The sequence below is a fragment of the Kribbella sp. NPDC002412 genome (genome assembly GCF_053592935.1).
Genome location: NZ_JBSFBL010000002.1, coordinates 1 through 54,995 on the forward strand (window position 1 = coordinate 1; position 54,995 = coordinate 54,995).

At 69.6% G+C, this 54,995-nt stretch carries 60 protein-coding genes (1 of these 60 running past the window's edge); 19 read left to right on the forward strand and 41 right to left on the reverse strand.

Features of this window, described 5'->3' with window-relative positions; all coding sequences use genetic code 11:
• From ACWCOV_RS01725 to ACWCOV_RS01735, 3 genes are all read right to left on the reverse strand, one after another.
• A partial coding sequence (locus ACWCOV_RS01725; RefSeq protein WP_449827296.1) for a hypothetical protein occupies window positions 1–189 on the reverse strand: 189 nt, incomplete at its 3' end.
• Between the two features lie 13 nt (window positions 190–202).
• Entirely contained in the window at window positions 203–541 is a 339-nt protein-coding gene (locus ACWCOV_RS01730) for a P-II family nitrogen regulator (protein WP_360486332.1), read from the reverse strand.
• Window positions 538–1,884, reverse strand: a complete 1,347-nt coding sequence (locus ACWCOV_RS01735) for an ammonium transporter (protein ID WP_449827297.1) — start codon at window positions 1,882–1,884, stop codon at window positions 538–540. The genes ACWCOV_RS01730 and ACWCOV_RS01735 overlap by 4 nt, the downstream gene beginning before the upstream one ends.
• Window positions 1,885–2,140: 256 nt before the next feature.
• Between ACWCOV_RS01735 and ACWCOV_RS01740 the strand changes: the two genes are divergently transcribed.
• Window positions 2,141–2,740 (forward strand): TetR/AcrR family transcriptional regulator, encoded by a 600-nt coding sequence (locus ACWCOV_RS01740; RefSeq protein WP_449827298.1) that lies wholly within the window; start codon window positions 2,141–2,143, stop codon window positions 2,738–2,740.
• Here ACWCOV_RS01740 and ACWCOV_RS01745 read toward each other — a convergent pair whose 3' ends face one another.
• The 3 genes from ACWCOV_RS01745 to ACWCOV_RS01755 are packed head-to-tail and all read right to left on the reverse strand — an operon-like array spanning window position 2,741 to window position 5,393.
• Window positions 2,741–3,973 carry a hypothetical protein gene (locus ACWCOV_RS01745; RefSeq protein ID WP_449827299.1) on the reverse strand — a complete coding sequence of 411 codons (1,233 nt, stop codon included), beginning with the start codon at window positions 3,971–3,973 and terminating at the stop codon, window positions 2,741–2,743.
• Window positions 3,970–4,422 (reverse strand): sigma factor-like helix-turn-helix DNA-binding protein, encoded by a 453-nt coding sequence (locus tag ACWCOV_RS01750; RefSeq protein ID WP_449827300.1) that lies wholly within the window; start codon window positions 4,420–4,422, stop codon window positions 3,970–3,972. The genes ACWCOV_RS01745 and ACWCOV_RS01750 overlap by 4 nt, the downstream gene beginning before the upstream one ends.
• A gap of 26 nt (window positions 4,423–4,448) precedes the next feature.
• Window positions 4,449–5,393 carry an NAD(P)/FAD-dependent oxidoreductase gene (locus ACWCOV_RS01755; protein WP_449827301.1) on the reverse strand — a complete coding sequence of 315 codons (945 nt, stop codon included), beginning with the start codon at window positions 5,391–5,393 and terminating at the stop codon, window positions 4,449–4,451.
• An 80-nt stretch (window positions 5,394–5,473) separates the two neighbouring features.
• Between ACWCOV_RS01755 and ACWCOV_RS01760 the strand changes: the two genes are divergently transcribed.
• Window positions 5,474–6,049 (forward strand): helix-turn-helix domain-containing protein, encoded by a 576-nt coding sequence (locus ACWCOV_RS01760; RefSeq protein WP_449827302.1) that lies wholly within the window; start codon window positions 5,474–5,476, stop codon window positions 6,047–6,049.
• 38 nt (window positions 6,050–6,087) lie between these two features.
• Window positions 6,088–7,047 (forward strand): asparaginase, encoded by a 960-nt coding sequence (locus ACWCOV_RS01765; protein WP_449827303.1) that lies wholly within the window; start codon window positions 6,088–6,090, stop codon window positions 7,045–7,047.
• On the opposite strand, the gene ACWCOV_RS01770 is transcribed toward ACWCOV_RS01765, so the two are convergent.
• The 8 genes from ACWCOV_RS01770 to ACWCOV_RS01805 are packed head-to-tail and all read right to left on the reverse strand — an operon-like array spanning window position 7,019 to window position 16,915.
• Window positions 7,019–8,230: an RNA polymerase sigma factor gene (locus tag ACWCOV_RS01770; RefSeq protein WP_449827304.1), complete on the reverse strand. Its 1,212-nt coding sequence runs from the start codon at window positions 8,228–8,230 to the stop codon at window positions 7,019–7,021. The two genes, ACWCOV_RS01765 and ACWCOV_RS01770, sit on opposite strands and share 29 nt — an antisense overlap.
• Window positions 8,227–8,637: a YciI family protein gene (locus tag ACWCOV_RS01775; RefSeq protein ID WP_449827305.1), complete on the reverse strand. Its 411-nt coding sequence runs from the start codon at window positions 8,635–8,637 to the stop codon at window positions 8,227–8,229. The genes ACWCOV_RS01770 and ACWCOV_RS01775 overlap by 4 nt, the downstream gene beginning before the upstream one ends.
• Before the next feature lie 33 nt (window positions 8,638–8,670).
• Entirely contained in the window at window positions 8,671–9,972 is a 1,302-nt protein-coding gene (locus ACWCOV_RS01780; protein WP_449827306.1) for an NAD(P)/FAD-dependent oxidoreductase, read from the reverse strand.
• A gap of 40 nt (window positions 9,973–10,012) precedes the next feature.
• Window positions 10,013–11,197 carry a signal recognition particle-docking protein FtsY gene (ftsY, locus tag ACWCOV_RS01785; RefSeq protein ID WP_449827307.1) on the reverse strand — a complete coding sequence of 395 codons (1,185 nt, stop codon included), beginning with the start codon at window positions 11,195–11,197 and terminating at the stop codon, window positions 10,013–10,015.
• A gap of 43 nt (window positions 11,198–11,240) precedes the next feature.
• Window positions 11,241–12,863: a thiol reductant ABC exporter subunit CydC gene (gene cydC, locus ACWCOV_RS01790; RefSeq protein ID WP_449827308.1), complete on the reverse strand. Its 1,623-nt coding sequence runs from the start codon at window positions 12,861–12,863 to the stop codon at window positions 11,241–11,243.
• On the reverse strand, window positions 12,860–14,485 hold the full coding sequence (gene cydD / locus ACWCOV_RS01795) for a thiol reductant ABC exporter subunit CydD (RefSeq protein ID WP_449827309.1): 1,626 nt from the start codon (window positions 14,483–14,485) through the stop codon (window positions 12,860–12,862). The genes cydC and cydD overlap by 4 nt, the downstream gene beginning before the upstream one ends.
• On the reverse strand, window positions 14,482–15,480 hold the full coding sequence (gene cydB / locus ACWCOV_RS01800; protein ID WP_449827310.1) for a cytochrome d ubiquinol oxidase subunit II: 999 nt from the start codon (window positions 15,478–15,480) through the stop codon (window positions 14,482–14,484). Before cydB ends, cydD begins: the two co-directional genes overlap by 4 nt.
• Before the next feature lie 13 nt (window positions 15,481–15,493).
• Window positions 15,494–16,915 carry a cytochrome ubiquinol oxidase subunit I gene (locus ACWCOV_RS01805; protein ID WP_449827311.1) on the reverse strand — a complete coding sequence of 474 codons (1,422 nt, stop codon included), beginning with the start codon at window positions 16,913–16,915 and terminating at the stop codon, window positions 15,494–15,496.
• 84 nt (window positions 16,916–16,999) lie between these two features.
• On the opposite strand from ACWCOV_RS01805, the gene ACWCOV_RS01810 reads away from it, so the two are divergent.
• Both ACWCOV_RS01810 and ACWCOV_RS01815 read left to right on the forward strand, forming a co-directional pair.
• The gene (locus tag ACWCOV_RS01810; protein ID WP_449827312.1) at window positions 17,000–17,386 is read left to right on the forward strand and encodes a BlaI/MecI/CopY family transcriptional regulator; all 387 of its coding nucleotides are present in this window, start codon (window positions 17,000–17,002) and stop codon (window positions 17,384–17,386) included.
• Complete coding sequence (locus ACWCOV_RS01815) at window positions 17,383–18,288, forward strand: M56 family metallopeptidase (protein ID WP_449827313.1); 906 nt, start codon at window positions 17,383–17,385, stop codon at window positions 18,286–18,288. Before ACWCOV_RS01810 ends, ACWCOV_RS01815 begins: the two co-directional genes overlap by 4 nt.
• Here the strand turns inward: ACWCOV_RS01815 and ACWCOV_RS01820 are convergent.
• The 5 genes from ACWCOV_RS01820 to ACWCOV_RS01840 form a co-directional block, all read right to left on the reverse strand.
• A complete protein-coding gene (locus ACWCOV_RS01820; RefSeq protein WP_449827314.1) occupies window positions 18,281–18,841 on the reverse strand; it encodes a dihydrofolate reductase family protein in 561 nt (186 codons plus the stop codon). The genes ACWCOV_RS01815 and ACWCOV_RS01820 overlap by 8 nt on opposite strands.
• A gap of 156 nt (window positions 18,842–18,997) precedes the next feature.
• Window positions 18,998–20,086, reverse strand: a complete 1,089-nt coding sequence (locus ACWCOV_RS01825) for a threonine aldolase family protein (protein WP_449827315.1) — start codon at window positions 20,084–20,086, stop codon at window positions 18,998–19,000.
• Between the two features lie 31 nt (window positions 20,087–20,117).
• Window positions 20,118–20,801 carry an anti-sigma factor family protein gene (locus tag ACWCOV_RS01830; RefSeq protein WP_449827316.1) on the reverse strand — a complete coding sequence of 228 codons (684 nt, stop codon included), beginning with the start codon at window positions 20,799–20,801 and terminating at the stop codon, window positions 20,118–20,120.
• A complete protein-coding gene (locus tag ACWCOV_RS01835) occupies window positions 20,798–21,331 on the reverse strand; it encodes a sigma-70 family RNA polymerase sigma factor (protein WP_449827317.1) in 534 nt (177 codons plus the stop codon). Before ACWCOV_RS01835 ends, ACWCOV_RS01830 begins: the two co-directional genes overlap by 4 nt.
• 46 nt (window positions 21,332–21,377) lie before the next feature.
• Entirely contained in the window at window positions 21,378–21,887 is a 510-nt protein-coding gene (locus ACWCOV_RS01840; RefSeq protein ID WP_449827318.1) for a hypothetical protein, read from the reverse strand.
• Window positions 21,888–21,975: 88 nt separating this feature from the next.
• Here ACWCOV_RS01840 and ACWCOV_RS01845 point away from each other — a divergent pair, with 88 nt between their 5' ends.
• Both ACWCOV_RS01845 and ACWCOV_RS01850 read left to right on the forward strand, forming a co-directional pair.
• Window positions 21,976–22,299, forward strand: a complete 324-nt coding sequence (locus ACWCOV_RS01845) for a nuclear transport factor 2 family protein (protein ID WP_449827319.1) — start codon at window positions 21,976–21,978, stop codon at window positions 22,297–22,299.
• Between the two features lie 45 nt (window positions 22,300–22,344).
• Window positions 22,345–23,217, forward strand: a complete 873-nt coding sequence (locus tag ACWCOV_RS01850) for a hypothetical protein (RefSeq protein WP_449827320.1) — start codon at window positions 22,345–22,347, stop codon at window positions 23,215–23,217.
• Window positions 23,218–23,220: 3 nt separating this feature from the next.
• Here ACWCOV_RS01850 and smc read toward each other — a convergent pair whose 3' ends face one another.
• From smc to ACWCOV_RS01900, 10 genes are all read right to left on the reverse strand, one after another.
• On the reverse strand, window positions 23,221–26,781 hold the full coding sequence (smc, locus tag ACWCOV_RS01855) for a chromosome segregation protein SMC (protein WP_449827562.1): 3,561 nt from the start codon (window positions 26,779–26,781) through the stop codon (window positions 23,221–23,223).
• A gap of 272 nt (window positions 26,782–27,053) precedes the next feature.
• Window positions 27,054–27,209: a hypothetical protein gene (locus tag ACWCOV_RS01860; RefSeq protein WP_233712037.1), complete on the reverse strand. Its 156-nt coding sequence runs from the start codon at window positions 27,207–27,209 to the stop codon at window positions 27,054–27,056.
• A gap of 186 nt (window positions 27,210–27,395) precedes the next feature.
• Complete coding sequence (gene mutM, locus ACWCOV_RS01865) at window positions 27,396–28,250, reverse strand: bifunctional DNA-formamidopyrimidine glycosylase/DNA-(apurinic or apyrimidinic site) lyase (protein WP_449827321.1); 855 nt, start codon at window positions 28,248–28,250, stop codon at window positions 27,396–27,398.
• Window position 28,251: 1 nt separating this feature from the next.
• Window positions 28,252–28,980: a ribonuclease III gene (gene rnc, locus ACWCOV_RS01870; protein WP_449827322.1), complete on the reverse strand. Its 729-nt coding sequence runs from the start codon at window positions 28,978–28,980 to the stop codon at window positions 28,252–28,254.
• A gap of 14 nt (window positions 28,981–28,994) precedes the next feature.
• Window positions 28,995–29,186, reverse strand: a complete 192-nt coding sequence (rpmF, locus tag ACWCOV_RS01875; protein WP_130387616.1) for a 50S ribosomal protein L32 — start codon at window positions 29,184–29,186, stop codon at window positions 28,995–28,997.
• Between the two features lie 68 nt (window positions 29,187–29,254).
• The gene (locus ACWCOV_RS01880) at window positions 29,255–29,776 is read right to left on the reverse strand and encodes a YceD family protein (protein WP_449827563.1); all 522 of its coding nucleotides are present in this window, start codon (window positions 29,774–29,776) and stop codon (window positions 29,255–29,257) included.
• 131 nt (window positions 29,777–29,907) lie between these two features.
• Window positions 29,908–30,378: a pantetheine-phosphate adenylyltransferase gene (gene coaD / locus ACWCOV_RS01885; protein WP_449827323.1), complete on the reverse strand. Its 471-nt coding sequence runs from the start codon at window positions 30,376–30,378 to the stop codon at window positions 29,908–29,910.
• On the reverse strand, window positions 30,347–30,931 hold the full coding sequence (rsmD, locus tag ACWCOV_RS01890; RefSeq protein WP_449827324.1) for a 16S rRNA (guanine(966)-N(2))-methyltransferase RsmD: 585 nt from the start codon (window positions 30,929–30,931) through the stop codon (window positions 30,347–30,349). Before rsmD ends, coaD begins: the two co-directional genes overlap by 32 nt.
• A 115-nt stretch (window positions 30,932–31,046) precedes the next feature.
• Window positions 31,047–33,293: an ATP-dependent DNA helicase RecG gene (gene recG, locus ACWCOV_RS01895; RefSeq protein ID WP_449827325.1), complete on the reverse strand. Its 2,247-nt coding sequence runs from the start codon at window positions 33,291–33,293 to the stop codon at window positions 31,047–31,049.
• Window positions 33,290–34,912 (reverse strand): DAK2 domain-containing protein, encoded by a 1,623-nt coding sequence (locus ACWCOV_RS01900; protein WP_449827326.1) that lies wholly within the window; start codon window positions 34,910–34,912, stop codon window positions 33,290–33,292. The genes recG and ACWCOV_RS01900 overlap by 4 nt, the downstream gene beginning before the upstream one ends.
• Before the next feature lie 35 nt (window positions 34,913–34,947).
• Between ACWCOV_RS01900 and ACWCOV_RS01905 the strand changes: the two genes are divergently transcribed.
• On the forward strand, window positions 34,948–35,943 hold the full coding sequence (locus ACWCOV_RS01905; protein ID WP_449827327.1) for an SAM-dependent methyltransferase: 996 nt from the start codon (window positions 34,948–34,950) through the stop codon (window positions 35,941–35,943).
• A gap of 55 nt (window positions 35,944–35,998) precedes the next feature.
• Here ACWCOV_RS01905 and rpmB read toward each other — a convergent pair whose 3' ends face one another.
• The 5 genes from rpmB to ACWCOV_RS01930 all read right to left on the reverse strand — a co-directional run bounded on the left by rpmB (window position 35,999) and on the right by ACWCOV_RS01930 (window position 41,411).
• Entirely contained in the window at window positions 35,999–36,220 is a 222-nt protein-coding gene (gene rpmB, locus ACWCOV_RS01910; RefSeq protein WP_131355194.1) for a 50S ribosomal protein L28, read from the reverse strand.
• Window positions 36,221–36,315: 95 nt separating this feature from the next.
• Complete coding sequence (locus ACWCOV_RS01915; RefSeq protein ID WP_449827328.1) at window positions 36,316–38,298, reverse strand: aldo/keto reductase; 1,983 nt, start codon at window positions 38,296–38,298, stop codon at window positions 36,316–36,318.
• A 24-nt stretch (window positions 38,299–38,322) separates the two neighbouring features.
• Window positions 38,323–39,150 (reverse strand): carbohydrate ABC transporter permease, encoded by an 828-nt coding sequence (locus ACWCOV_RS01920; protein ID WP_449827329.1) that lies wholly within the window; start codon window positions 39,148–39,150, stop codon window positions 38,323–38,325.
• Window positions 39,140–40,132: a carbohydrate ABC transporter permease gene (locus ACWCOV_RS01925; RefSeq protein ID WP_449827330.1), complete on the reverse strand. Its 993-nt coding sequence runs from the start codon at window positions 40,130–40,132 to the stop codon at window positions 39,140–39,142. Before ACWCOV_RS01925 ends, ACWCOV_RS01920 begins: the two co-directional genes overlap by 11 nt.
• Before the next feature lies 1 nt (window position 40,133).
• Entirely contained in the window at window positions 40,134–41,411 is a 1,278-nt protein-coding gene (locus ACWCOV_RS01930; protein ID WP_449827331.1) for an ABC transporter substrate-binding protein, read from the reverse strand.
• A 204-nt stretch (window positions 41,412–41,615) separates the two neighbouring features.
• Here ACWCOV_RS01930 and ACWCOV_RS01935 point away from each other — a divergent pair, with 204 nt between their 5' ends.
• Together ACWCOV_RS01935 and ACWCOV_RS01940 are read left to right on the forward strand one after the other, a co-directional pair.
• Window positions 41,616–42,215, forward strand: a complete 600-nt coding sequence (locus tag ACWCOV_RS01935; protein WP_449827332.1) for an HAD family hydrolase — start codon at window positions 41,616–41,618, stop codon at window positions 42,213–42,215.
• A gap of 76 nt (window positions 42,216–42,291) precedes the next feature.
• The gene (locus ACWCOV_RS01940; RefSeq protein WP_449827333.1) at window positions 42,292–43,881 is read left to right on the forward strand and encodes a GxGYxYP domain-containing protein; all 1,590 of its coding nucleotides are present in this window, start codon (window positions 42,292–42,294) and stop codon (window positions 43,879–43,881) included.
• A 9-nt stretch (window positions 43,882–43,890) separates the two neighbouring features.
• Here ACWCOV_RS01940 and ACWCOV_RS01945 read toward each other — a convergent pair whose 3' ends face one another.
• On the reverse strand, window positions 43,891–44,148 hold the full coding sequence (locus tag ACWCOV_RS01945) for a hypothetical protein (protein WP_449827334.1): 258 nt from the start codon (window positions 44,146–44,148) through the stop codon (window positions 43,891–43,893).
• Window positions 44,145–44,471, reverse strand: coding sequence for a hypothetical protein (locus ACWCOV_RS01950; protein ID WP_449827335.1), 327 nt, complete (start codon window positions 44,469–44,471; stop codon window positions 44,145–44,147). The genes ACWCOV_RS01945 and ACWCOV_RS01950 overlap by 4 nt, the downstream gene beginning before the upstream one ends.
• Before the next feature lie 398 nt (window positions 44,472–44,869).
• On the opposite strand from ACWCOV_RS01950, the gene ACWCOV_RS01955 reads away from it, so the two are divergent.
• The 4 genes from ACWCOV_RS01955 to ACWCOV_RS01970 all read left to right on the forward strand — a co-directional run bounded on the left by ACWCOV_RS01955 (window position 44,870) and on the right by ACWCOV_RS01970 (window position 47,416).
• Window positions 44,870–45,115, forward strand: coding sequence for a LapA family protein (locus tag ACWCOV_RS01955; RefSeq protein ID WP_449827336.1), 246 nt, complete (start codon window positions 44,870–44,872; stop codon window positions 45,113–45,115).
• A complete protein-coding gene (locus ACWCOV_RS01960) occupies window positions 45,112–45,726 on the forward strand; it encodes a DUF5994 family protein (protein WP_449827337.1) in 615 nt (204 codons plus the stop codon). The genes ACWCOV_RS01955 and ACWCOV_RS01960 overlap by 4 nt, the downstream gene beginning before the upstream one ends.
• A gap of 58 nt (window positions 45,727–45,784) precedes the next feature.
• Window positions 45,785–46,384 (forward strand): AMIN-like domain-containing (lipo)protein, encoded by a 600-nt coding sequence (locus tag ACWCOV_RS01965; protein ID WP_449827338.1) that lies wholly within the window; start codon window positions 45,785–45,787, stop codon window positions 46,382–46,384.
• A gap of 69 nt (window positions 46,385–46,453) precedes the next feature.
• A complete protein-coding gene (locus tag ACWCOV_RS01970) occupies window positions 46,454–47,416 on the forward strand; it encodes a GNAT family N-acetyltransferase (protein ID WP_449827339.1) in 963 nt (320 codons plus the stop codon).
• Window positions 47,417–47,419: 3 nt separating this feature from the next.
• Here the strand turns inward: ACWCOV_RS01970 and ACWCOV_RS01975 are convergent, their stop codons facing one another.
• Window positions 47,420–48,544: an MFS transporter gene (locus ACWCOV_RS01975; protein WP_449827340.1), complete on the reverse strand. Its 1,125-nt coding sequence runs from the start codon at window positions 48,542–48,544 to the stop codon at window positions 47,420–47,422.
• Entirely contained in the window at window positions 48,541–49,197 is a 657-nt protein-coding gene (locus ACWCOV_RS01980; protein ID WP_449827341.1) for an HAD-IA family hydrolase, read from the reverse strand. Before ACWCOV_RS01980 ends, ACWCOV_RS01975 begins: the two co-directional genes overlap by 4 nt.
• Window positions 49,198–49,244: 47 nt before the next feature.
• On the opposite strand from ACWCOV_RS01980, the gene ACWCOV_RS01985 reads away from it, so the two are divergent.
• Window positions 49,245–50,396, forward strand: a complete 1,152-nt coding sequence (locus ACWCOV_RS01985; RefSeq protein WP_449827342.1) for an ROK family transcriptional regulator — start codon at window positions 49,245–49,247, stop codon at window positions 50,394–50,396.
• On the opposite strand, the gene ACWCOV_RS01990 is transcribed toward ACWCOV_RS01985, so the two are convergent.
• From ACWCOV_RS01990 to ACWCOV_RS02000, 3 genes are read right to left on the reverse strand one after another with little or no spacing between them, the layout of a single operon-like run.
• On the reverse strand, window positions 50,374–50,997 hold the full coding sequence (locus ACWCOV_RS01990) for a DinB family protein (protein ID WP_449827343.1): 624 nt from the start codon (window positions 50,995–50,997) through the stop codon (window positions 50,374–50,376). The two genes, ACWCOV_RS01985 and ACWCOV_RS01990, sit on opposite strands and share 23 nt — an antisense overlap.
• Window positions 50,994–51,797, reverse strand: a complete 804-nt coding sequence (thiD, locus tag ACWCOV_RS01995) for a bifunctional hydroxymethylpyrimidine kinase/phosphomethylpyrimidine kinase (protein WP_449827344.1) — start codon at window positions 51,795–51,797, stop codon at window positions 50,994–50,996. Before thiD ends, ACWCOV_RS01990 begins: the two co-directional genes overlap by 4 nt.
• A gap of 1 nt (window position 51,798) precedes the next feature.
• Window positions 51,799–52,761, reverse strand: coding sequence for a thiamine-phosphate kinase (locus tag ACWCOV_RS02000; protein WP_449827345.1), 963 nt, complete (start codon window positions 52,759–52,761; stop codon window positions 51,799–51,801).
• A gap of 137 nt (window positions 52,762–52,898) precedes the next feature.
• Between ACWCOV_RS02000 and ACWCOV_RS02005 the strand changes: the two genes are divergently transcribed.
• The 4 genes from ACWCOV_RS02005 to ACWCOV_RS02020 form a co-directional block, all read left to right on the forward strand.
• Window positions 52,899–53,135 carry an Lrp/AsnC family transcriptional regulator gene (locus tag ACWCOV_RS02005; protein ID WP_026163142.1) on the forward strand — a complete coding sequence of 79 codons (237 nt, stop codon included), beginning with the start codon at window positions 52,899–52,901 and terminating at the stop codon, window positions 53,133–53,135.
• Window positions 53,136–53,163: 28 nt separating this feature from the next.
• Window positions 53,164–53,619: a DUF3515 domain-containing protein gene (locus tag ACWCOV_RS02010; RefSeq protein WP_449827346.1), complete on the forward strand. Its 456-nt coding sequence runs from the start codon at window positions 53,164–53,166 to the stop codon at window positions 53,617–53,619.
• 120 nt (window positions 53,620–53,739) lie between these two features.
• Window positions 53,740–54,156: a YciI family protein gene (locus tag ACWCOV_RS02015; RefSeq protein ID WP_449827347.1), complete on the forward strand. Its 417-nt coding sequence runs from the start codon at window positions 53,740–53,742 to the stop codon at window positions 54,154–54,156.
• A 6-nt stretch (window positions 54,157–54,162) separates the two neighbouring features.
• Window positions 54,163–54,995, forward strand: partial view of an RNA polymerase sigma factor gene (locus ACWCOV_RS02020; protein ID WP_449827348.1) — the 5' portion only. It continues 370 nt past the right edge of the window; 833 of the gene's 1,203 nt are visible here — the first part of the coding sequence; it begins with the start codon at window positions 54,163–54,165; its stop codon lies off the right edge, out of view.

Below are 54,995 nucleotides of genomic sequence, written 5' to 3' on the forward strand. Positions count from 1 at the left end.
GGCGTGCACGAGCATCACGTCGAGGTCGCTGTACGGCGACAGCTCCTCCCGGCCGTAGCCGCCGACGGCGACCAGCGCGACGCCCTCGGTGGGCACACCGAGGGCGTCACAGGCCTTGGAGAGGAGCAGGTACAGCAGCGCGTCGGCCTCCTCGGCACGCACGCGCCGCTGTTCTGCTCGGTCAACCATCTACAGTGCGTCCCTAGAGCGCATCGCCGTCGAGCTCACCGGTGCGGACGCGGACGATCGTCTCGACCGGGGTGACCCAGACCTTGCCGTCGCCGATCTTGCCGGTCTGCGCGGCCTTGACGATCACGTCCACCACGTCCGCGCTGTCGCCGTCCTCGACGACGACCTCGACCCGGACCTTGGGGACCAGGTCCACCTCGTACTCGGCGCCGCGGTAGACCTCGGTGTGGCCCTTCTGCCGGCCGTAGCCGCTGGCCTCGGTCACCGTCATGCCGGTGACGCCGAACGTCTCCAGGGCGGCCCGGACGTCCTCCAGCTTGTGCGGCTTGACCACCGCGGTGATCAGCTTCATGCGTTGGCACCTTCCTTCTCGGAAGCCTCGGTGGACTCATTCTCGGTGCTGGCCTGCGGGCGGGCGAGCGGGGTGTGCCCGCGCAGCCCGGACGCGCCGAGGAAGTCGTACGCCGTCTCCGCGTGCTCGACCTGGTCGACTCCGGTGACCTCGTCGTCCTCCTTGAGCCGGAAGCCGATGGTCTTGTCGATCAGCTTGCCGAGCAGGAAGGCGACCGCGAAGGAGTACAGCGCGACGACCACGTTGGCCAGCGCCTGCTTGCCCAGCTGCGAGACACCGCCGCCGTAGAACAGGCCGTCCACGGCCGACGGCGCCGCCGCCGTGCCCAGGAAGCCGATCGCCAGCGAGCCGACCAGACCGCCGACCAGGTGCACGCCGACCACGTCGAGCGAGTCGTCGAAGCCGAGCTTGTACTTCAGCGAGACCGCGAAGGCGCAGATACCACCGGCGATGACACCGAGGATCAGCGAGCCCACCGGGGTGAGCGCGCCACAGGCCGGGGTGATCGCGACCAGACCGGCGACCGCACCGGACGCCATGCCCAGCGTGGTGGCCTTGCCGTGCCGGATCCGCTCCACGATCAGCCAGCCGATCACGGCGGCGGCGGTGGCGACCTGGGTGTTGACGAAGGTGATCGCGGCGGTGGTGCCGGCGCTCAGCGCCGAGCCGGCGTTGAAGCCGAACCAGCCGAACCACAGCAGCGCGGCGCCGAGCACGACCAGCGGCAGGCTGTGCGGCCGCATCGGGTCCTTGCGCCAGCCGATCCGCTTGCCCAGCACGATCGCCAGGGCCAGCGCGGCGGCGCCTGCGTTCACGTGCACCGCCGTACCGCCGGCGAAGTCGATCGCGCCCAGCTTGTCGCCGATCCAGCCGCCGTTGCCGTCGTCGAGGAACCAGACCGAGTGCGCGACCGGGAAGTACACCAGCAGCGTCCAGCCGACCACGAACGCGATCCAGCCGCGGAAGGTGGCGCGGTCGGCGATGGCGCCCGAGATCAGCGCCGGGGTGATGATCGCGAACATCAGCTGGAAGGCCACGAACGCGAGCGTCGGGATGGTGCCGCTGACCGCCTCCGGCGCGAGCAGGCCCTTCAGGCCGACTTCGGAGAAGTCACCGATCACGTGCCCGGTGTCACCGGCGAACGTCAGCGAGTAGCCGACCAGCACCCACAACACGGTGACGACGGCGATGGTGATGGCGCTCATCATCATCATGTTCAGCACGCTCTTGACGCGCACCATGCCGCCGTAGAAGAAAGCCAGGCCCGGTGTCATCAGCATCACCAGGGCGGCACTGACCAAGACCCAGGCGGTATCGCCGGCGTTGATCTCCATCAACGTCATCCCTTCCATCGATCTGGGGGGTGACCGCCGTCCTCAGTCGGGCAGAACTCCACATCGCCGGGGAGCCCGCGCACGGCCACACCGCAAACGGTGTCGGCGCGCCGTTTCAGCCGATCGGTCCATTTGTTTCAGGCATGTGACAAAGAGGGCTTTCAGGTGACATCGACGTGACATCGGCGAAGTTGTGGCACTCTGGCCTGGACCACACGGGTACGCAGCCGCGCCACTGCGCCCGTCCGATGCTGGGGAACACGAAATGGGGACCAACCACGGGGTGAGGCCGCGCCGCGGCAGGCCACGGGACCCGGACGCGGAGCCGAGGATCCGGCGGCACGCCGTGCGGCTGCTGCTGGAGCGCGGATTCGACGGGATGACGGTGGACGACGTCGCCGACGCCGCGGGAGTCGGCAAGGCGACGATCTACCGGCGCTGGGCGAGCAAGGAGCACCTGGCCAACGACGCCCTGGCCGACCTGTTCGACATCGAGATCCCCGATGCCGACACCGGGTCGATCGCGGGCGATCTGCGCCAGGTCTACAGCGACGCTCTGCTGTTCGTGAACAGCAGAGAAGGGCTGGCACTGATCCGCCTGGCGGTGTCGGAGGCGAACCGCGACGAGCGGTCCGCCGCGATCTACCGAGGCTTCCTGGAGCGGCGGATCCAGCTGACCGAAGCCGCGCTGGACCGTGCCAGGGCTCGCGGTGAGCCGATCCGCGACAACGTGGACACGACGCTGATGGTTCAGTGGCTGGCCGGGGTGTTCGTCATCCGGGCGTTGACCGGTGAGCCGATGCCGACACCGGCGGACGCCGACCGGCTGCTGAAGTTCACCATGCGTTGCATCCTGGAGGAGTAGTCAGGGCTGGAGGCCGGGGCCGAGGGCAACCGCGTCCACGGCCAGCTCGGTCACGCGCTGTACCTGACCGGTGTCGATGTCCCAGGCAAGCACCCAGCCACTGACCTGGATCAGCGGCCGGTCGCCGTACCAGCCCAGTACGGCGCAGCAGCCCGGCTCACGCACGCCCTGCGGGTCCATCGCGGGTGTGGAGCGGTCCGACTCCCCCAGCACCAGCAAGTGACTGGGCACTGCACGTAGTGTCGAGATGGCCGCTACCACCTGTGGTTGCGAGCGTCTGGTGGGCACCTGCTGGAGGTCCTCCGAGACGAACAGCCGCGCCGCCATGGTGAACGTCGAGAACGTCTGGCCGACCCAGGTCCGCACCGGCAGCTGCAGCTGGCTGTCCACGGACCACCGGCCGGTGACCATGTAGCGCAGCACGGCGCCTCTGTCGATCCGGTACGGCGCTGTGACCGACGCCGGGTTCGCGGCCGCGGTGATCGGGATGACCGGATCCCGGTCACCGTCGCTCTCGCCGACGAGCACTCGATAGGCCACACCAGGCCCGCTCACCAGGACACGTGCGGCGTTGGGCAGCCAGGACACGCTGCTGACATCCCTGCTCGGCAAGGCGTAGCGGAAGACCTCACTGGTCGTCGCGTCGACCACGACCAGCTCGCCAGGCTGCGGGAAGGCGGCGAACCGGCCGTCCGGCGAGATCGCTCCAGAGCTCAGTGGCGAACCGATGCGGATCGGCTGCAGCTGGAGGTCGGCGCGCGCCCAGCTCGCGTCGGAGCCGAGCAGCAGTGCGTCGTACCGGCCGTCGCGCTCCTCGAGGACCACGGCGGCGATGTTCTCGATCGGGTGCTCACTCAGCGGTTCGGGGTCGTCCGGCAGGCTCAGGCGATCGCCGAGCGGGGTGTAGACCCGGTCGAGGAAGCGTTCGCTGCCGGCCGGTGGTGCGATCCAGAAGTCGATCCCGGAGATCTGCCCGGCCGGCGGGACGTAACCGGGTGGGTGCGTCGGGGTGGTCGGGGGCGGGACCAGCTCGGTGCTCGTGCTCCCGCTGACGCCGACGCCGATCGCGGCCGCGGCAGCGACGAGAAGCGCGGCCAGCAAGCCGATCAGCACGCTGCGTCGCCGCCGACGGCGTGTGGCCAGCCCGTCGGCCCAGGCTGTGTCGGCCAGGTCCGGCTCCGGCAGCAGGTCCGACGCGTTGTAGAGGAGCGGCTGGATCTCCTCGCGCCTCATCGCGGTTCTCCCGCGTCCCGCCAGTCACCCGCGCCGAGCGCCGCGCGGAAGCGACTGAACGCGGTGAGGCCCTGGCTGTGCACAGAGGTGTTGGACATGCCGAGCACGTCGGCCACCTCGAACTCGGTGAGCTCCTCCAGGTGCAGCAGCACGAATACCGCGCGCTGTGCGGGGGTCAGCTCGGCCAGTGCGAGCTTGACGGGGTCGTCCTCGTTCGGGAACGCCTTCACCCGGTTCCAGCGCACCAGGGCCGGTTGGTAGACCAACCGCTGGACGAACACGTCGGGGTCATCCACCCTGTCCCAGCGCATCGACAACCGGGTGAAGGCGTGCAGCAGTGCGTCCTCTGCTCGCTCCAGGTCGCCGTACACGAGGTACGCCGTACGGAGCCATCTGCCCTGCCGCGCGTCGACATACGAGGCGAAGTCCGGGTCGACCGATTCCTGCATCCACCCTCCCGCCTCTATTCAACTCCTCAACTACTGCGTGCGGCCACAGCCAAGCGCGTCTCTTCGGTGATCAGGTCCGCATTGATCCCGCCGGCCGCCATCAAGCCGGACGCGGCCGCAGGCATGACGGTCGCCCGCGCGTCGGTCACGTTGCCGGCCACGAAGACGCCGGGCACAGCCGTCGTACCCTGCGGGTCGGCTGCGACGACGGTGCCGATCTCCAGGCCGTTGGCCTCCTGCACGACGATCTCCAGGCCCAGGTCGGCCAGGAAGTCCGCACGGGCACGCATGCTGGTCTGCACGGCCAGTGCGTCGCGCGGGATCACCTTGCCGCCCTCCAGCCGGACACCGGTGAGCTTGTCGTTCTCCACCTCCAGCTGCTCGACTTTCCCTTGTACTACGGAGATTCCGCGAGCTGCGAGCTGCTCCCACTGCTCGTCGGTCAGCTCCGGCGCGGTGTGCAGGAACAGCGTGACGTCGTCACTCAGTTGCCGGAACAGCAAGGCCTGGAACGTCGCCATCCCAGTGGTCGCCAGGATGCCGATCGCCTGGTCGCGCACCTCCCACCCGTGGCAGTACGGGCAGTGCAGCACGTCGCGACCCCAGCGCTCGGTCAGTCCGCCCACGTCGGGCAGCACATCGGTCAACCCGGTCGTCACCAGCAGCCGCCGGCCCTGGTACGTCGTACCGTCGGCAAGCTCGACCGTGAACAGGTCGTCGCGGCGTACCCGGGTCACGGTGCCGGTCGCGAACTCACCGCCGTACCCGGCGACCTCGTCGCGGCCGAGCGCGTACAGCTCGGCCGGCCGGACGCCGTCGCGGGTCAGGTAGTTGTGCACGCCCTCGGACGGGGCGTTCCGCGGGGTGCCGTCGTCGACGACCAGCACCGACCGGCGCGACCGCGCCAGTGCCAGCGCCCCGCTCAGCCCGGCTGCTCCCCCGCCGACCACGATCACGTCGTACTTCTTCATCTCCTGGACTCCTCTCTCGGTACCCCGAGGATCCGCGATGGTTTTCGTTTTCGACAACTTTCTTTGCCAGAATGGCAAGCATGGAGGCATTCGACGAGGTACTCGAGGCGGTCGGGCCGCGGCTGAAGAGCCTGCGGGCCGAGCGCGGCACGACACTGGCCCAGCTGTCCGAGTCCACCGGGATCTCGGTGAGCACGCTGTCCCGGCTGGAGTCCGGGCAGCGTCGACCGACACTGGAGCTGCTGCTGCCGCTCGCCCGGGCGCACCAGGTGCAGCTGGACGAACTGGTGGACGCACCGCCAACGGGTGATCCCCGGATCCACGCCAAGTCGATCAAGCGGCACGGCACGGTGCACATCCCGCTGTCCAGGCGGCCCGGCGGACTGCAGGCGTTCAAGCAGATCCTGCCGGAGGGGTGGCCGGGCGGTGAGGTGAGCCAGCGGACGCATGAAGGCTACGACTGGGTGTACATCCTGTCGGGGCGGATCCGGCTGGTGCTCGGCGACCAGGACTTCATGCTGGGTGAGGGTGAGGTGGCGGAGTTCGACTGCCGGGTGCCGCACTGGTTCAGCAACCCCGGGCCCGGGCCGACCGAGGTGCTGTGCCTGTACGGCCCACAGGGGGAACGGATGCATGTCCGGGCCCGCACCCGGTAGCCTGCGCCAGTTCGGTCCGTAGCGCTGAGGAGCTGGTTGTGAGCGTCGCGTTGTTCACCCTGGGCGGCACCATCTCGATGGCCGGCACGCACCGGCTCACCGGTGACGACCTGACCGCCGCCGTACCGGGACTGGCCGAGCTCGGGCACCCGGTCGAGATCCAGGACGTCGAGAAGGTGCCCAGCGCCAACCTGACGGCCTCGAAGATGCTCGAAGTCGTCGACGCCGCGTCCAAGGCGGTGGCAGACGGCGCCACCGGCATCGTGGTCACCCAGGGCACGGACAACCTCGAGGAGACGGCCTTCCTGGTCGACCAGGTGTGGCCGCACCCGCAGCCGTTCGTCCTGACCGGCGCAATGCGCAACCCGACTCTTGCCGGTCCCGACGGTCCGGCCAACCTGCTGGCCGCGGCACGCGTCGCCTGCTCCCCCGCCGCCCGTGACCTCGGTGCCCTGGTGGTGTTCAAGGACGAGATCCACGCTGCCCGCTGGGTGCGCAAGACCCACAGCACCAGTACGGCGACCTTCGTGTCACCCAACACCGGTCCGATCGGCCACGTGGTGGAGGACCGGGTCCGCGTCCTCACGCGTCCGATGCGGCTGGACGGCGTACATGGAATGACGGAGCCCGACCAGCTCGATGCGACCCGGGTAGCGCTCTACACGGTGACGATGGACGACGACGGCCTGCTGCTGCAGGGGTTGGCGGACACTCATCAGGGTCTGGTCGTAGCTGGGTTCGGTGTCGGCCATGTGCCCGCTGCCCTCGCCCCTGTGCTGGGTGAACTGGCTGCTGTCATGCCTGTCGTGCTGACGTCGCGGACCGGTGGTGGTTCGGTACTGCGGAACACCTACAAGTCGGTGGGGTCGGAGACCGACCTGCTGCAGCGTGGACTGATCGACGGCGGCTTCCTGGACCCGTACAAGGCGCGCGTGCTGCTCCGGTTGCTGCTGGCAACCGATGACGACATCACTGCTGCGTTCGCGCAGTACCAGTGATCGCAGCCGCCTTGGTGCTCAGGTAGTCCCGCTCCGGCTTGCTCGTCGTACGGCGCGCAGCCTCGCGGAAGTGCTGCGCGGCGACCTCGGTGTCACCACGCATCTCGTGCAGATGCCCGCGTACGGCGTCCAGGCGGTAGTGGCCGGCCAACTCGTTGTCCAGCGGTTGCAGGAGCTTCAGGCCGGCGTCAGGGCCTTCCACCATGGCTGCTGCGACGGCTCGGTTGAGCTTCACCATCGGGTTGCCGGACAGGTTCTCCAGCAGGCCGTACAACGCCAGGATCTGCGGCCAGTCCGTGTCCTCCGGGCGGTCCACCTCGTCGTGCAGCGCGGCTATCGCGGCTTGCAGCTGGTACTCGCCCAAGGGCGGCGTACTGAAGGCTTGGACTGCCAGCTCGACGCCTTTGGTGATGTACTCCTTGTTCCACAGCGTGCGGTCCTGCTCTGCCAACGGGATCAGCTCGCCCGCCTTGCCGGTGCGGGCCGTCCGCCGTGCGTCGCTGAGCAGCATCAAGGCGAGCAGACCGGTCACCTGACCGTTCTCAGGGAGCAGCGCATGCACAGTGCGAGTCAGGCGGATCGCCTCGTTCGACAGGTCACTCCGATGCAGCTCTGGCCCGCTGCTCGTCGCGTAACCCTCGTTGAACATCAGGTAGAGCACGTGCAGCACGTTGTGCAGCCGCTCCTCGCTCGCGTCCAGCTCGAACGTCGCGCCCTTGAGCTTCTGCTTGGCCCGGCTGATCCGCTGCGCCATCGTTGCCTCAGGCACCAGGTAGGCGGTCGCGATCTCGGCGGTGGTGAGACCGCCGACGGCGCGCAGCGTCAACGCGATCGCCGAGGCCGGCGTGAGCGCCGGATGGCAGCACAGGAACAGCAGGCGCAACGTGTCGTCCTGCTCCTCGACATCTTCGGGCGGTACGTCGCGCAGCGCAGCCCGCTCCTCGCGTCGCCGCCGGGCCTGCTCCTGCCTGACCTCGTCGATCAGGCGTCGCGAGGCAGTCTGGATCAACCACGCCTTCGGGTTGTCCGGTGTGCCGTCCCGCGGCCACGTGGTCGCCGCGGCCAGCAGCGCCTCCTGCACAGCGTCCTCGGCCGCGGCGAAGTCACCGGACCACCGGACCACCGCACCGAGGACCTGCGGCGTCAGCGCACGCAGCAGGTCCTCGAGGTCACGGCTGGTCACACGTCGTAGAGGTCGGTGTCGCCGTCGTCCATCACCCGGCGGACCTCGATCGGCTGCTGGGTCGGCACGCCACCCGGCCCGGGCACGCAGGACAGGTCGGCGGCGATCTCGAGCGCCCGCTCCTCGGACTCGACGTCGATCAGCTCGTAGCCGGCAAGGACCTCCTTGGCCTCGGCGAACGGGCCGTCGGTGACCACCGGCGCGTTCACGCTCGCCGCACGGACCACCTTGGCGTGCTTGGGCCAGGTCAGCGCGTTCACCTCCACCAGCTCGCCGGTCTCCCGCAGCCGGTCCAGGTGGTCGTTCAGGTACTGCATGTGCGCCTTCATGTCCGGCTCGTCCCACTCCAGCATCGGAGTGTCGACGTTCCCGCCGTCCATGTTCACCAGCAGCAAGAACCTCGTCATGGCATCTCCTCCTCCGGCACATCTTGGCAGAGGTCAGTGCTTCCTGGTCCGCTCCGGGCTGGCAGTCTCCAGCGGCACGTCGGCCGCGGGGATGACACCGAGCTGGGTCGTCTGGCGGCGCAGCACAGCGTCGTACAACCAGTCGGTAGCTGTCCGGACGCGGTTGCCGGGCATGGAGAGCAGGTGATAGCCGCGCGTCACGGCCTTCGCCGGGAGGCCGGCCAGCGGGACCTGCAGCGGGTTGGCCGCCGCCTGGGTGCCGCCGAGATCCACGACGAAGCCGAGGTCGTGGTGGATGTACGGCTGCCGCTTACCGGTCCCGAAGTCGGCCGCCACGTTCTTGGCGGCCCGCTTGCCCTGCCGCTCGGCGTGCTGCGCCGTCATGGGGGTGACCTCGCCCGGCATGGTCAGGTCCGGCACGGCAGCGGCGTCGCCGCAGGCGTACACCTCCGGGTGGTCCGGGACGTTCAGGTACTCGTCGACGAGCAGGCGACCCTTCTCGGTCTTCAACCCCAGCCCGTCGACCATCGGGTCCGGACGTACGCCGACGCACCAGACGAGCGTGTGAGTCGGCACGAACGACTTGTCAGTGAGCTGGACGCCGTCGTGCTTGGCCTCCTCGACCGACGTGCCCATCAGTACGTCGACTCCACGGTCACGCAGCACCTTGTCCGCCGTACGTGACAGCCGCTCGTCCAGCTCGGGCAGGACCCGGTCGGCGATGTCCAGCAGCATCCAGCGCATCCGCTGGTGCCGCAGGCGCGGCCTGCGCTTCTTCAGCAGCTCGGTGTAGAGCACGCCGTGTGCGGCGACCTCAGTGCCGGTGTAGCCCGCGCCGACTACTACGAACGTGCACAGCGCGTTCCGCTCGGCGGGGTTGTCGCTGGCGTCCGCCAGCTCGATCTGCTGGGTCAGGTGGTCGCGGAGGAACACGGCCTCGGGGATGCCGCGGAAGCCGTGCGCGTACTCCGTGACGCCGGGAATGGGCAGCAGCTTGTTCACGCTGCCCGCGGCGATGATCAGGCGGTCGTAGCCGATCTCCTCGCGGCGGTCGACCGGATCGGCGTACCGGACCTTCCGGCGGTCCAGGTCGAGGCCGTCCACCTCCCCGAGGACCAGCCGGACGTCGGGGAGCGTGTCGGCCAGCGACACGGTCAGCCGCCGGGGTTCGAGGATCCCGGCGGCCACTTCGGGCAGCAGCGGGACGTACAGGAAGTAGTCCGTCGGGTTGACCACGACGATGTCGGCACGCCCACGGGCCAGCCGGCACAGCGTGCGCGCCGCGTGGTACCCCGCGAACCCGGCACCAACGATGACGATCCTCGGTCGCTTCATCCTCCCTGGGTACCAGATCGGACCCAGGTCGAACGAGAGGTCAGTCCAGCAGCGCGTCGACGAACTGCTCGGGATCGAACGGCGCCAGGTCGTCCGGACCCTCGCCGAGGCCGACCAGCTTGACCGGAACCCCCAGCTCGCGCTGGACCGCGATCACGATGCCGCCCTTCGCCGTACCGTCGAGCTTGGTCAGCACCAGGCCGGTGACGTCGATGACCTCGGCGAACACGCGGGCCTGGGTGAGGCCGTTCTGGCCCGTGGTGGCGTCGATGACGAGCAGCACCTCGTCCACCTCGGCGGACTTCTCGATCACCCGCTTGACCTTGCCGAGCTCGTCCATCAGGCCGGTCTTGGTGTGCAGCCGGCCGGCGGTGTCGACGAGGACGACGTCCGCCTCCTCGGCGATACCCTGCTTGACCGAGTCGAACGCGATGCTCGCCGGGTCGCCGCCCTCCGGGCCGCGCACGGTCCGCACGCCGACCCGCTCACCCCACGTCTGCAGCTGGTCCGCAGCAGCCGCGCGGAACGTGTCCGCGGCGCCCAGCACGACGTGCTTGTCCTCGGCGACCAGTACGCGCGCCAGCTTGCCCACTGTGGTGGTCTTGCCGGTGCCGTTCACTCCGACCACCAGGACGACGGCAGGCTGTGTCTCCTTGCGGCTGACCTTGAGCGACCGGTCCAGCGACGGGTTGACCAGCTCGATCAGCTCCTCGCGGAGGATCTGCCGGGCCTGCTCACCGCCGACGCCCTCGACCCGCATCCGGGTCCGCAGCCGCTCGACCAGCTCCTGCGTCGGCGTCACGCCGACGTCGGCGGTGATCAGCGTGGTCTCGATGTCCTCCCACGCCTCCTCGTCCAGCTTGTCCCGGGACAGCAGCGCGAGCAGGCCCTTGCCCAGCGAGCCCTGGGACCGCGCCAGCCGGGCCCGCAGCCGGACCAGCCGGCCCTGTGCGGACTCGGGCTTCTCGATCGTCGCCACCGGCTCCTCGGGGAGCTCGGTGTCCTCCAGCGTCCGGGTCGGCGTGTCGCGGGGCTCCTCGGCGTCCTCACCGACCTTCGGCTCGGCGGTCTCGAGCGGCGCGGGCTGGGTGGGCGACGGCAGCTCCGACCGGCGGCGCCGCGTGACGACCAGGCCGGCTGTACCGGCGACCAGGACCACGGCAGCCACGATGATGGCGATCAGAACCGAGTCAGCGAGCTGGGGAACGAGCTGGGGAGTCAACACGGTTCCCCATCTTGACAGACACCCAGCCCGCCGCCCGCATTCGTCACGTCAGGCACACCAGCTGTCGCGGTACGTGAGCGGGCACCATCTCGGGCCGGTGCGTGAGCAGGACCACGGTACGGCGACCGGCCGCCGCGAACAGGTCCTCGAGCAAGGCCCGGCCGGTCTCCTCGTCCAGGTGCTCCGTCGGCTCGTCGAGCACGAGTACGTCGCGATCGGCCAGCAGCAACCGGGCGAAGGCGAGCCGCTGCCGCTCACCGCCGGACAGGCGCGCGCCGTGCTCGCCAGCCATCGTGTCCAGCCCGTCCGGCAGCTTCTCGACGAACACTCCGAGGCGGGCCCGGTAGAGCGCCTTCCACAGCATCAGGTCGCTGGCACCCGGCCTGGCGAGCAGCAGGTTCTCCCGGATGGTGGTGTCGAACACGTGGCTCTCCTGCGTCAGCAGACCGACCACAGACCGCACCTGGTCACCTTCGAGCCGAGCCAGATCCACGCCGTCCAGCAGGACCTCGCCGGCCCGCGGCTCCAGGAACCGCAACAGCACCGCGGCCAGCGTGCTCTTGCCCGAGCCACTCGGCCCGGTGACCACCACTCGGCTCCCGGCCGGCATGTCCAGGCTCAACCCGTTCAGTACGTCGTCACCGTCGTACCCGACCCGCAGGAGCTTCACTTCCATGTCTCGCCCGGTCGGCAGCGGCTCTGGGGTCGCGGGCTCGGTCACCGGCTCCGGGCTGTCCAGGAGCTCCTGCACGCGGCCCAGTGATGCCCGCACCCGGATGGCGAGCTGGGCGGCGGCCGGCATGCCGCCGAGTACGTCGGCGAGCGCGAGCGGCGTCAGGACGAGTACGGCGAACACAGCGCCGGTGATGTTCGCGGTGTTGCCGAGCACCAGCCCGGCGATGCTCGCGCCGCCGACGCACAGCATGAGCAGCGCCCCGCCGAGACCCGCACTCCAGGCCGAGCGCCGTTCCGCCTTGGCGAGCTTCGCATCGCTCGCACTGAAGGAGTCGAGTACGTCGTCGACCGCGTTGAACGCGACCACGTCGCCTGCAGTCAGCAGTGTCTCGGTCGCAGCGGCCGCCACCTCGCCACGCGAGCCAGCGATCTTCCGCTCGGCTCGGGCCGCGGTGTGCGCGGTCAGCCAGGGTACGACGGTGCACGCGACGAGAACCGCCAGCGCAACGGCTGCGCCTGCTGCCGGAAGCAGGAGAGTCAGCAAGGCAACAGTTGCTGTTGCGGTCACAGCGGCGGCTGCGACGGGCAGGACCACCCGCAGCCACAGGTCGAGGACTGCGTCGACGTCGAGCACGAGCCGTGCCAGCAGGTCGCCCTTGCGCCGGGAGCTCAGTCCGCCCGGTGCGAGCCTCTCGAGGCGCCCAGTGATGCGGGCCCGGGTCTCGCCGAGCACTCGGTACGCCGCGTCGTGCCCGACCAGCCGCTCGACGTACCGGAACACGCCTCTGCCGACGCCGAACGCCCGCACGGCCACGATCGCGACCATCAGGATCAGGACCGGAGGCTGAGCCGCTGCCGTCGTGATCAACCAGGCCGAGGTCGCCAGCAGGGCCACCGCCGACCCGGCTGCAAGCACCCCAGCCAACAGCGCCAGCCCAAGCCGCCACCAGATGCGTCGCTCCGGCATCACCAACCGCCAGACGGTCGTCATGCGTTCACCAGCTCTCTCGCGCCTACGGTGACTGTTCGGTCTGCGGCGGCGATGAGCGCCGGTCGGTGCGCGATCATCAGGACCGTTCGCCCACTGGCGCGCAGCCCCGAGACCACATCTGCCTCGGTGTCGGCATCCAGCCCCGCGGTCGGCTCGTCCAGCAGCAGCACCGGCGCGTCCGTGATCAGCGCCCGCGCCAGCGCCACCCGACGTTGCTGTCCGCCGGAGAGCAACTGCCCCTGCTCCCCCACAGCCTTGTCCAGGTCGAGCTCGCTCGCCCCCGCTGCCAGCAACGCCAACCGCACGTCGTCATCCGACGCGTCCGGCCGGCCCAACCGCACGTTGTCCGCAACCGTGCCCATCCGAAGCCCCGGCCGCTGCGGCACCCACGCGAACTGCCGCCGCCACACCGCCGGCTCGAACTCGTCCGCCGCACTCCCACCGGCAATGACGACACCACGCTCGGGCTCGACGAACCCAAGCAGCACAGCGAAGACGGTCGACTTGCCCGCCCCACTCGGCCCAGTGATGGCGACCACCTCGCCCGGCCGGACATCCAGGTCGAAGCCGTCCAGCGCGGGCTCGTCGCGACCCGGGTAGCGCACTGTCACGTCGTCCAGGTGCAGTGAGGTCGCTCGCAGGTCCGGTACGTCGGTGCGGTCGCCTCGCTCGGGCAGCGGCGTCTCCAGGACGCGGAACACCTCCTCGCTGGCAGCGACACCGTCAGCGCTGGCGTGGAAGTGCATACCGACCTGCCGCAGCGGGAGGTACGCCTCGGGCGCGAGGATCAGCACCATCAACGCCGTCTCGAGTCCCATCCTCCCCTCGACCAGCCGGAGCCCGACGCCGACCGCGACCAGGGCAACCGAGATGCTCGCCAGCAGTTCCAGCGCGAACGACGACAGGAACGCCAGCCGCAGGCTGCTGATCGACGCAGCCCGGTGCTTGTCAGTGACCCGCCGTACGGCGCTCTCCTGAGCCTTGGCGCGGCCGAACAGCTTCAGTGTTGGCAATCCGGCGACGACGTCCGCGAAGTGATGCGCCAGGACGGACAGCGCCCGCTGGCGACGCCTGCTGTGAGCCTGAGTCGCCCAGCCGATCAGGGCCATGAAGATCGGGATCAGCGGCAGGGTGACGATCACAGTCCCGGCGGCGATCAGGTCGCCGGTCGCCATCCAGCCGATGACCGCGGCGGGGACAGTTGCCGCCAGCACCAACTGGGGGAGGTAGCGGGCGAAGTACGGGTCCAGGTCGTCGAGGCCCTTGGTCAGCAGGGTTGTCAGCGCACTGCTGCGCTGACCGCTCAACCAGACCGGTCCGAGCTTCAGCGAGTGCTCCAGCACCTGCCTGCGCAGCGTGGACTTCACCGCGGCCGCGGCCCGCTGCGCGACCACCTCCTGGGCCCACACCAGCAGTGCGCGAGCGGCAATGACAGCCGCCAATCCCAGGGCGATCTCTGCCACTGGGTCACCGTGCAGGACGACGCCGGCGATACCGCGCGCCAGCAGGACGGCCTGCACGATGATCATCAACCCGCTGGCGACACCGATCACCGCGGACGCGACCAGGAAGACCCGGGCAGCGCGTGCCCTGCGCAGCAGCCGCGGGTCGAGCGGCTTCATGAGACCGCAACCGGCTCAACGGTGATGCGCTTGCGGAACACCCAGTACGTCCAGCCCTGGTACAGCAGCACCAGTGGCAGGAAGATCGCGCCGATGATCGTCAACACCTTCAACGTGTACGGCGTTGACGCGGCATCAACTGTTGTCAACGTTGATCCGGGATCAAGTGTTGACGGCATCACGGCCGGGAACATCGCGGCGAACAGGGATGTCACGGCCAGCGCGATCGCGAGCGCCGTACCGAGGAAGGCCCAGCCCTCGCGGCGGACCCGGTTCGCCAGCAGACCACCGGCGAAGGCGAGCACCGCGACGGCCGCGACGATCACCGAGCCGGTGTCGCCCCGGATCTCCTGCGCCCAAGCGAGGAAGGCGATCACCAGGACGGCCGCGACCAGACCCACGCGAGACGCGAGCTGGTTGGCGCGGTGGCGAAGGTCGTCGGTGGTCCGCAGCGCCAGGAAGATCGCGCCGTGCGCGACGAAGACCGCGGTGAAGGCGACGGCGCCGAGCAGGGCGAACGGGCTGAGCAGGTCGCCGAGGTTGCCGACGTACTCGAACGAGGCGTCCAGCGGCACGCCGCGGACCAGGTTCGCGAAGGTCAGCCCCCACAGGAACGCGGGGACGACCGACCCGACCAGGATCATCGTGTCCATCCGACCGCGCCACTCCCGGTCGTCCCGCTTCCCGCGGTACTCCAGCGCGACCCCGCGCAGGATCAGCGACACCAGGATCGCGAACAGCGGCAGGTAGAACCCGCTGAACAGCGTCGCGTACCACTCGGGGAAGGCGGCGAACGTCGCGCCGCCGGCCACGATCAGCCACACCTCGTTGCCGTCCCAGACCGGCCCGATCGTGGTGATCACCGCGCGCCGCTCGGGCTCGTCGCGGCCGAGCACCCGCAGCAGCATGCCGACCCCGAAGTCGAACCCCTCGAGCACGAAGTACCCGACCCACAGCGCCGCGATGGCGAGGAACCAAACAGTCGTGAGCTCCATCTCCCCAGCCCTCTCAGTAGGCGAACGACAGCGGCTTGGCGGCCTCGTCCTGCGAGTCGTCCGGCGGCTCCGGCCCGGACTTCGGCCCGTCGGTCCCGGCCAGGCCGCCCCGGATGGTGCGGAACATGAGCTTGGCCTCGACGACGGCCAGGACGCCGTACAGCACGGTGAACCCGGCCAGCGAGGTGATCACCTCGGCACTGGTCGTGCCCGGTGACACACCTGATGCCGTCGGCAACAACCCGAACACCAGCCAGGGCTGCCGGCCGGTCTCGGTGAAGATCCAGCCGAAGGCGTTCGCGGCCATCGGCAGCAGCGGCAGCGGGAGGGCCAGCCAGATCAGCCGCCGGTTCGGCGCCCGGCCCCGGCGGGTCGTCCACAGCAACCACGCCGCGATCGCGACGGACGTCATCCCGACCCCGATCATCAGCCGGAAGGTCCAGTAGGTCAGCGGGATGTTCGGTTTGTAGGACCCCGGCCCGTACAGCTGCTCGTACGCGTCCTGCAGCGAGTTGATGCCCTTCACCTCGCCCTGGAAGTCGCCGGTGGCCAGGAAGGACAGCAGGTACGGCAGCTTGACCGAGAAGATCTCCCGCGACCCGTCCAGGGTTCCGACGGTGAAGACCGAGAACGAGGCCGGCTTCTCGGTCTCGTAGAGCGCCTCGGCCGCGGCCATCTTCATCGGCTGCACCTCGGTCATCACCTTGCCCTGCTGGTCGCCGGTGAGCGCGACCCCGACGCCGGACGCGAGCACGATCACCGCGCCCAGCCGGAGCGCCGTCCGGAACACGTCGCGGTCGACGTCCGGACGCCGTACCAGGTGCCACAGGGCGACACCGGCGACGAAGCCGCCGCCGACCAGGAACGCCGCGAAAATGGTGTGCGGGTAGGTGACGAGCACGACCTTGTTGGTCAGCACCGCCCACAGGTCGGTCAGCTCGGCCCGGCCGCGGTTGGCGTTGTAGCGGAAGCCGACCGGGTTCTGCATCCAGGAGTTGGCGGCCAGGATGAAGTACGCCGACAGTTGCGTGCCGAGCACCACCATCCAGATGCAGGCCAGGTGGACGAGCTTGGGCAGCCGGTCCCAGCCGAAGATCCACAGCCCGATGAACGTCGACTCGAGGAAGAACGCGAGCAGGCCCTCCAGCGCCAGCGGGGCGCCGAACACGTCGCCGACGAAGCGCGAGTAGTCGCTCCAGTTCATCCCGAACTGGAACTCCTGCACGATGCCGGTGACGATCCCCATCGCGATGTTGATCAGGAACAGCTTCCCGTAGAACTTGGTCAGCCGCAGGTACTTCTCCTTGCCGGTGCGGTACCACGCGGTCTGCAGCCCGGCGGTGATCGCGACCAGCGAGATCGTCACCGGCACGAAGAAGAAGTGGTACACGGTGGTGATCGCGAACTGCCATCGGGCCAGATCCAGGGTGTCCACGCGCCCGTCCTCCCCTACCCATCTACGACGTTACGTAGTAGATCGTAGCGTGGATCTACTACAACCTGTAGTTATACTGGTCACGTGGCGAGTGACGAGAAGGCACCGAGGCCCCTGGGGGACCTGGAGCGAGTGGTGATGGAACAGCTCTGGGCGGCGCCGGGAGCGCTGACCGTCCGCGAGGTCCACGAACAGCTGTCGACCACCCGCGAGCTCGCCTACACCACCGTGATGACGGTGCTGGACCGGCTGGCCAAGAAGAAGCTGACCGAGCGGGAGCGGGACGGGAAGGCCTGGCGCTACCGGGCCGCGGCGCCCCGCGAGGAGCTCGCAGCCGACTTGATGCGGGACGCCCTCGAGCGGGCCGGCGACCGCCGCGAGGCGCTGGTCCGCTTCGTCGGCCAGGTCAGCGACGAGGAGGCCGCGCTCCTGCGCGAGGCGCTCGCGCGACTGGAGGAGCGGGCGGGGTGATCACCCCGGTCCTCCTCGCCGCTCTGGCCCTGGTGCTGACCGGACCGGCGCCGGCGCTCCTGGCGCGCTCGCAGTGGCCCTACCGGATCCCGCGGGCCGCCGTGGCACTTTGGCAGGCGATCGCCATCGCGGCAGTCCTGGCAGCGCTCGGCGCAGGGATTTCCCTGTCCTACTCCACCGCCGGCCAGCCAGGTGAGCCCAGCTTCAACCCGTCGTCCCCACGGGACCTCCTGGCGGCAGCCATCTTGGCCATGACCGCACTGGTCCTGGTGAAGCTGGTCTGGGTTGCCGGGCGAGTTGCCGTGGGTACGCGCGCCCGTCGCAAGCGGCACCGCGACCTGGTCGACGTACTGGCCACACCGGACGGCCTCATCCCTGGTCTGCGAGTGCTGTCGGAGGAGACGCCGCTGGCCTACTGCCTGCCGGCACTGCGCGGCGCGCGGGTGGTCGTGTCGGTCGGTGCGCTTGAACGACTCGACGAGAGCGAGCTGCACGCCGTACTCGCGCATGAGCAGGCGCACCTGCGCGCACGGCATGACCTGGTGCTGGAGGCGTTCACCGCGTTGCACCAGGCCTTCCCGCGCTGGGTGCGTAGCGAGGTGGCGCTGGAGCAGGCACGCACGTTGGTGGAGCTCCTGGCCGACGACGACGCCCGCCGGCGCAACGGTCCGCGGCCACTGGCCCGGGCACTCGTCGCACTGGCCGGTGCACCCGCACCAGAGGCCGGGCTGGCCGCAGCCAAGTCAGCCACCGTGCTGCGCGTCCAGCGACTGGCCGACCCGGAGCCGCGCTATCCCTTGCTGGCAGCAGGGACGTACGCCGTCGCCGTAGCACTGCTCGTCCTGCCGACGATCACCGTGGCAGCGCCGATCGTCAAGGCGATCGTCGACGCGGTCAGCTAGCCGGCTGGTAGCGCAGCAGCGCCCCGCCGTTCGCCCACGGCCGGGCCTCGATCAGCTCCAGCACCCGCGTCTCACCACCGCCGGGGAACACGCTCTTCCCGGCACCGATCAGCACCGGGCAGACGCGCAACTGCACCTCGTCGACGAGTCCGGCGATCAGCAAGGTGTGGAACAGCGAGATGCTGCCCCACAAGATGATGTCCTTGCCTTCCTCGCTCTTCAGCTCGCGCACGTCTTCGACCGCGTCCCGGATCACCAGGGCAGAGTCGTCCGAGCCCCAGGGCGCGCTGTCCAGCGTTCTCGACACGACCACCTTGCGCAGCGCGTTGAGCCTCGGCGCGATCGGGTCGTCAGCCGCTGCCTCGGTCGGCCAGAACGCCGCAAACAGCCGGTACGTCTCCGCCCCGAGCAACATGGTGTCGATGGTGTCGAGCAACGCCAGGTTGTCGACGTCGGCCTCTTCGGCGATCGTGCTGGAGAAGTCCAGCCCGCCGTCCGAGTCGGCGGCGTACAGATCGAGCGTCACGTACTCCTGGAAGATCAGCCTTCTCATCCCGGCACGGTACTACCCGAAATGCTTGCCTTCCCCCCGCGCGACCGCCAGCAGCACCAGTCCGGACAGGACCAGCAGAACAACCATCGTGACAACGAATGTCAGCACTTCTCTCCCCGTATCCCCACGCCTTGCCTCACTGAAAGTCCTACGCCCTCATTGTTCCAGAAGTTCCCCGTACGCCTTGGCCACTTCGTCGATCTCCCAGGCCAACGTGTTCGGAGTCACCACCAGCTCCACCCATGACCAGCCCGGTACGTCGGCCGGGTGCCAGGTGAAGCAGATCGCCTCCCGCGTCCGTTCCATCCGCTCGATCGACGCCCGGTCGATCGCCTCGGCCGGCCGCGGCGCGTAGACCCGGAACGAGTTCGTGTGCGGCGGCTCCGGGAACACCCGGAAACCCTCGCTCTGCAAGGCCATCGAGAGCTCGACGGACCGCTCGTACAACTCGCCCATCTGCGGCAGCACGGTCTTGAGTCCCTCGCGCGCGGACACGGCGTACGGGAACAGCGTGAAGAGGTTGCCACCCAGTCGGCGCTGCCAACGCCGTACCTCGGCGATCACGTCCTCCGGCCCGGCCAGCGCGGCACCACTCAGCCCGCCCAGCACCTTGTAGAACGACACGTAGACGCTCGAGGCCAGCGCAGCCACCTCGGCCAGACTGTGCTCCAGGTACGGCGTGCTCTCCCACAACCGAGCGCCGTCGAGATGCAGTGGTACGCCGCGCTCCGCACACGACTCGGCGAACACCACCAGCTCGTCCCACGTCGGCAGCACGAACCCGGCCTCGCGCAACGGCAACTCCAGCGTCACCGCGGCGAGCTTGCCCGGAATCGCGGCCAGCTCGTCCGGCCGGGGCTGCCGCGGCTCCGAGGTCAGCCGCTCGATCCGCAGACCGTGCACTTCCTCCAACGCGTTCAGCTCGTGCTGCAACAGGTGCGACTGTCCGTGTACCGCGACCCGGCTGGTCCCGGCGCGGTCGGCGTACACGCGCAGGACGCTCTGCTGGGCCATGATCCCGGTCGGCATGAACACTGCCGCCGGCTTGCCGAGCAGCTCGGCAACCTCCTGCTCCAGTGCGGCGACGTGACCGCCGTCGCCGTACGTGTCTGGGCTCTCCTCGCCGGCGGCCTCCGCCAGACGCTGCAGGCTGTCCGCGGTAGGCAACCTACGCACGGACAGCCAACGGTCGCAGTTGTCGGCCGCAGCCTTACGCCGGGCCCGCAGGTCGTCGGAGGTAGCCACGCTCCCATCCTCTCGTGCGACTGCAAGCGAGTTAGATGGTGGTGGTCACCACGTGCTGGCCCTGGAGCGTCCTGACCTCCACCGACTTCACCTGATCGATCGGAACCAGCACACCGCCGCCGAACCGGCTGCCTTCGCGTGCCGCCTTCTCGGAGATCAGCCACGTGCCCGCGACCCAGGTCTTGCCGGCTTTGTCGATCACGACCATCTCGCACTCGGCTCCGGCCTTCAGCCCGTCGACCTGCACCTGAATCCAGCTCCACCCGGCCCGCGGCTCCACGGTGGTCGCCATCCTCGTGCCTGTGGTGCTGTCGGTCGCCGTCACGTGCTTCGACCCCGCCACTGGTTGGTCGGCCTCGCCCACGCTCTGCCGGCCGATCAGCACGCCGCCAGCGAGCGCACCGGCCACTAGGACAACCGCAGCAGCTACCAGCAGCCAAGGCGAGCGCCGTTTGGCAGGAGCCGGAGCCGCCGCCTCAGCAGTCCGCACCTCTCGCAGAGTGCGCTGCAGCAGCAGGTCGCCGTCCGGCGGCGGACCATCCAGGAAGGCCTCCGGCGGCACCTCGCCGAGGAACTCCTTCATCTCCTCCAGCTCGGCCAGCTCCGCGCGGCACTCCGCGCAGGTCGCCAGGTGCTCGTCGACCTCCCGGGCCTCGTCGGGCTCCAGCGTGCCGAGGGCGTAGGCGCCGAGCTGGGTGCGATCGTGCTCAGTCATCGGGCCACCTCCGCTCCTTGTCCGGGCGCCATCACCGCGCGCAAGGCTCGGAGGGCGTAATACGATCTCGATTTCACGGTACCGGGCGGAACGCCCAGCTCCTTCGCCGCCTCGGCCACCGACTGTCCGCGGTAGTACAGCTGCACCAGCACCTCGCGATGCTCCGGTGACACCCGGTCCAGCGCGTCCAGCACCACCATCGTGTTGACGACCGACTCGGAGTGGTCCGCCTCGACCGGCGGCCGATCCTCCACGTCCCCCACCTCAGTCGGCCGGACCGCTCGCGCCCGGGCCCGGTCGGTGACGATGTTGCGGGCCACGGTGAGCAGCCACCCACGCACGGACCCCTTGCCTGCGGTCAGGTCGTCCGCATGCTTCCACGCCCGCAGCAGCGTCTCCTGTACGACGTCCTCCGCGGCAGCACGGTCACCGGTGAGCCGGGTCGCGTACGCGAGCAGGCTGCGGCCGTGTTCGGCGTACAAGGAGCGGACCAGCGCCTCGCCGGCCTCCGCACCGCGGTAGTCACCCACCGTCCGCACGATACCGGGAACAGTGGGCGACCACACCGGGATGACATCAGTAGCCGTAACCATTGCCGCTGTCGGAGGACGGCTGCTTGGTGATCTTCTTGCCGTCGGGGGCCACGACCCACCAGACACCGCCGACCGCCTGGCCCTTGGCCTCACCGGACTTGGTGTCGCTGGCGAACAGGTAGATCGGAAGTCCATCGATCGACAGCTGCTTGCTGCCGTCGCTGCGGGTCACGGTGCCGACCAGCGAGGCGGCGATGCCCTCGACCTGCGGAGTGCCCTCGCCGGCGGGCACCACCGGCCACTTGGCCAGGCAGTCCCCCTCGCAGTTGGACTTGCCGGAGGTGTCCTTGTCGAAGACGTACACGGTCCGTCCATTGCCGTCGACAACGATCTTGCCGAGGTCGCCGACCTCCGCGGTGGCCAGCTTCGCCCCGCCACTCGCCGCCTCGCTGGCGGCCGGCCCGCTCGCCGGCGTGTCACTCTCGTCGCCGCAGGCGGTGAGCCCGGCCAGGCCGAGCACGAGCGCGGCGACGACACTGCCCAGACGCTTCATGATGGTGTCCCCTCGAAGTCGGTGATCGACACCCCCCACACGTCCGCGGTCCCGGTCCGGTTCAATCCCGGGGGATATCGTCGGGCGCATGAGCCAAGAGATCCCGGCCGCGGTGCAGCGCGCGCTCACCGCGATCGACGAGCAGGACAACGACGCCTTCGTCGCGGCGTTCGCCACCGACGGCTACGTCGACGACTGGGGCCGGCAGTTCCGCGGCCCGGACCGGATCCGCTCCTGGAGCGAGAACGAGCTGATCGGCAAGCGCGCCACCTTCACCGGCACCCAGGTGTCCACCCCGGGCAACCCGCTGACGATCGTCACCCAGGTCGGCGGCGACGGCTACAACGGCCCGTCGCACTTCACCTTCGACGTCCAGGGCGACCTGATCGCCTCGATGACGATCACCGCCTGATCGATCAAGCGTTCGACAGAACCGGTCTGGACCTATTCTCGGTCCATGAGGCTGTCAGCGCGCCGCTACCTGCGGCTGCCGAAGCGGTCGACCCCACCGGACCTGCCGGTCGCGGAGGCAGCCCTGCTCGTCTTCGGCGAGGTCGGCCCGGCAGCCACCGGCGGCACGGTCCTCGAGCTCGCTCAGCTCGGCGCCGTACGGATCGACGAGGGGCCGGCCGAGAACTCGCCGCAGACCGTGGTCCTGGTGGATCCGGGCGCGGCTGTCGAGGAGCACCACCGGGTCCTGCTGAAGGGCATGTTCCCCCGGCTCAAGCCGGGCGACAGCCGGATGCTGCGGCGGGGCCGGAAGGACAACGTCCGGATGCTCGGCGCGCACGACAAGCTGCGGCGGGCCGTCGAAGCGCGAGTCGTCGAGCAAGGCTGGTACTACCGGACGCCGGTCCCCGGTAGCACCGGGCGGCTCCTGCGCCGGACTCGCCTGCTCGGGTGGGGAATCCTCACGCCGGCCGGCCACGCGATGGTGGACCAGGTGCTCGGCTTCCGGAGGTACGTCGGCACGCTCGAGCCCGGCGAGATCCGGCAGGCCGAGCTGATCCGGTTCCTCCCCTGGGCGCTCGCGCTCGGGCTGCACCATCGCTGGGAGCAGCTCGCGGCCGGTCTGCCCGTCGACGACGACGAGCCGGTGAGCTGGTGGAGCGCCACCGGGATGTTCCGCCTTGGCCCGTTCCGTCGCGGGCTGGCCGCGTTCGCCGACGCCGCGACGCTCAGAGCCGCCGAGGACACGAAGTACAGCTACGGCCTCTGGGACCACTACGACGCCCAAGGCGACCTGTACTTCGACGGCGGCTGGGGCGGCGGCTCCGACCTAGGCGGTAGTGGCGACCACGGCAGTGGTGGCAGCGACAACAGCTGGTGAGAGTCAGACCGGCTCGGGCTCGCGGATCCGCTGGGAGATCACCGACGACACACCGTCGCCGCGCATGGTCACGCCGTACAGCGCGTCGGCGACCTCCATGGTGCGTTTCTGGTGGGTGATGACGAGCAGCTGGCTGTTCTCCCGCAGCTCCTCGTAGATCTCCAGCAGCCGGCCGAGGTTGGTGTCGTCCAGCGCCGCCTCGACCTCGTCGAGGATGTAGAACGGCGACGGCCGGGCCTTGAACAGCGCGACCAGGAAGGCGACCGCGACCAGCGACCGCTCACCACCGGACAGCAGCGACAGCCGCTTCACCTTCTTGCCCGGCGGGCGCGCCTCGACATCGATGCCGGTGGCAAGCATGTCGTCCGGGTCGGTCAGCACCAGCCGGCCCTCACCGCCGGGGAACAGCCGGCTGAACACGTGCTGGAAGGCGACCTCGACGTCCCGGTAGGCCTCGGTGAAGACCTGCTCGACCCGCTCGTCGACCTCCTTGACGATGTCCATCAGGTCGCGCCGGGACTTCTTCAGGTCGTCGAGCTGCTCGGACAGGAAGCGGTGCCGCTCCTCCATCGCCTCGAACTCCTCCAGCGCGAGCGGGTTGATCCGCCCGAGCTGGTTCAGCGCCCGCTCGGCCTGCTTGAGCCGCTTCTCCACCTTGGTCCGGTTGAACGGCTCACCTTCGAGCTCGAGGGTGTTCTCCTCGCCGTCCTTCGGCAGCGGCGGCACCAGCTGGTCCGGGCCGTACTCCGCGACCAGCGCGTCGACCTCGATCCCGAGCTCGCCCAGCGCCTTCTCGTACAGAGCTTCCAGCCGCATCTTCTGCTCGGCCCGCGCCAGCGCGTCCCGGTGCACGGTGTTGGTCAGCTGCTCCAGCTCGGAGCTCAGGTTCCGCGTCGCTGACCGGGCCTGCGCCAGCGACTGCTCGCGGTCCGCCCGCTGAGCCTGGATCGCGGCCCGCTCGGACGCGGCCAGCTGCAGCGAGGACTCCAGCCGAGCCAGTACGTGACCGGCGGCCAGGTGAACGGCCTGCGCCGCCTCTGCCTGCCGTGCCCTGCGTGCTGCCCGAGCGATCGCCCGGGCCCGCGCCTCGCGCTCCTGCCGGGCCGCGCGCTCCAGCGAGTCGGCACGGCCGGCCAGCGCCCGCGCCCGCTCCTCGGTGGTCCGCAGCGCCAGCCGCGCCTCCATCTCGGCCGCCCGGCCCGCCTTGGCCGCGTCGGCCAGCCGGTCCCGTTCGCTGGTGTCCGGCTCGTCACCGTCGTCGTCGAACTGCTCGGCGTCGGTGAGGCGCTCCTCCAGCTCGGCCAGACCGGAGAGGTTCCGGTCGCGCTCCTCCTCGGCCGCCGCGATCGCCTCGGCCATCCGCTGCGCCTCGCCGCGGGACGCCTTGGCCAGCGACCCGAAGTGGGCCAGCTGCTCGGCCACCGCGGCCATCGCCGCGTCCGACTCGTGCAGCCGGGCCAGCGTGATCTCGACGGTGTCCTTCTGCCGCGTCCGCTCGTCCTCGAGGGCCTGCAGCTCGAACCGCAGCCGCTCACTGCGCGCCGTCGCCTCGGTCAGCTTCTCCGCCGCCTCGTCGACCGCGGACTGCACCTCGATCAGGCTGGGCGCCGCGTCCGAACCGCCGTACGCGAAATGCGCTCCCAGTACGTCGCCGGCGCGGGTGGTGCAGGTGACGTCGGGCAGATGCCGGACCAGCGACTGAGCCGCCGGTACGTCGTCCACCACGGCCACCTTCCGCAGCAGCCGTCGCAGCGCGGGCCGCAGGCTGTCCGGGCAGTCCACGACGTCAACGGCGTACGACGCCCCGTACGGCAGCTGAGGCCAGGTCGTGTAGTCATCCGCCGGCGCGTCGCCCAGCAGCATCCCGGCGCGGCCGAGATCGTGCTGCTTCAGGTGGCCGACCGCCTGGAGGGCAGCGTCGGCGTGGGTGACCGCAACGGCGTCGGCGGCCTCACCGAGGGCGGCCGCGATCGCAGTCTCGTAGCCGGAGCGCACGCTCAGCAGCGCCGCCACCGAGCCCATCAGGCCGTTGACCTGCTCGGAGGCGGCCAGCAGGGCGCCGGCGCCGTCCTTCCGGTTCAGACCGAGCTCCAGGGCTTCCTTGCGCGCTGCCAGGCCGGTGCGCTCGCGCTCGGCGTCCCGTTCCTCCGCGCGCAGCTTGGCCAGCCGCTCGTCCAGCTCGTCGAGAACGGCCTGGGCCGCCTCGTACTGGTCGTCGAGGCCCTTCTCGCCGGCGTCGAGGCCGGCCACCTGGGTCTCCAGCGCGGTGAAGTCGTGCTGGGCCTTGGCCGCCCGGGCCTCCGCCTCCCGCATGTTGCTGGCGAGCCGGCCGATCTCGGACTCGGCGGCGGCCGCGCGGCTCTTCAGCGCGTTCACCTGGCCGGTCAGCCGGGCCAGGCCCTCGCGGCGGTCCGCCGCGGCCCGGATCAGCGCCGCGATCCGGCGCTCCTCCTCGGCCTCCTGCGACTCCAGCTGCTGGCGTCGCTCGACCGCCTCGGCGAGCAACTCGGAGTGCGCCTCGACCTCGGCCTCGATCTGCGCCTCGGTCTCGCGGACCCGGGCCGCCTCCAGCTCGAGCTCGTCGGGGTCCCGCCCGGCCCGCGGCTCCTCGGCCTCGTCGTTCAGCGACCGGATCCGGTCCGCCGCGATCCGGGCCGTGCCCTTGATCTTCTCGCTGAAGCCGGACAGTTGGTACCAGGTGTCCTGGGCCGCCTGCAGGGCCGGCGCGTCCTCGCGCAGCGCGTCCTCCAGCTCGGCCTCGAGCTCCCGGGCCTCCCGCAGCCTGGCCTCGGTCTCGGTCCGGCGCTCGGTCAGCCGCGCCTCGTCCTTGAGCTCGGCCTCCAGCGCGGACTGCGCCTGGACGATGTCGTCGGCCAGCAGCCGGGCCCGGCCGTCGCGGACCTCGGCCTGGATCGTCACCGCCCGGCGTGCCACCTCCGCCTGGCGCCCGAGCGGCTTGAGCTGACGGCGGATCTCGGTGATCAGGTCCCCGAGCCGGTGCAGGTTGCCCTCGGTGGCCTCCAGCTTCCGGATCGCCTTTTCCTTGCGCTTGCGGTGCTTCAGGACACCGGCCGCCTCCTCGACGAACCCGCGCCGGCCCTCCGGCGTGGCGCGCAGGATCGAGTCGAGCTGGCCCTGGCCGACGATGACGTGCATCTCACGGCCGATACCGGAGTCGCTGAGCAGTTCCTGGACGTCGAGCAGCCGGCAGTTCTGGCCGTTGATCTGGTAGTCGGACCCGCCGTTGCGGAACATCGTCCGGCTGATCGTCACCTCGGCGTACTCGATCGGCAGCGCGCCGTCGGTGTTGTCGATGGTCAGCACCACCTCGGCGCGGCCCAGCGGGGCGCGGCCGGAGGTGCCGGCGAAGATGACGTCTTCCATCTTGCCGCCACGCAGCGACTTCGCGCCCTGCTCGCCCATCACCCAGGCGAGGGCGTCGACGACGTTGGACTTGCCGGAGCCGTTCGGGCCGACGATGCAGGTGATGCCCGGTTCGAAGTTCATCGTCGTGGCCGACGCGAACGACTTGAAGCCTCGGAGCGTCATGCTCTTCAGGTACAAAGCGAAGCTCTCCAACCCGTGAAAGGACAGACGATACCGAAGGAACCGTCGTAACTGCTCGTGACGCTGCCGCTACCCGGGGGAAGTAGTTCCGCTTCGCAGTCTACAAAGACATTCCCGCGAACCGGTGGAGGCCGACCGGCAGATTGGCCGGCAATGGTGGGGGAGCTCAACATTCAGCGGACATGAAACCGGCGGAGGCCCGGACGGGGGCCACCGCCGTGGTTGTGCGGACGGTAGAGATGGAACTCTGGTGTCTGCGGCTCGGGTCCTCAGACCGAAGCGGGGGCGCGCAGAGCCTCGTCGACGGTGAGCAGCCGGCCCTCGTGGACCTGTGCGACGAGGTGGTCGTTCTCTGCCTGAAGACGCATCACGTGCGCCTCCAGATCGGCGACACGCCGGTTGAGCAGTCGAACCTGCTCGAGCATGCGCGGGTCAGTGCCTCCAAGGTGCCCTAGAAGAGCCTTGGCCATTGTGCTGTCCTCCGGAAGGGTTCTGGCCTGTGAGCGCCCCTGGTCCACGGAGCGCCTAACAAGTAATGTGTGCCGTCTTTCAGGGTGACACCGGCGGGGCCGACGGTCAACCTAGGCCCTCACTCTTTAACGATACCTCTCTCACCAGCGGGCCTGGCGCGGGACCGGCTGGCACTTCGGGCACCGGTACGACGAACGGTTCATGAACGGCTCGCGACGGATCGGCCGGCCGTCCCGCGGGCACGGCGAACCCTCTTGCCCGTAGACGTTCAGGCCGCGTTCGAAGTACCCGGACTCGCCGTTCACGTTGACGTACAGAGCGTCGAAGCTGGTCCCGCCGACGTCGAGCGCCGCGGCCATCACCTCATGGGCGTGCCGGAGAATCTCCTGTGCCTGAACGGGTTTGAGCGTTTCGGTGGCCCGGGCGTAGTGCAGCTTGGCGCGCCACAACGCTTCGTCCGCATAGATGTTGCCGATCCCGCTGACCACGTTCTGATCCAGCAGGGCCCGCTTCAGGCCGGTCCTGCGGCGCCGGATCGCGGCCACCGCGGCGTCCGGGTCGAACAGCGGATCGAACGGGTCCCGGGCGATGTGGGCGATCTCGGCCGGTAACTCAGCGCCACCGTCGGAGTAGGACAGACCACCGAACATCCGCTGGTCCACAAACCGGACCTCTCCGCCGTCGTCGGCGAACCGGAACCGGACCCGCAGGTGCGGCTCGTCCGGCGCGCCGACCGGCTGGACCCGGAACTGGCCGCTCATGCCGAGGTGGGTGAGCACCGCGTCCCCGGACTCCAGCGGCAGCCACAGGTACTTGCCGCGGCGGGCCGGTTCGGCGAACACCTGGCCCTTGAGCCGGGCCACGAAGTCGTCCGGCCCGGCGGCATGACGCCGTACCGGGCGGGGGTGCAGGACCTCGACGGCGTCGATGGTCCGGCCGGTGGTGAACTGCGCCAGCCCGCGGCGAACGACCTCTACCTCTGGGAGCTCGGGCACCTCAGGGCTGCGAGGGGTCCGTGCTGTCGGGGTGCGCGGCGCGCAGGGCCTTCCAGGCGGTCTCGGCGGCCTGCTGCTCGGCTTCCTTCTTGCTCCGGCCGATGCCGTGGCCGTAGGTGTCGGAGCCGATCCGGACCCGCGCCTCGAACGTCTTGGCGTGGTCCGGGCCGGACTCGGCGATCACGTACTCCGGGACGCCGACGCCGAGCTGGGCGACCAGCTCCTGCAGCGAGGTCTTCCAGTCCAGGCCGGCGCCGAGCCGGGCCGAGGACTCCATCAGGTCGTCGAACAGCTTGTGCACGACCTGGCCGGCGGTCTCGAACCCGCGGTCCAGGTAGACGGCGCCGATCAGCGCCTCGACGCAGTCGGCCAGAATGGACGACTTGTCCCGCCCACCGGTCGCTTCCTCGCCCCGGCCGAGCCGCAGGTACTTGCCCAGCTTGAGCTCGCGGGCGACGCCGGCCAGCGCGCGCATGTTGACCACGGCGGCACGCAGCTTGGCCAGCCGGCCCTCGGACAGGTCCGGATGGTTGCGGAACAACGACTCCGTGACGATGACGCCGAGGACGGAGTCCCCCAGGAACTCCAGTCGCTCGTTCGTCGGCAGCCCACCGTTCTCGTACGCGTACGAGCGGTGGGTGAAGGCGTGCTCCAGTAAGTTGTCAGCCAGCGATACGCCGAGCCGCTGGTTCAGCTCGGCGTAGAGCCCCGTTTCGTTGGCAGAGTTCACTGGGTTGGTGCCGTTTAGCTCTCGACGACCTGGCGACGCTCGCCCTTCGCGCCGTACTGGCCGCAGTTCGGGCAAACGGTGTGCTGCAGGTGCTTCGCGCGGCAGGCGGGGTTCACGCAGGTGACCAGCGACGGGGCAGTGGTCTTCCACTGGGCCCGGCGGCTGCGGGTGTTGCTGCGCGACATCTTCCGCTTCGGAACGGCCACGGTTATGACTCCTCGGTTCGGCCGGGGGCTGGTGAACCCGGCCGGCTGGCTGACGTGATGATCGGTATCTAGTTGTCCTGCGGTCGTTCGTCCTGCTGGAGCAGGCCGCTGAGCGCGGCCCAGCGCGGGTCGACCGCCTCCCCGTGCTTGTGGCCGGGCTCGTCCGCCAGGCGCACCCCGCAGTCGGGGCACAGTCCCGGACAGTCGTCCGTACACAAGGGCTGGAAGGGCAGCGCGAGCACCACCTGGTCCCTCAGCACCGGCTCGAGGTCGATCAGATCGCCCTCCATCCGGCTGGCCTCGTCCGGTTCGGCTTCGCTCTCCGGGTAGACGTACAGCTCCTGGACGTCAGCGAGGAACTCGTCCTCGATATCGACCAGGCACCGCGCGCACTCCCCGACCAGACGACCGCGGGCCGTTCCGGTGACGAGCACCCCTTCGACAACCGATTCCAGCCGTAGATCGAACTGGATCGGGTCGCCTTCGGGGACGCCGATCACGTCGATTCCGAGATCCGCCGGCGCCGGCGCCGTGAAGGAGACTTCGCGCTGGGACCCGGCGCGGCGTGTCAGCTCGTGCGTGTCGATCACGAGTGGGGACCGCGGGTCCAAGACGCTCAGGACATCCCCTTTCAAGGCGTGGGCAGGCAAGATCTCGGTCTCGTCGAGACCGGTGCTCAACATTACCAACTCCGCGGGCGAGTGCCCAATTCGGGGTGATTCTAGAGTTTCGCCAGTAACCGCGCGTGAACACCGGGCGGCACGAAGGCGGCGACCTCGCCACCCAGCCGGGCGATCTCCTTGACCCAGCTGGAGGAGATGAAAGCGTTTTCCGAACGGGTCGGCAGGAAGACCGTGTCCACCCCGGTCATGGCGTGGTTCAGCTGCGCCATCTGCAGCTCGTAGTCGTAGTCCGCGGCCGAGCGCAGCCCCTTGACGATCACGCCGGCGCCCTGGGCCCGGCAGTAGTCGACCAGCAGGCCCTCGAAGGTGCCGATCCGGACGTTCGGGTACGGCGCGGCGATCTCGGTCAGCATCGCGATCCGCTCGTCCACGTCGAACATCCGCTGCTTGGACTGGTTCACCCCGGCGGCCACGATCACCTCGCCGAAGGCGGCCGACGCCCGGGCGATGATGTCGAGATGCCCGTTGGTGGGCGGGTCAAATGTCCCCGGAAAGACCGCCGTGCTCATGGCGGTGACCGTACCAAAGCCGGGCTTCGCCGTACTTGCGGTCCCGCAGCGCGGCGAACCCGGGCGGCCACTCCCACGGCTCCCGCTTCCCGCGCTCGACCACGACGACCGCGTCCTCGGCCAGCCAGCCGTTCCCGGCCAGCGCGACCAGGACGTCCTGCAGGTCGCCGGTCTCCAGCTTGTACGGCGGGTCGGCGTACACCAGGTCGAACACCGCTGGACCGGCCCCGGTGACCAGCTTCTCCACCGGCCGGGTGAGCACGGTCGCCCCCGGCAGCCCGACTGTCCGGACGTTCGCCGTGATCACCTCGGCGGCCCGCCGGTCCGACTCGACCAGCACCACCCGCGACGCTCCCCGGGACAGCGCCTCGAGCCCGATCGCCCCGGACCCGGCGTACAGGTCGAGCACCGCGAGCCCGTCGAAGCTGCCGAACTCCGACTCCAGCGACGAGAACAACGCCTCCCGCACCCGATCCGCGGTCGGCCGCGTCCCCGTCCCCGGAGGTACGGCGATCCGCCGCCCCCCAGCCGCTCCCCCGACGATCCTGGTCACGGGGCCTCCCGGTCTGGACTGAGGAGCGGAGGGAGCGAAGCGACCGGAGTGACGAGGGAAGACCGGGAGTTGAAGCCCCGTGACCCCCGCGCCGGAGGCGCGGCATTCGACACAGTCACGTCTTCTCCAGGTACTCGGTGGTCTCCGATTCCAGTGCGCTCCGGACGAACGACCTGAGGGCCGGGTACTCGGCCAGCTCCGGGTCCACTGAGACGATCGAGTTGGCCACGTGCCGGGCGGCGAAGATGACGTCCTCGTCCCGCAGCACGCTGAGCAGCTTCAGGCTGCTCCGCCGCCCGGACTGCGCCACGCCCAGCACGTCACCCTCCCGTCGAGTCTCGAGGTCGATCCGGGACAGCTCGAACCCGTCCGTCGTGGACGCGACGGCGTCCAAGCGCCCGTACGACTTCGATCCGGCCCACTGATCGGTCACCAGCAGGCACAGCCCGGGCACCCGGCCCCGGCCGACCCGCCCGCGCAGCTGGTGCAGCTGGGAGATGCCGAACCGGTCGGCGTCCATGATCACCATCGTGGAGGCGTTCGGTACGTCGACGCCGACCTCGATCACCGTGGTCGCGATCAGCACGTCGACCTCGCCGGCCGCGAACCGCGACATCACCGCGTCCTTCTCGTCGGCCGGCAGCCTGCCGTGCAGGATCTCGACCCGCAGGTCGTGCAGGATCTCGGCCAGCGCCTCGGACACCTGCAGCACCGAGATCGGCGGCCGGGCCTGCTTCTTCGGACCGCCGTCTTCTTCCTCGCCCGCGACGAACTCGCCCTCCTCGTCGGCCGCGTTCTTCACGTCGTCGCCGATCCGCGGGCACACGACGTACGCCTGGTGGCCCTTGCCGACCTCCTCGCGGACCCGCTGCCAGGCCCGCTGCAGCCAGTCCGGCTTCTCCTTGGCCGGGACCACGGACGACTGGATCGGCGACCGCCCGGCGGGCAGCTCGGTCAGCGTCGACACGGCGAGGTCGCCGAACACAGTCATCGCCACGGTCCGCGGGATCGGGGTCGCGGTCATCACCAGCACGTGCGGGGTGTTGTCGCCCGACTTGGTGCTCAGCGCCGCCCGCTGCTCGACGCCGAACCGGTGCTGCTCGTCCACGACCACGAGCCCGAGGTCCGCGAACTGCACCTTGTCCTCGAGCAGCGCGTGCGTGCCGACCACGATCCCCGCGGCCCCGCTGGCCGCGTCGAGCATCGCCGTACGGCGGGCTGCCGCGCCGAGCGACCCGGTCAGCAGGCCGACCCTCGTCGCCCGCTCCGCGCCGCCGAGCATGCCCTCCTCGGCCAGGTCGCCGAGCATCTTGGTGAGCGTCTTGTGGTGCTGGGTGGCCAGGACCTCGGTCGGGGCGAGCAGGACGGCCTGGCCGCCGGAGTCCACCACGGACAGCATCGCCCGCAGCGCGACCACGGTTTTGCCGGAGCCGACCTCCCCCTGCAGCAGCCGGTGCATCGGGTGCGGCCGGGCCAGGTCCGCGAAGATCTCCTCGCACACCTCGGCCTGCCCCTCGGTGAGCGTGAACGGCAGCCGCTGGTCGAACTCGTCCAGCATGCCGCCCGCGGTCCGCGGCCGCGGTACGGCGTTGAGCTTGTCGGTGACCGCCCGGCGCTGGGCCAGGATCGTCTGCATCACCAGCGCTTCCTCGAACCGGAACCGGTGCTGGGCGTCGCGGATGTCCTTCTCGGTGTCCGGCAGGTGCACCTTCTGCAGGGCCTCCCGGAGCCCGAGCAGCTTCTCGTTGCGCAGGATCAGGTCCGGGACCGGGTCGTCGACGGTGTCGTCGAGGGTGTCCAGGACGATCTTGACCGACCGCTCGATCGTTGCGGTGGGCAACTTGGCGGTGGCCGGGTAGAGCGGCCGGAACGGCCGGGCCCGGCGCTCGATCTCGGCCTCGGTCAGGTCCTCGTCGTCGAGGATCTCGGTGCCCGGGCTCTTCAGCTGCATGATGTCGCGGAACATCGTCACCTCGCCCCAGAACAGGGCGGCGGTGCCGGGCGTCAGCTTGGTCGCCAGCCAGGGCTGGTTGAAGAAGGCCAGCTCCAGGTCGCGCCGGCCGTCGGTGACGACGACCTTGGTCAGCGTCCGGCGCCGGGCCCACTTCTGGACGTCGGCGAGCGGGATCTCGGCCTTGGAGTCGAGCGACCGGACGGTGACCTTCTTGACCCGGCCGTTCACGGTCGCCTGGTCGCCGACCTCGAGCTCGTCGAACGGGGTCAGCTCGCCCTTCTTCAGGTAGCGGCGCGGGTAGTGCCGCAGCAGCTCCCCGACCGTCTCCAGGCCGAGCACTTCCGCGAAGGTCTTGGCCGTCCTGGCACCGAGGAAGTCGCGGAGCTTGCGGTCCATGTCCGTCTTCATTCCACCCCGATCAGCAGCGGGTACCTGTCCTGACCTCCGTCGTACACCACGACATCGACATCTTTGCGGTTCCGCCGTACGTGCCGCTCGACGGCGACCACCAAAGCGGGCTCCACGCCGCGCCCGGTGACGATCGTGAGCAGCTCGCCACCGCCGCCGAGCAGCCGGTCGACCACGCCGATCGCGGCGTCCTCGAGGTCCTCGGTGATCAGCGCGAAGTCGCCGTCGACGACGCCCAAGGCGTCGCCGGTCCGGCACATTCCGGCCATCGTCCAGGCGTCCTTGACCGCGATCGTGACCGCGCCGTGCCGGGTCTGCCCGGCCGCGGCGGACTGGTGGACGACGTCGTCGTCGAAGCTGCGCCCGGGGTCGTGGACGGCGATCGCCGCCAGGCCCTGGACCTGGGCCCGGGTCGGGATGACGGCGACCCGGATCCCGTCCTGCCGGGCCGCGGTCGCGGCGGCCTCGGCGACCGCGATCGAGTCCTTGTCGTTCGGCAGCAGCACGATCTCCGGCGCCTGCGAGGTTTCGATCGCCTGGAGCAGCTCACCGGTCGAGCACCGCCGGCCGGGCCCGCCCATGATGGTGTGCGCGCCCGCCTCGGTGAACAACGCGGCCAGCCCCTCGCCGGCCACGACGGCGATCACCGCGCGGCCCGGGGCGGGGTCGTGGTGGTGGGCCTGGTCGGCGAAGTGGGTGACCCGGATCCGGTGCGGCCGGCCGATGTCGATGCCTTGCTCGATCGCGGCGCCCACGTCGTCGGTGTGGACGTGTACGTTCCACAGCCCGTCGCCGCCGACGACCACGACGGAGTCGCCCAGCCCGGCCAGGGTCTGCCGGAAGTCGCCGACCTTGTCGTCCGGCGCGTCCAGCAGGTACATCACCTCGTACGCCGGCCCGTCCTGGCTCTCGGCGCTCTCCCCCTGCGGCTCCACCCGCGCCGGTACGTCGACCCGCACGTGCCGGCCGGTCAGCACCGACTCCATCGCGCCGAGGATGACGACCAGGCCCGCTCCCCCGGCGTCCACGACCCCCGCACGCCGCAGTACGTCGAGCTGCTCGGTGGTCTTGGTGAGCGCCTGACGGGCGGACGCGACGGCGGCCAGGCAGACGTCCGCCAGGCCCTTGCTGTCGTTGGCGGCCGTCATCGCCCCGCCGGCGGCGGCCCGGGCGACGGTCAGCATGGTGCCCTCGACCGGCTGTGCGACCGCGCCGTACGCGGCGTCAGCGGCGTACCGCAGGGCGTCGGCGAAGGCGACGGCCTCACTCATCCGGGGATCGGCCAGTACGGCGTTCTCGTCGGCGTCCGGGTGTCGCGGCAGGTTCTCGGCCAGCCGGAGGCCGAAGGCGCGGACGAGCTGGGAGGTGATGACGCCGGAGTTGCCGCGCGCGCCGAGCAGCGCGCCGCGGCCGAACGCCTGGACGGCCTCGACGAACGTCAACTCACCCGCGGGCAGCGCGTCGCAGGCGGCCTCCCAGGTGAGGTAGAGGTTCGTCCCGGTGTCACCGTCCGGGACGGGGTACACGTTCAACTCGTCGATCTCGGTCCGCGCCCGGCCCAGCTCGGCCAGCGCGGTCCGAGCCCAGGCCCGCAACACCTCGACGCTCAGTTCCTCCACGCCCGGAAGGCTAACCGGTCGCCTTACCATGTGCTGTGCTCTCCCCGATCTTGTTCTCGGTTGCCGCTGACAGTTACGAGTGGGCGGTGCGGGAGATCCGGGCCGAGTTCGGCCGGGAGGTGCGGATCGAGCGGGTCGGCGCCGATCTCGGGCGTGTCGCGGGACCGCCGGTCGAGGAGCTGGCCGCGGCGTGTGACGCCGGGCGGATCATCTTCGTCCGGCACCTGACCAGGGAGGTCGCGAGCTTCGAGGAGCTGCCGCCCGACTACGAGCTCGCCGACCTGGTGCTGGGCGAGTTGCACGACTATCCGAAGGCGCTCGCCGTTCAGGCCTGGACCGACGGAACGGGCACCGGTGGCTCCTACTACCACCGGCTGCACGACGCGCTCGCCGACCGCGGGGTGACGGTCACCCGATCCGGTCAAGACGTGGTCGTCTCCTGCTTCGCCGGCCGCCGGGGCATCCTCCTGGGCGTCAACCGCCTCGAGCACAGCCTGTCGGACTGGCCGGGTGGGCGGATGCGGCTGGCTCGATCGGACGACCGGGTGTCGCGCTCGGAGTTCAAGCTGGAGGAGGCGATCGCCACCTTCGGTCTGGAGTTGCCGGCCGGCGGGAAGGCAGTGGACCTGGGCGCCTCGCCAGGCGGCTGGACGCGAATTCTGCGGCTGCACGGGCAGGAGGTCTGGTCGGTGGATCCCGGCTCGCTGGACCCGCGGCTGCGCGGCGACCGCCGGATCCACCACGCGGCGACGACGGCCGGGCGGTTCTTCGCCGAGAACCGGGTCCGCTTCGACGTCGTGGTCAACGACATGCGGATGGATCAGGTGCTGAGCGCCCGGATGATGGTCGACGCGGCGGCGCACCTGCGCCGGGGCGGGCTCGCGGTGGTCACGCTGAAGGGTGGCGGGAAGAACCCGCTGGACGGGGCGCGGCGTGGGATGGACGTGCTGCGGCAGGAGTACGCCGTACTGCACGCTCGGCAACTGCATCACAACCGCAACGAGATCACGGTGGTGGCCAGACACGAATAGGCGCCCGGGATGATCCCGGGCGCCTGTTCAGGCCCTACAACGGAGAAAGCTGGGGTCAGCCGACGACGCGCTGGACCTTGCCGGCCTTGATGCAGGACGTGCAGACCTTCAGGCGGGTCGGGGTGCCCTTGATGAGCGCCCGGACCGGCTGGATGTTGGGGTTGAACCGCCGGGGCGTGCGAGCCTTGACCCGGCGGATCATCGCGCCCTTACCCAGGCGGGCAACGTTGTTGCCGAACGTCGGCTGCTTGCCGCAGACATCGCACTTCTTAGACATGATTCTCCGTGTTCAGGGTCGTGACACCGACAGACCATGTTACATGGGCGTCTGCGCACGACCAATTCGGCTCGGGACGTGGTTCGGCTGGGCGTTCAGGCTGTGAGCCAAGCCACTTCCTCGTCGGTGAGGTCCACCGACAACCCCGGCATCGAGGTCCTGGTCTCGCTGATGTGCCGCGGCCCGATCAGCGGGAACACCGGGTACGGCTGGTGCAGCAACCAGGCTAGCGCGATCGCGGTCGGCTCGACGCCCTTGGCGGCGGCGAGCTCGCGGGCCCGGTCGAGCCGCCGGAAGTTCTCGTCGGAGTAGAAGCAGCGGACCAGTTCCTCGTCCGAGCGGTCCTCCGGCGTGGCCCGGCCGGTGAAGAACCCGCGGGCCTGGCTGGACCACGGGAACAGCGCGACCTGCCGGTCCCGCAACCACGCCTGCGACTCGTCGTCGGCGACGTGCCGGCAGCCCTTCCACGGTACGTCGTACGCCCGGGCCAGGCTCAGGTGGTTGCTCAGCAGGGTGAACGGCTGCTTGCCGTTCGCCTCGGCGTACGCGTTGGCCTCGTCGAACCGCGCGGTGGACCAGTTGGAACCGCCGTACGCCTTGATCCGGCCGGCCTTGAAGTGCTCGTCCAGGACGTCGACGAACTCGCCGACCGCGATCTCCTCGTTGTCGCGGTGCATCAGGTAGAGGTCGACGTGGTCGGTCTGCAGCCGCTCGAGGCTCTCGTGCAGCTGCCGGGTGATCGACTCGGGGTCGCAGTGCGGGGTGTGGGCGCCCTTGCCGATCACAACGACCTGGTCGCGGTTGCCGCGGGATGTGATCCACTGGCCGAGCAGCTTCTCACCGCGTCCGCCGCCGTAGATGTACGCCGTGTCGAACGTCGTGCCGCCGCGCTCGACGAAGTCGTCGAAGATCGCCGCCGCGTGGGTCAGCGTCTGCTGGTTGTCCACGCCCATCACGAGCCGGGACACGTCCTTGTCCAGACCGGGCACGCGGCCGTACTTCATCGGGGCGTCGGCGCGCTTGGCGAGCGGCCGTCCGGTCGCGGTCGGGATGATCGCGTCGTCCCGCTCGCTCGCGTACTGCTGCCCGATCGCCTTGCGCCACTCGTCCTGGACGGCCAGGTTGCCGAGGGTGTCGGCCCAGCTCATCTCGGGCGCCTGCCGCTGCTCGATCGCGGCCGCGACCGCCTCGGCCTCGGCGGCGTAGATGAGGGCGGGCTCGGCGGAGATGTCGCGCGGCTCCTCCCCCGCCTTGTGCAGGGTGACGTGGGTCGGCTTGCCGTCGCCGCCGAACCACGGGTCCTCGACGACGAGGTAGCCCTCGCTGCCGTAGATCCGGACCTGGTTGTCGTCGCGGAGCCGGACGCCGGTGCTCACCTGGGCGGTCACGCCGCCGTCGAAGAACAGCGTCGCGACCGACCACTCGTCGGCGCCGGTCTCGCCGACGTGCCCGACCGCGGTCACCGCGGCCGGGTCGGCGAACGGCTGCCCGGTCGCGGCGCCGGCGATCAGCCGGGCCATCGAGACCGGGTAGCCGCCGACGTCGAGGATGCCGCCGCCGGCCAGCTCGTCGGCGAAGATCCGGCTCTCCGGCCGGTACGACGAGGCGAACGCGAAGGTGGCCTGGATCTGGTGGACGGTGCCGAGCTCGCCGTCGCGGACCAGCTGGGCGATCAGCTTGGTCTGCGGCAGGCAGCGGTACATGTACGCCTCCATCAGGAAGACGTCGTTGGCGACCGCGGCCTCGATCATGGTCTCGGCCCAGGCCTTGTTGATCGCCAGCGGCTTCTCGCACAGCACGTGCTTGCCGGCCTCGGCGGCCTTGATCGCCCACTCCGGGTGCATCGGGTGTGGTGTGGCGACGTACACCGCGTCCACGGTTTCGTCGGCCAGCAGGTCGTCGTACGAACCGTGCCGGTTCTGGATGTCGTGCTTGTCCGCGAAGGTGTTGGCCGAGTCGACGGACCGGCTGCCGACGGCGACGACCGTGTTGGCCGCCGACGTCGGCACCTGGCCGGCGAACCGGGACGCGATGTTCCCGGTGCCGATGATTCCCCAGCGGAGGGTGGTGTCAGTCAAGAGGTGTCCCGTTCGGTTGTGGGGTCAGAACTTCATGGCGCCGGCGGCGATGTCGGCGATGAAGTGGCGTCCACCGATGATGAAGACGCCGATGAGTGGGATCACACTCATCAAAGCACCCGCCATCACCATGGAGTAGTCGGTTCCGTAGATGCCGTTCAGCTGCTGCAGCGCGACCTGGAGCGGCAGCTTGTTCGGATCGGTCATCACGATCAACGGCCACAGGTAGTCGTTCCAGACGTTGATGAAGGTGAAGATGCCCAGGAACGCCAGGCCCGGCCGCAGCACCGGGATGCCGACGGTGAGGTACTGCCGGAAGAAGCCGGCGCCGTCGACCTTGGCGGCCGAGATGAGCTCGTCGGGGATGGCTCCGCGGGCGTACTGGCGCATCCAGAAGATGCCGAACGCGTTCGCCGCGCCGGGGATGATCAGCGCCTTCAGCGACCCGATCCAGCCGAACTCGGCCAGTGTCACGAACTGCGGCACCAGCGACAGCTGGGCCGGGATCATGAACGTTGCCAGCAGCAACCCGAACAGCCAGTTGCGGCCGGGGAACTCGTACTTGGCGAACGCGAACGCGGCCAGCGAGTCGAAGAACAGCACCAGCACGGTGACCGCCAGCGAGACGATCAGCGTGATCAGCATCGAGCCGAAGAAGTCGATGTTGTCGAGCACCTTGCCCATGTTCTCGAACAGGTGCGAGCCGATCACGAGTTTCGGCGGGTAGCTGAAGATGTCCGGCGTGGTGTTGGAGGCCATCACGACCATCCAGTAGAACGGGAAGATCGACAGCACGACGCCGAACATCAGCACGACGTGGCTGATGATGTTGCGGGTCCGGTCAGCTCGCATCGGCGTTCTCCTTCGCGTTGCGGCGGGCGGCGCGCCGGCCGATCCGGTCCTCACCACCGCCGATCAGCCGCCAGTTGATGATGCTGAACAGCACGATCAGGATGAACAGCGCCCAGCCGATCGCGGCGCCGTACCCGAACTGGTTGTCCAGGAACGCGCTCTCGTACAGGTACGACACGATCGTCATCCCGGCCCCGCCCGGTCCGCCGGTGTCGCCCAGCAGCACCTGGGACTCGGTGAAGATCTGCAGGCCGCCGATGGTCGAGGTGACCGCGGTGAACAGGATCACCGGGCGCAGCAGCGGGACGGTGATCCGCCAGAACGTCTGCCGCGGTGACGCGCCGTCGACCTTGGCCGCCTCGTAGACGTCGTTGGAGATCGCCTGCAGGCCGGCCAGGAAGATGATCGCGTTGTAGCCGACCCAGCGCCAGGTGACGATGGTGGCGATCGCGATCTTGATCCCCCACGGCTGGGTGAGCCACTCGATCTTGGTCAGCCCGATCGACTGCAGGAACGCGTTCAGCAGGCCGAAGTTGTTGCTGAAGATCGAGCCGAACACCATCGTGACGGCCACGATCGAGGTGACGTTCGGGATGAAGTAGGCGACCCGGTAGAAGCTGCGGAACCGGGTCGCGTTGTGCAGCGCGTTCGCGATCACCAGCGCCAGCAGCAGCATCGGGACCGTCGAGAGCACCCAGATGACGAGCGTGTTCCCGATCGACTGCCAGAACTTCGGGTCGGCGAGCAGGTAGCTGTACTGCTCCAGCCCGACCCACTTCATCTGGCCGATGCCGTCCCAGGAGTGGAACGAGATCCAGATCGAGAACAGCACCGGGAAAGCGCCGAACACCGCGAACAGGATGAAGAACGGCGAGATCGCGGCGTACTGCGGCAGCGCCTGGCGGTACTTGCCCGGCGGCTTCTGGCCGGGGTCCTTGGTGGTGCTGATCGCGGCCGGGAGGGTCTTGCTGGTGACTGCCATCTCAGATCGCCCCCGCTCGGGTGAGTTCGCGTTCGACCTGCCGCTGCGCGTCGGCCCACGCCTGGTCGGGCGACTTGCCGGCGGTCTCGACGTTGACGAGCTCGGCGGCGATCGGCGAGCCGATGATCGAGTCGTACGGGCTGAAGTAGGCCCCGGGGTACTTCTTGGCGGACGCGCCGAAGACGTCGACGATCCGCTGACCACCGAAGAACGGGTCCGGCGCCGTCATCCGCTCGTCGGTGTAGCTGGCCGGCGTGGACGGGAAGAGGACCGGGTCGAGGAACGCCTGCGCCTGGTTCTTCGCCGACTCCAGCCAGCTGATGAACGCGAACGCGGCCTCGGGGTTCTTGCAGTACTTCGTGATCGCCAGGAACGACCCGCCGCGGTTGCCGGCCCCACCAGGAGCTGCCGTCACCCGCCAGAGTCCCTTGGTCTTCGGGGCCGCGTTCTTCGGGCCGAGCTGGGCCCACCACACGGCCGCGTTGTAGGCGACGAGCTTGCCGTTGGTGACGACGGCGTCGGCGTCGGTCGTGTCCGCCTGTGCGTTCGCGGACAGCCCTTCCTTGACCACCCGGATCGCGAGGTCGAACTGTTCGCGGATGTGGTCCTGGTCGCCGATGTACTGGCCGTCCTCGGTCATGTAGCGCTTCGGCTGCTGCGCCAGCGCGTACAGGTAGACGCCGGTGATGTTGTCGGTGATCGCCGAGCCCGGGACCGCGGCCTTCAGCTTCTTGCCGAGCTCGATGTAGGCGTCCCAGGTCGGCGCCAGCTCGGCGACCGCGGCCGGATCGGTGTCGATCCCGGCCTTCTGGAACATGTCGGTGCGGTAGAACAGCGCGGTCGGCCCGGTGTCCATCGGGTAGGCCATCATCTTGCCGTCGGGCGTGATGCCCAGCTTCCACTTCCAGGCCAGGAAGTCGGACTCGTGCTCGTCGGCGCCGAGGGTCTTGAGGTCGACGAACTGGTCGGCGTTCGGGAAGTACGTCGCGACGTCGTCGTTGATCGCGACGATGTCCGGGACCAGCGACTTGCCGGCCAGCGAGGTCAGCACCTTGGTCTTGTAGTTGGTGCCGATCCGGGTCATCGCCAGGCGCATGCCGTCGTACCCGGGAATCGCCTTCTCGGCCTGGCCGATCAGGTCGTCGTTCACCGAGCCGACCCAGGTCCACATGCTGAGCTCGTCGGACCCGCCGAGGGAGCTCCGGGACCCGCAGCCGGTGAGGCCGGCCGCGGACGCGGCGGCGCCTAGCGCCAGGAACTTCCTTCTGCTCACTGTCATACGCCTTCACCTGGCGCTTTCTGTGTTCATTTCCGCCGGAAGTTGTCCATAATTGTTCAGGCACCGACTAGGTAAGCGCATACCGCTGAACCGGTCAAGGGCCCATGGTTGCCGCCTCCGGCCATCCCCGCCCAGCGCAACCCGCGGGTTGTCACACAGTTCCCAGCTTCGTTCCGGCTTCGGGCTGCCTGACAGGATGGCGGCATGATCTCCGCCGTTCTCTTCGACGCCGACGGCGTCATCCAGCGCCCGACGATCGACTGGTGGTCCCGGCTGACGTCGTTCGTCCCCGCCGACGGCTCCGCGTTCGTCGCCGACCTGATGGCGGCGGAGAAGCCGAGCCTGGTCGGGAAGGGCGACTTCCGGGACGCGGTCGCCGAGGTCCTTCGGCGTTGGGGCTCACCGGTGTCGCTGGAGGACGCGCTGGAGCCGTGGCACTGGTTCGCGGCCGAGCCGGCTGTTCTGGAGATCATCGCCGGGTTGCGCGCCGACGGCGTCGGCTGCCATCTCGCGACCAACCAGCAGGCGTACCGGCGCGCGATCATGCAGGACGAACGCGGGTATGGCGAGTGGTTCGACCAGACCTTCTACTCGTGCGACCTCGGGCTGGCCAAGCCTGATCCGGCGTACTTCCGGGCCATCCTCGGCACGCTGGAGTTGCCCGCGTCGTCGGTGCTGTTCATCGACGACAACGAAAGCAACGTGGCGGGTGCCCGGAGCGTCGGGCTGCACGCCGAGGCGTACGACCTCTCGTCCGGCGTCGACACGCTGACTGCACTGCTTCGCCAGTACGAACTCTTGTGATGTGTGCACGGTTGTGGCATCGTCGCCCGGCAGATGACAACGTAGGACAGTCACCAGCCGCTCCTGGAGGCACCGCATGTCCGATCGACGACGTCTCACCCGCCGCCATGCCCTCGGCCTGACCGCCGGCGTCGGCCTTGGCTCTCTCGCTCCGTCCTTCGCTCTTCCGGCCTCGTCGTTCGCCGGCCCGGCGGCAGCGGTCTCGGCGTACCCGAAAGGTCAGCGGCCGCGGCTGCTGAGCGTCCTGGACGAGTCGGCCCTGAGCCCCGCCGAGCGCACGCTGGCGACCACGCTGCAGGGTCTGCTGGCCCGGCGTGGCAGCGAGACGCTGTACCTGAACATCCCCTCGCTCGGTTACCAGTTCTGGCTCGACGACCTGGTCTCCCGGTACGGCGTCCACGCCCGCGCCGGCGACCTGTGGAAAACCGTCAGCCGGTCCCGCGTCGGCGGATATGTTCTCTTCCGAACGGGCACCCCGTCGGTCAACGTGGCGACCACGCTCGCCGGGCTGACAGGTGCCGTGGCTGTCGAGGAGAGCTTGGAGGCACTCGCGATCCGGAACGGGTTGCGCAAGGTCCTGGACGTGCGGGACAAGGACGACCGCTGGGTGCTGGACAACTACTGGGCCCGGTTGCGGCACGACGTCGCGATCGAGCAGCGCGCCGACTGGCCGGAACGGCTGCGGGACTACGTCACGATGGCGGGGACGCTCGCCTTCTTCGACGGCAACTCGGACTTCCGCGCCGAGGTGGTCGGCGCACTCGACGACGACGCGACCGTGATCGGCTGGGGCGACGCCGCCCAGGGCGAGGACAAGTTCATCGGTCCCAACTCCGACGCCGGCGTCAAGGCGATCCCCGCCGACCACGCCCGCAACCTGTCGGTGTTGTCCGGTATCCGCGAAGACCGCTTGAGCCAGCGCGGAGGGGGTGGGGGGAGGGTCCCCGAACCGGATCCGAACGCCCACTACGTGACGTTCCTGATCACCGACGGCGACAACATCCAGTGGATGCTCGGCGACTTCCCCACCGACAAACGCTGGTTCGGCAGCCCGCTCCGCGGCCAGGTAGACCTGGGCTGGGGCATCTCGCCGTCCCTCATCGACCTTGCGCCGTCGGTGATGCGCTGGTACTACGACCAGTCCGCGAAAGACCGCTGGGTCGTCGGCCCCTCAGGTGGCGGCTACATGTACCCGAGCCGCTACCCCGCCGCTGCGCTGACCAAGCACACGGCCGCACTGGCACAGTCCATGGAACGCGCCGATCTCTCAGCCGTCCAGATCATCGACTTCGACTCCTTCCAGGACCAGCGACTCTGGTCGTCGTACCTCAAGCACCCCCAGATCGACGGCCTCATCTACCTCGAGTACTCCCGCTACGACACCCACAAGGGCAAGGTCGTCTGGTCCGAAGGCAAGCCAGTCATCTCGGCGCGCACCATGCTCTGGGACGGCCTCGAGGGTGCCGACGAAGCGTCAGTGACCGCGGAACTCAACACCGCCACCCGCAATCCCCGCGCCACCGCCGGCTACTCGATCGTGTTGTGGCACGCCTGGAGCAAGTCCGTCGACAACGTCATGACCGTCGTCAACGGCCTTGCTCCGCACGTCAAGATCGTCCCGCCGGACACCTTGGTGAAGATGGTGGGCAAGTACGCCAGGCCCTAGGGGCTCCGATCAGCTGTCGCCTTCAGTCGTGAGCCAGATGTCGGGTGAGGCGATGTGGTCAGCCGGCAGGTACTCGGTGATCTCCACATCGCCCTGCTCGTACTGCACGAGCCCGCTCCAGCCGGCGGGGCCGTTTTCGCGAGCGACGAGCCAGCCTCGGCGCCAGCCTGTTGCCACCAGGACCATGACGTGTGCGGGCAGCGGGAAGCTGCGCAGCGTCCAGTCCGCGTGGGCGTGCAAGGTCCGGACTTGTTCCTTGCCGTTCATGACCGCAACCCATTGCGCAGGCGGAGTTCGTCGCGAATCACCGGCGGCACTGGGAGCCGGTACTGCTCCAGGGCTGCGGCGTAGGCACCGAGTGACAAGGTGAGGCGGCTCGCGTCGCTGTTGGAGGAAGCGTCCGGACGCCGCTGTCCTCGCGTCAGCCGATCGGCCGCGCGAGCGGACATGACCTCGGCGAACAGGTAGAGGAGATCGTGATCCGCCGCGGAGCGACGCGATGCGCCGCCACGGACGGGGAGGGATTGGATGGACATGCAGATCGCCTCGTAGGGCTGCGGGGGTTCCCGACATGCCACGTGGAATGCCATCGCTCCGGAGTCTCCCCAGTCTACCCGCTCGGCTCACGAGAGCGTAGATCGTGGACTGCAGGTTCACGAACGTGCACCGCCCCAGGCGACGCGACCGCCGAGGAGTGGTTGCAGGGTGCATGGCATGGTCAGGTCTCGGTTGTCCCACCGCAGGCGCCTGGCGCGGGGCGTTCGGCATGTCTTTCCGGTCCGGACAGGCGTAATGTGAAGGTAGTTCCGGAATCGACGACATCCCGCTTGAGGCTGCCAGCCACGCCGGCCCTTCCGCAGGGAATGTCATGTCCGTCTTTCAACGTGCTCGCAGCACGCCCGAACCAGTCACGTCGGCACCGGTCACGCGGCCGTCGGCAGTCGACGAACTCTCGAAACCGCTGCCTCCCCGGGCGCCGCGCACCCGCATGAGTGCCGCGTGGTTCGGGATCTGCGCCGCCGTGGCCGGTCTCGTCCTACTGATCATCTTCATGCTGCAGAACACCGGCAGCGTCGACGTCCACTTCCTCTGGATGGACGGCTCCCTGCCGCTCGCCCTGGCCCTGTTCATCGCCGGCGTCGCCACGACCCTCGTGGCCACGACGATTGGGGCCGCCCGGATGACCCAACTGTGCCGCGTCGTGCGCCGCCGGAGAACTGAGGCCTCGTCATGACACTCACCGCCAACGACGGCAGAACAGTCTTCTCCTCGACCGAACCGTCGACACCACGGCTACAGCTCCAGCCCGGCGCCGCGCCCGAACTCCTCGACGGTGGCTGGTGGCCACGCTCGACCGATCCCGTCGCGGAGCTCCCCGGCCTCATCCTGGCCATCGACGCACTGCACGGGCCGATCACCCGGATGATGCTCCATGCCAGTGACTGGGACAGCCATCCACGCCGTCTGGCCGTGGCCGGGCGACTCGTTCGGCTGGGCTACTTTGCCAGCCAGCCGCCCGGTTTGCTGATCGCCCTGTCACACCGGGCCGGGACCCGCGTCGATCTGGCCGTCATCCCGCCAGGCACCGAACCAGGCGTAGCCGATGCCGCGATGACGCTTGCCGCCACCGCACGCAACCGGGTCCACGCACAGGACCTCGTGTCGACTGCGGCAAGCAGTTCACGACCAGCCGGCACAACGCCCGAGGACGCCTGGGAGACCGAAGGGGTCACCTCGCCGCGAACACCTCAGGCCGCGCCGAAAGGGCGCTGTAGGCCACAGAGTTCGTCATTTCGATGCTCGTCGCGGTGCGTGCCGGTTCGGGCACCTGAAATCACCACCTGATTATGTCAACTTCGGTTCCCCTGGGTGCATCTAACAAGTAATTCCAAGGGGGAACCAAGTGAAATCCATTCGAACCATCCAAACCATCCGAAGACCGATCCGCACTGCCGTTGCCGTCCTGGCGATCGCCGCAGTGCCGGCGGGAGCCGTAGCCGTGCCGGCGCTCGCCGACTCGTCCACCACGACAGCAGCCACCACCACGTGCCCCACCGGTTGGGGCTCATTGCCTGAGGCAAGCACGTATCGCGGATCCGGCGTCCTGACGAACGTCCGCTCCGGCCGGCACACCTGTTTCGACCGCATCGTGTTCGATGTCGTGGGCAAGCCGTCCTGGTTCCGCGCGCACTACGTGAAGGACGTTTCCACCGTAGGACAAGGCGAGCTCGTGCCGCTCCGCGGCGGCGCCAAGCTGGAGATCATCCTCTCGGTGCCTTCGTACGACGACGCCGGCCGCAGCACGTACAACCCGGCGAACCACGCCGAGCTGACGAACGTGAGCGGGTACCGGACCTTCCGGCAAGTCGCGTCCGCCGGCAGTTTCGAAGGTGAGACCACGATCGGGCTCGGCGTCCGCGCTCGACTTCCGTTCCGCGTCTTCACCCTGACCGGACCAGGATCCACCAGCCGCATCGTGGTGGATGTCGCCCACAGCTGGTAAAACCACTGATCGATGACTTTGACGCCCCCGGGCGCATCCAAAAAGTGTCCAGGGGGCAGGTAAGGAATCATGCCGACTATCGCCGCATTACCCGACGGATATACCGTCCGATCGCCTGAGCCGGCCGATGCCGACGCCATTTTCGGCATGCTCGCGGCCTACAACACGGCAGTGGTCGGGTTCGCCGACACCACGCTGCAGGAAGTCGCCTACTGCATCGACATGCCTGGCTTCGACCGCTCGACCGACGGCTGGCTCGTGCTCGCCGCGAGCGGCCTGCCGGCCGGATACGCGACCGCGCTCGGCGCCGGTGACCGTCAGGTGATCGGCATCGAGGTGGCGTCGCAGGACCCGGAGGTCGCCGGCTGGCTGGTCGATCGGACCATGCACCGCGCCCAGGAGATGGGACGCGAGCGTGGCCGGGCCGAGGTCACCGTCGACGCGTTCGTGTACCGGGCCGACGAGTTGCTGCGCGCGCAGTTGTGCGATCACGACTTCGCCACCGGCACGACGTACTTCCGAATGCGGATCGACCACACCGGACCGGTTGCCGTCCCGGCGGCGCCCGCCGGCGCCGTGATCCGCCGTGGCGCCTTCGACGACGCCACCCGCTGGGCTGCGCACGAGGCCATCAACGAGTGCTTCCGCGGCCAGTTCGGCTGGGTCGAATCCGCACACGAGGACTGGCTCGAGGCACACGAGGACCTGCCCGTCTTCGAGTGGTCCCAGCTGACGCTGCTCGAGGTCGGCGGCCGGGTCGTCGCGGTCCGCGACTGCAGCGACAGGTACGTCGAGACCGAGAACTGCGGCTACATCGGCATGCTCGGCGTGGTCGAGGAGTTCCGGGGGCGTGGTCTGGCGAAGTTCCTGTTGCGCGACGCCTTCGCGCTCGACGCGGCCGCCGGCCGGGACGGCACGATTCTCAACGTCGACACGAACAACCCGACGCCGGCTCTTGGTTTGTACCAGTCGGTCGGTATGGAGGCCACCGTCGTCCTCGACGGCTGGCGCCGCATCGTGCCCGTCAGGTGACCTCTACGTCCCGACGACGTAGGTGGGTGTACGGCGCCGTACGCGCGGGCTGAGCGCGATCAGGAGGACAAGCAGGGGCAGGGCGATCAGGTACGCCGTGCGGAGCGGGACGGCTCGGGCCACGAGAGCCAGGGCTGCTGGGGTGATGAGGATGGCGGTGCCGGAGGCCAGGGCGCCGATGGCTGACAGGCGGGTGGGGTTGAGCCCTGGGATGGCGACCAGGGCGGCGAGCGTGACTGGGTAGAGCGGGGCCACGCCGGTGCCGGCCAGGACCAGGCCGAGGGTGACCGCGGTCGGGCTGTCGAAGAGGCTGACGAGCAGGGTGCCGACGATCGCGAGCAAACCGCCGGGTACGACGGGAGACAGGCCACGCACGTGGATCGGGCCGATTGCGCGCCCGACCGCCATACCGATCGGGAACGCGCTCCCCAGCAACGCGGCCGTTGCCATCGGCAAGCCCGTAGCCGCCAGCCGCGCGACTGCCCACACCACAAAGCAGAACTCCACCCCAACGGCCAGCACAACGCGCAGCCACCCCAGCGCAACCGCCGCAGCCGCAGTGCCACTCGACCTATGGACCGGCTCCTGCGGGCGCGGCTCAACCGGCCCCTTCAGTACGGCGAGAGCGACAAGCGGCGGTACGGCGGCGAGCAGCGCCAACCGACCCGTCGGACCAACAGAGTCGACCGCACCGATCGCAAGCGGCGCCAGGATCCCGGTCGCACTGGCGACCGCATTGACCCGACTCAACCGCGACGCAGCCGTAGGACCGTGCAACACCAGCGGAGCAACGAGAACGAGCAGCGCCCCACCCAGTCCGATACACAGCCCGCCTGCGACCGCCACGCCGTACGCAGGCGCCAGTGCCAGCAGAACAGCTCCGGCCGCGCACACCAGCGACCCGAGGCGCAGCACGGTGATCAGCGCCCACGACCGCAGCAGCATCGGGCCCACGACAGCGACCACGACCAGCCCCACCGCAAAGGCCGACGACAGCAAGGCGAGGCGGCCGGTGGACTCGCTCAGGTCCCGCGCGAGCAGAGCGATGCAGGCACCCAGTCCGGCCAGCAAGTACCCCATCGACGAGAGCCCGACACCGATCCGGATCTCGTCTGACCGCCCGGTCATCCGGCGGTCAGGTCGCCAGACCCCGTGCCCTCCGTCCGGGCGGTGGTGAGCAGGTCGGCAAGCTGATGCAGATCGGTCAGCCGGATGTCAGCCTCCAGCCCCTTCAGACCCGCGGTCACCGCTCCCGCCGCGCGCCCAGCCGCCAGGCCGACCGCTGCGTCCTCTACGACCAGACACTGCTCCGTCGGTACGCCGAGAAGCTCAGCAGCATGCAGATACCCCTCAGGGTCCGGCTTGCCCCGACTGATGTCCTCGACTGTCACCAATACGGGCGGTGCGATGCCGGCTGCGGCCAGGCGCACCTTCGCCAGCCGGTTGTCCGCACTGGTCACGACAGCCCACGGCAGGCCGAGCCGATCCAGCACACCGAGCACCTCGACGGCGCCCGGTGTCGCGGTCACGTCGGACACGTCGTCGTACTGGAGCTCCAACTGCCGGGCCGCGGCTACGGCCTGCTCAGTCGCGGAGAGGTCTGGACGCATGCGTACGACGGTGGACTCCGCCGGACTGCCGTGCGCGATGGCGAGCACATCGGCCACCGGGGCGTCGTACTCCCCCGCCCAAACCGTCCACGCACGCTCCACGGCGGCGTCGGAGTCGACCAGCGTGCCGTCCATGTCGAACAACACGGCGCGGATGTCGCGGATCCTCATCACCCCTCCATTAAACTCGTACGACGAGCATAAGGTAGAACCATGGCATGACGACAGGTGTTCGCCGGGGGCAGTGGCAGACCGCTGCCGACGTACTCGCGAGGGTGAGCCGTCGGCCCGGGATCACGCGGGCCGCGGTCGCGCGGGAGCTGCGGTTGAGCACCAGCTCCGCCACCGAGGTCACTGCCCGGTTGCGCGACGTGCAACTGCTCACCGAGGTCCCGGCGCCCAGTCAGGGGCGTGGTCGGCCGACGACCGTGCTGCGGGCGCATCCGCGCGGCCCTGTGGTCCTCGCGCTGGAGCTGCGGCAGGGCAGCTGGCGGAGCGCCGTGGTCGCGCTCGACGGGTCGTTCCTGGAGCAGCAGTCCAAGCGGCACCGCAGTCGGAGGCCACAGGTGGTGCTCGGCAACCTGCAGAAGGCCGTGCGGCAAGCGCAAGAGCAGTACGGCGATCGCCTGCAAGTGGTGAGCCTGGCAGCAGCCGGAACCATCCGCGACAACCGCCTGATGCAGGCACCCACGCTCGGCTGGGCCGAAGTCGACCTGCAGACGGTCACAGACCTCCCGCTGCTGGTCGGCAACGACGCAACGCTGAGTGGTGTGGCGGAGGCTCGCACGGGTGCCGCAGCCGGTGCGGGTACGGCGTTGCACCTGATAGTCGAGGTCGGAATCGGCGGCACGCTGCTGATCGACGGCGTACCGGCGCAGGGGACGTCTGGGGCGGGTGGCGAGTACGGACATATCCCGTTCGGCGAGCGTGGACGCCAGTGCCCGTGCGGTGCGCGCGGCTGCTGGGATCTGGAGATCGACGGGCGCGCCCTGGCTCGACACCTCAAGGAGCCGACACCAGATGACCCGTACGGCTACACAGAGGCCGTGCTACGCCGTACTGACCGTGCTGCGAGCCGTGCGGTCGCCAAAGTGGTCACCGCACTCGCGACAGGCATCGCCGGGCTCGTCAACGCGCACGACCCAGAGGTAGTCACTGTGGGCGGTCTGGCGATCCCACTCCGAGCCGCAGCCGAGTCCACCTTCGAGCAGGCCTATCTGGCCGGCCTGATGAACTTCCACCGGGCCGCTCCCCCGCCGGTCCTCTCAGCCACGTACCAGCCCGACGGCCCGCTGCGTGGTGCTGCAGCACTGGCTCTCGACCACCTGACGACGGAGCCGTCGATCGCTAGCTGGGCTGATCGGCGCTGACCTCGTCCGTCTCCTCGGCGCCGACCGCCTCGGCCGGCGGCTTGGGCACGATGGGCGGCTCCACCTTCGCCAGGATCGTCGTGATGTCGTGGCGGTGGTGCTGGATCTCGTGCGCGGTGTGGCGGATGATCCAGCCGAGCGTCCGCGGCGCCCGCACCGGGTAGTTGTAGAGGCCCAGCTTGCCCAGTTGCGGCGGCGTGAGCACCCGCGCAGCAGCGCCGAACTCGCGAGCGAACCGCACCAGGGCAGCAGCGACCTCCATCGGGTCCTGGTCCTCGTACTTGGCCTGCTTCACCCGACCGGTCCGGTCCATCGGCGCGTACACCGGCCGGTCCTCGGCCAGGCACTGCGCGATCCGCTGCCGCTGCACCTCCAGCACGTCGCGCACGTGGCACGCGTACTCGATCGCCGACCACACCTCGGGCTCCGGCCGCAGCCGTACGACGTCCGGGTCCGGACCGGCCGCTGCCTTCGTCAGCGCCATGCTGCAGTCGGCGGCCTGCCGGATGAGCAACGTCACTGTGCCCTGCAGGTCACCTGTGTCGTAGTTGAACCCGCACTGCTCGCAGTACCCGTCAACCGGCGGCTGCTGCTTGCTCAACTGCTGCTCCCTCGAAATCGCCAGGCGTGATCGACCGGCCCGATTCCACCACCGAGCGCGAACCCGGCCCCAATCGCCCCGGTCACGTACTCCTTCGCAGCCCCCACGGCACCGGGTACGTCGTACCCACGGGCGAGGTACGACGCGATCGCGCTTGCCAACGTGCAGCCGGTGCCGTGCGTGTGCCTGTTGTCGGCGCGTACGGCGCTGTAAGCCCGTCGCACTCCGTCACCGTGCAGCACGTCCACAGACGCCGTACCGGGGTCGTGACCGCCCTTCACGAGCACCCACTTGGCGCCGGCGTCCAGCAGCAGCTTCGCGGCGAGCTCGCGGTCCTCCACCGTCTCCAGGTCCATGCCGGCGACCGGTCCGAGCTCGGTGAGGTTCGGTGTCAGGACCGTTGCCAGCGGCACGATCTCCGACCGTACGGCGTCCATCGCATCGGCAGCCAGCAACGCGTCGCCGTGCTTCGACACCGACACCGGGTCCACCACGACCGGCACAGACGGCGGCAGCGTGCGCAGCAGGTCGGCGACCACCCGGACCATCGACGCAGAGGCCAGCATGCCGGTCTTGACCGCATCGACGCCGATGTCGTCCACCACACTGCGGAACTGCGCCCGGACCTGTTCCTCCGGCAGCTCCCACGCGCCCTGCACGCCGAGGCTGTTCTGGGCGGTGATCGCGGTCAGCACACTCATCCCGTGCACGCCGTTGGCCAGCATCGCCTTCAGATCCGCCTGGATCCCGGCGCCGCCGCCGGAGTCGGATCCGGCGATCGTCAGCACTCTGGGCAGCATCTCAACTCCTGAAGTGAGCGTGACCGGACTCGTCGGCGTACGCCGCTCCGTCCACGGTCACGGTTCCGGCCGGGCGTTCCTCGTTGCCTTCTGCAACCGAGCCGATGACGGTCCACCCTTCGGGCACGTCGGCGGGCTCGAAGGTGCCGACCAGCGCATGGTCCTCGCCGCCGGTCAGGACGAACTTGAGCGCGTCCACACCGGTCGCGGCGGCGACTGCCTGCAGCGGCTCGGGCACAGTCAACGCCTGCGTGTGCACGTCGATGGCCACCTGGCTCGCCACGGCGATGTGGCCGAGGTCGGCGAGCAGACCGTCGCTGACGTCACACAGCGACGACGCACCGGACTGAGCGGCCCGAGGCCCTTCGGCGTACGGCGGTTGCGGCCGGCGATGCGCCTCGACCACGGCGCGCGGCGAGCGGAACCCGCGCGCCAGCACCGACCAGCCCGCTTCGGCCCAGCCCAGCCGTCCGATGTACGCGACCTCGTCACCCGGGCGCGCGCCGGAGCGCAGCACCGGCGGACGGCCGTCCAGCGAGCCGAACGCGGTCACCGAGACGACGATCTTGTCCGACTGCACGGTATCTCCGCCGACGATGCTCACGTCGACCAGCTCGGCCTCGTCGACCAGGCCCTGGTTGAGCTCCAGCGCCCAGGCGGTCGGCAGGTCCGCGGGCGCGCCGAACCCGACCACGAGCGAGGTCGGCCGGGCGCCCATGGCCATGATGTCGGCCAGGTTCTGCGCGGCGGCCTTGCGGCCCACGTCGTATGCCGACGACCAGTCCTGGCGGAAGTGCCGGCCCTCCACCAGCAGGTCGGTCGTGATCACGATCCGGCCGTCCGGCACCGCCACCACGGCCGCGTCGTCACCCGGCCCGACCAGGACGTCCTCACCTGTGGACAGCCCCTTGGTGACGGCCGCGATCAGGCCGAACTCACCCGTGCTCCCCAACGTCTCTGTCACGTCAGCAGACCTCCCATATCGCCAACCGGAGTCTAGGCGGTACCGTGACCGGGCAACGAAGAGTACGCCCGGCCGTCTCGCAGTACCCCTGCGGAGCACGGCCGGTGCCCGCTGAGGACGACTGAGTGGAGAACGACGTGGTGGTCCAGGCCTACATCCTGATCCAGACCGAGGTCGGCAAGGCTGCCGACGTCGCGGCACAGATCGCCGAGGTCCAGGGCGTCACCCTGGCCGAGGACGTCACCGGTCCGTACGACGTGATCGTGCGCGCCGAAGCCCGCAACGTCGACGAGCTCGGCAAGCTGGTGGTTGCCAAGGTCCAGAACGTGCCCGGCATCACCCGCACCCTGACCTGCCCCGTCGTCCACATCTGAGCGCCACGGGGCCCCGCCCGTCTTTCGCATGCCCAAAGTCCTGCTCGCTGCACTCGGCCTGATCGTGCTGGTCGGGTGCAGCCCGGGTCCCGCGCCCGTCGCCGTACCGTCTGCCGGCCCCGAAGTCGCAGCCGCCTGTGAACCGCTGGTGAAGGCGCTGCCGGAGAAGGTGCTGGACGCGTCGCGGCGCAAGACCGAGCCCGCCAGTCCGCTCACCACCGCGTACGGCGATCCGCCGATCGAGGTGACCTGCGGCGTGGCCGCGCCGGCCGGGATGGCCGAGGCACAGTCGCAGTGCTTCGAGGTCAACGGCGTCGGCTGGTTCGCCAAGGAAGTCGGGAACGGTTTCATCTTCACCACCATCGGCCGCCAGGTGTACCTCGAGGTCGCGGTCCCGTCGAAGTACGCCCCTGAGGCGAACGCCCTGACCGACGTCTCCGACGCTGTCCACAGGTACAACAAACTCATCACTCCCTGCACCTGACAACGGCATACTCCAGTCGAAGCCGAAAAAAGTTCGTCGGCGGTGTCCGGTTCGATCCGGCGGGGGCGACGTACCAGGCGAGCGGCACCGCGGTGGTGCCCTGGACGACGGGAGATTGCGATGAAGTACATGATCCTCACCTACGCGTCGCAGCAGGACTACGACGGGATGGCGGGCAAGGACACCGGCAAGCCGGCCTGGACCGCCGAGGACTTCGCGGCGATGGGCGCCTTCATGGAGAAGTTCAACAACGACCTGGTCGAGTCCGGTGAACTGGTCGAGACGCGCGGGCTCGCGGCGCCGGTGCACACCCGGCGGCTGGGGTCCAAGGACGGCGCCGCGGTGGTGACCGACGGGCCGTACGCCGAGACCCAGGAGGTGCTCGCCGGGTACTGGATCGTCGAGTGCGAGTCGTTCGACCGGGCGACCGAGATCGCGGCCCGGCTCGGCGACACACCGGCGCCGGAGTTCGTCCGGGCGACCGCGTACGCCGACGTCCGGCCGATCATCGAGGGCCGCGGCGAGATCGCGGACTGACCGGTCATGGCCGCGGCCCTGGAGGATCTGCTCCGCGAGCTCACTCCGCAGGTGCTCGGAGCGCTCGTCCGGCGATTCGGGCACTTCGACACCGCGGAGGACGCGGTGCAGGAGGCCTTGCTGGCCGCGGCGCAGCAGTGGCCGGTGGACGGGATCCCGGACAGTCCGCGGGCGTGGTTGATCTCGGTTGCTTCGCGCCGGCTGACGGATCTGCTCCGTCGCGAGCAGGCCCGCCAGCGGCGCGAGGACCGGGTGGCGCAGTGGGCGACCGGTCCGAGTGAGCCGGTCGCGGACGCCGACGACACCCTGGTCCTGCTGTTCATGTGTTGCCATCCGTCGTTGTCCCCGGCGTCGCAGATCGCGTTGACGCTCCGGGCGGTCGGCGGTCTCACCACGACGGAGATCGCGCGGGCCTTCCTGGTGCCGGAGGCGACGATGACCCGGCGGATCAGCCGGGCCAAGGCGACCGTGAAGGACAGCGGTGCCCGGTTCGCCCTGCCGGCGGATCGGGACGAGCGGCTGGGCGCGGTGCTGAAGGTCGTCTACCTGATCTTCAACGAGGGCTACTCGAGCACGACAGGGCCGACCCTGCAGCGGGTGGAATTGGCGGCGGAAGGGATTCGGCTGGCGCGGATGCTGCACCGGCTGCTGCCTGACGACGGTGAGGTCGCCGGGTTGCTGGCGCTGATGCTGCTGACCGACGCGCGACGGCCGGCCCGGACCGGACCGCTGGGTGAGCTCGTCCCGATGGACGAGCAGGACCGGTCCCACTGGATCCCGGAGCTGATCCAGGAAGGAGTCGACCTGATCACTGCAACGTTGCCCCGCGGACCCGTTGG

Bases quoted from the DNA above. Each gene is read 5' to 3' on its own strand.
- ACWCOV_RS01740 (WP_449827298.1), top strand. From the start codon at position 2,141: ATGGGGACCAACCACGGGGTGAGGCCGCGCCGCGGCAGGCCACGGGAC.
- ACWCOV_RS01830 (WP_449827316.1), bottom strand. From the start codon at position 20,801: ATGACTGAGCACGATCGCACCCAGCTCGGCGCCTACGCCCTCGGCACG.
- ACWCOV_RS01780 (WP_449827306.1), bottom strand. From the start codon at position 9,972: ATGAAGCGACCGAGGATCGTCATCGTTGGTGCCGGGTTCGCGGGGTAC.
- ACWCOV_RS01940 (WP_449827333.1), top strand. From the start codon at position 42,292: ATGTCCGATCGACGACGTCTCACCCGCCGCCATGCCCTCGGCCTGACC.
- ACWCOV_RS01845 (WP_449827319.1), top strand. From the start codon at position 21,976: ATGAGCCAAGAGATCCCGGCCGCGGTGCAGCGCGCGCTCACCGCGATC.
- ACWCOV_RS01935 (WP_449827332.1), top strand. From the start codon at position 41,616: ATGATCTCCGCCGTTCTCTTCGACGCCGACGGCGTCATCCAGCGCCCG.
- ACWCOV_RS01760 (WP_449827302.1), top strand. From the start codon at position 5,474: ATGGAGGCATTCGACGAGGTACTCGAGGCGGTCGGGCCGCGGCTGAAG.
- ACWCOV_RS01775 (WP_449827305.1), bottom strand. From the start codon at position 8,637: ATGACGAGGTTCTTGCTGCTGGTGAACATGGACGGCGGGAACGTCGAC.
- cydC (WP_449827308.1), bottom strand. From the start codon at position 12,863: ATGACGACCGTCTGGCGGTTGGTGATGCCGGAGCGACGCATCTGGTGG.
- ACWCOV_RS01970 (WP_449827339.1), top strand. From the start codon at position 46,454: ATGCCGACTATCGCCGCATTACCCGACGGATATACCGTCCGATCGCCT.
- coaD (WP_449827323.1), bottom strand. From the start codon at position 30,378: ATGAGCACGGCGGTCTTTCCGGGGACATTTGACCCGCCCACCAACGGG.
- ACWCOV_RS01820 (WP_449827314.1), bottom strand. From the start codon at position 18,841: ATGAGAAGGCTGATCTTCCAGGAGTACGTGACGCTCGATCTGTACGCC.
- ACWCOV_RS01980 (WP_449827341.1), bottom strand. From the start codon at position 49,197: ATGAGGATCCGCGACATCCGCGCCGTGTTGTTCGACATGGACGGCACG.
- ACWCOV_RS02015 (WP_449827347.1), top strand. From the start codon at position 53,740: ATGAAGTACATGATCCTCACCTACGCGTCGCAGCAGGACTACGACGGG.
- ACWCOV_RS01950 (WP_449827335.1), bottom strand. From the start codon at position 44,471: ATGGCATTCCACGTGGCATGTCGGGAACCCCCGCAGCCCTACGAGGCG.
- ACWCOV_RS01735 (WP_449827297.1), bottom strand. From the start codon at position 1,884: ATGACGTTGATGGAGATCAACGCCGGCGATACCGCCTGGGTCTTGGTC.
- thiD (WP_449827344.1), bottom strand. From the start codon at position 51,797: ATGCTGCCCAGAGTGCTGACGATCGCCGGATCCGACTCCGGCGGCGGC.
- ACWCOV_RS01985 (WP_449827342.1), top strand. From the start codon at position 49,245: ATGACGACAGGTGTTCGCCGGGGGCAGTGGCAGACCGCTGCCGACGTA.
- ACWCOV_RS01860 (WP_233712037.1), bottom strand. From the start codon at position 27,209: ATGCTCGAGCAGGTTCGACTGCTCAACCGGCGTGTCGCCGATCTGGAG.
- ACWCOV_RS01960 (WP_449827337.1), top strand. From the start codon at position 45,112: ATGACACTCACCGCCAACGACGGCAGAACAGTCTTCTCCTCGACCGAA.
- ACWCOV_RS01745 (WP_449827299.1), bottom strand. From the start codon at position 3,973: ATGAGGCGCGAGGAGATCCAGCCGCTCCTCTACAACGCGTCGGACCTG.
- cydB (WP_449827310.1), bottom strand. From the start codon at position 15,480: ATGGAGCTCACGACTGTTTGGTTCCTCGCCATCGCGGCGCTGTGGGTC.
- ACWCOV_RS01955 (WP_449827336.1), top strand. From the start codon at position 44,870: ATGAGTGCCGCGTGGTTCGGGATCTGCGCCGCCGTGGCCGGTCTCGTC.
- ACWCOV_RS01755 (WP_449827301.1), bottom strand. From the start codon at position 5,393: ATGAAGAAGTACGACGTGATCGTGGTCGGCGGGGGAGCAGCCGGGCTG.
- ACWCOV_RS01925 (WP_449827330.1), bottom strand. From the start codon at position 40,132: ATGGCAGTCACCAGCAAGACCCTCCCGGCCGCGATCAGCACCACCAAG.
- ACWCOV_RS01945 (WP_449827334.1), bottom strand. From the start codon at position 44,148: ATGAACGGCAAGGAACAAGTCCGGACCTTGCACGCCCACGCGGACTGG.
- ACWCOV_RS01750 (WP_449827300.1), bottom strand. From the start codon at position 4,422: ATGCAGGAATCGGTCGACCCGGACTTCGCCTCGTATGTCGACGCGCGG.
- ACWCOV_RS01840 (WP_449827318.1), bottom strand. From the start codon at position 21,887: ATGAAGCGTCTGGGCAGTGTCGTCGCCGCGCTCGTGCTCGGCCTGGCC.
- ACWCOV_RS01850 (WP_449827320.1), top strand. From the start codon at position 22,345: ATGAGGCTGTCAGCGCGCCGCTACCTGCGGCTGCCGAAGCGGTCGACC.
- cydD (WP_449827309.1), bottom strand. From the start codon at position 14,485: ATGAAGCCGCTCGACCCGCGGCTGCTGCGCAGGGCACGCGCTGCCCGG.
- ACWCOV_RS01930 (WP_449827331.1), bottom strand. From the start codon at position 41,411: ATGACAGTGAGCAGAAGGAAGTTCCTGGCGCTAGGCGCCGCCGCGTCC.
- ACWCOV_RS01920 (WP_449827329.1), bottom strand. From the start codon at position 39,150: ATGCGAGCTGACCGGACCCGCAACATCATCAGCCACGTCGTGCTGATG.
- rpmB (WP_131355194.1), bottom strand. From the start codon at position 36,220: ATGTCTAAGAAGTGCGATGTCTGCGGCAAGCAGCCGACGTTCGGCAAC.
- ACWCOV_RS01975 (WP_449827340.1), bottom strand. From the start codon at position 48,544: ATGACCGGGCGGTCAGACGAGATCCGGATCGGTGTCGGGCTCTCGTCG.
- ACWCOV_RS02010 (WP_449827346.1), top strand. From the start codon at position 53,164: ATGCCCAAAGTCCTGCTCGCTGCACTCGGCCTGATCGTGCTGGTCGGG.
- recG (WP_449827325.1), bottom strand. From the start codon at position 33,293: ATGAAGACGGACATGGACCGCAAGCTCCGCGACTTCCTCGGTGCCAGG.
- ACWCOV_RS01730 (WP_360486332.1), bottom strand. From the start codon at position 541: ATGAAGCTGATCACCGCGGTGGTCAAGCCGCACAAGCTGGAGGACGTC.